This is a genomic window from Ezakiella coagulans (assembly GCF_003096635.1).
In the GTDB taxonomy this organism is placed as follows: domain Bacteria; phylum Bacillota; class Clostridia; order Tissierellales; family Peptoniphilaceae; genus Ezakiella; species Ezakiella coagulans.
Genome location: NZ_QEKV01000003.1, coordinates 173,014 through 215,509, shown reverse-complemented (window position 1 = coordinate 215,509; position 42,496 = coordinate 173,014). Strand labels below are relative to the sequence as shown.

Genomic DNA, 42,496 nt, shown 5'->3' with positions numbered 1-42,496 from the left:
ACATACAAAAATAAAAACATTAAAAAGAATAAGCTACGGCTTTAGAAACTTCGATAGTTTTAGGAATAGAATATTTTTGATGTGTAAATAGAAAAGAATATGTAACAGCGGCGGCGAAAACCCCTAGGGTTTTGTTTGCCATGCAAAAAATCCGAGAAATTGAACAGAGTTATTTTTAGTAGTTATGTTTTACTGATAATGTGTATTTTTAAATGAAAGAGAGACTTGTTTTTATGCAAGCCTCCCCCATTGTTGACAAAGAGCCAAAAATCATGGACATCTCCATGATTTTTTAGTCGGCAAATTGAACTGTGCCGTTTTCCATTGATTTGATTTTTGCGAGCGATAAAAGATTGTATCCTTGTTTTCTTATTTCATCGCCGCCACCTTGATAAGTTTTTTCGATTACGATGCCGATGCCTTCGACAGTTCCGCCCGCTTTTTGGACCATGCTTAAAAGTGCCTTTAAAGCATTCCCTTTTGCGAGGAAGTCGTCGACAATAAGAATTTTATCATCCTTATTTAAGTATTTTTTCGCAACGACAAGTTTGTTGTTCTTCTTTTGAGTGAAGCTGTGAACGTCTTCAATATAAACTTCATCCGGCAAATTTATATGAACGTTTTTCTTTGCAAACACTACAGGAACGTGAAGATATTGAGCGGTAATTGTTGCTATTGCAATTCCGGAACTTTCGATTGTGAGAATTTTATTTATGCCGAGACCTCTGAATTTGTCTCTAAAATAAAGACCTACTTCGTTTAAAAACTCTATGTCCAATCTGTGATTTAAGAAGCTGTCGACTCTTAAAACTCCGCCTTCTTCAACTTTTCCTTCTGTTAATATTTTTTGTTTTAATAATTCCGTTTTTCTCACCACCTAAATTAATATCTATATTATATCATGTTTTATTTATATTTCAAGCATTTGTTTATATTACATTATTATATCATAAAATGAAAATCTTGAAAAAATCGCACCTTTAATATATAATGTAGATTAGTGGAATATAATTAAAAGATGGAGGAATAGTATGAAGAGAGTATCAAAATTTTTACTTATATTTGGAATTGTTTTTCTATCCATTACAAAAATATATGCTCGTCCAAAGACGAAGATTATTGTTAATGGAAATGATATAACAGATGTGGCACAGTCTGTAAATAAAGATGATAGAATCCTTGTGCCGATAAGATTTATTTCTGAAGCATTAAACAAGGAGGTAAATTATATAGATTATTCAAAGGAAGTTGTTATAAGCGATGTGTCGGGAAAGATGACACTTCAAATAGGAAGCCGTTTGATAGAGCTTCCAAACGGGGAGTATATTTTATCTGATGTGCCGGCTCAACTTATAAATGACAGAACATATGTGCCGGTAAGAGTTATTGCGGAAAGTTTCAATATGGCTGTCAGCTACGATTTTCCTACAAATACTGTAACAATTGAAAATGGTACACCGAACCCTGACGATTCATATCAAATTCAAGGACTCGAAGATGTTGCAAGAACAATTCAAAATTATACAATAATCCCTGGAAAAAATATTGCATCGAGAATTGTAAAATCGAATTTGTTTATTGTAGACCCGATTACAAAGAAGGGGATTATAAACGGTAAGTCAACAAATTTAAGTATTTCATACACTCCTATAAAGGCAAAAGATTTCAGCATTATTTTGATTGCAAGTTATGATAAAAATGGAAACATTGTCACAGGACGCGGAAAGAAAGTGAGCACAAAGCTGGTTCCGGAAGTTTCATTGGAAGGTGTGACGGAAGGTGCAGTAGTTAATGAAAAAGCTGAACTTATGCCGAAGATGAATTTTATTCCGGTTTCTTTGAGTTATACAGTTCTTGACAACAATACGGGCAATGCAAAGAAATATGAAAACAAAGATCCGTTTGCACCATGGCAATTTGAAGTGCCGGGTGGAGAATCGAGAAATGTTCAAGTTACAATAAATGCAATCGACATCGATGGAAATAATTATATTTCAAATCCGGTAAATTTTGAAATTCAAACATCGAGAAGATTTGCTCTTACGGGAGTGAAACAAAACGAAGTTATAAATAAGACAGTTAAGCTGAATGTAAATAGAAATTTTGACGTCACATCGACTAGATATTATCTTGGAAATGCTGTAGGCGAAACACTTTTAAAAGAAAAGCCGTACGGAGAATTTATTTTTAATCCTTCGGAAGATTTGAACGGCAGCTATTATTTGAGATCGGAAGTAACTCTTCCAAGTGGAGAAATTTTATCGAGCGACAAGGTTAATGTCACTATTAAAGGAGGAAGAAGACTTCTTCTTCAAGGAGTAGGGCCTAATGCTGTTATTACAGGAGATACTCAGCTTTCATACGATTCAAATCTCGAAGCCAAAAGTGTCAAGTATATTTTTAACGGTCCACAAAGTTTTACTGTCACAGGTATTATAGGCGGAAAGACAAAGTTCTCCCCTGCAAATAGAAAGAGCGGAACATACAAGATTTACGCTGAAATAGAAACGAACAAAGGAACACTTAAAAGTGATGTTGTGAGCGTAAAAATTCACAATGAAAAGATTTTTGGACCGGCACCTATTGTGCCTAAGAATAAATTTATCGAAGAATTCTCGCCGCTTGCAGTTGAAGCGATGAAGAAAACGGGCATGGCCGCATCAATTCAAATGGCACAAGCTATACTTGAAACAGGATGGGGACAATATGTTCCGGTTGATAAATACACAGGAAGAATCTCGAGAAATCTTTTTGGTATTAAGGGCAAGGGCTCAGCAGGCTCAATAATCTCAAATACTTGGGAAGAATATAACGGTGTTTTATACAGAATTGACGATTATTTCAGAGCATACAACAGCGTAAACGAAAGTTGGAACGACCATAAAAAATTGCTTCTTACAAAAGAGAGATATCAAATATTTAGAGATGTAATGTTTGATTATATAAGAGGAGCATACGCAATAAGAAGGGCCGGGTATGCAACTGATTCAGGTTATCCGGGTAAACTTATAAAAATTATAAATGACAATAATTTAAGAAAGTTGGATGAAGTGAGTTTCTAATGAGTGAAGTAATAGAACCAAATGAAGAGGGAATAAAAAGAGCGGCTGAGATTATAAAATCAGGAAATATTGTTGCTTTTCCGACCGAGACGGTTTATGGTTTGGGAGCAAACGGATTTGATTCCGAGGCCGTAAAGAAAATTTTTGAAGCAAAGGGAAGACCGGGCGACAATCCGCTCATTCTTCACATTGCACACAAGGATGATTTCGACAAAATTGCAAAAAGTTATCCATCTTATGTGAAAGTTATGATGGAAAAATTTTGGCCGGGTCCTTTAAGCATGATTGTACTTGCCAATGAATCTGTCCCGAAAGCTGTTACAGCGGGGCTTGATACGGTTGCAATAAGAATGCCAAGCTTAAAGCTTGCACGCGACTTCATTGATGCATGTGGAGTTCCTATTGCGGCACCGAGTGCAAATATTTCGGGAAGACCGTCACCTACAACTTTTGACGATGTTTATTATGATCTTAGCAAAAAGGATGTTCCAATTATAAAAGGCGATGATACGGAAATCGGGCTTGAAAGTACAGTTGTTCTTTGTACAAGTTATCCACCGATTATTCTTCGCCCGGGAAAGATCACGAGGGAAGAAATTGCAAAAGAGGTTGGGGATTGTCTGATAGACATGAAAACCAAAGACAAGCCGCTTAGTCCGGGACAAAAGTACGGCCACTATATGGCAAGTAAACCGACTGTTTTGATGGACATTGAACCAAAAGACACTGATGAATATTTGGATAAGCTTAATTTAAACGGAATTTATATTCTTTCGGAGCAAAACAGAAAAAGGGACAACAGCATAGTTATCGGGGATTATGAAAAGCCAGAAGAGGCAAGTCACAGGTACTTTCATGCGCTCAGAGATGCTGATAAAATGGACGGCGATATAATCATTGTTCAAGCATTTAAAAAGGATAGAATTGGGCTTGCACTTTTTGAAAGAATGATGAAGAGCTCAAAACATAGAATTTTGGAGGATAAAAATGAAGATTGGATTTGGTAGTGACCACGGCGGATATGATTTGAAATTGAAAATTATGGAAGCCTTGTCAAAAGAAGAAGGGTACGAACTATTTGACTACGGTTCATTTGAAGGCGAAAGAGTAGACTATCCGGACTATGCGAAAAAGACTGCAGATGCTGTAGTGAACAAGGATGTCGATTTGGGTATTCTTTTCTGCGGAACGGGAATCGGGATATCGATTGCTGCAAATAAAGTCAAGGGAATACGATGTGCACTTCTTTCGGATTGTTTTTCAGCACAAATGGCAAAAGAGCACAACAATGCAAATATGATTGCGTTGGGTGGTCGTGTGCTTGGCGAAGAACTTGCGATAAAGATTGTAAAATCATTTTTAAATGCAGAATTTCAAGGTGAAAGACACCAAAAAAGATTAGATAAAATTAGTAAGATGGAGGAAGAATAAAATGGGACAAACTATTATTTGTAATCACCCTTTAATTCAACATAAGTTGGGGATTTTAAGAAGAAAAGACACAGGTGCAAAGGAATTCAGAGAACTTGTAACTGAAATTGCAATGCTTATGGGTTATGAACTTACAAAGGACTTTCCACTTGAAGAAGTTGAAATTGAAACACCGATGGGAAAAGCTCATGTAAAATCAATTTCGGGGAAGAAAGTCGCAATTGTACCAATTTTAAGAGCAGGACTGGGCATGGTCGATGGATTTTTAAATCTTATTCCTGCTGCAAAAGTTGGACACATTGGACTCTACAGAGACCCTAAGACATTTAAGCCGGTAAGCTATTACTGTAAAATGCCAGAAGATATTACAAATCGTCAAGTAATTGTTATCGACCCGATGATTGCAACCGGCGGAAGTGCAATTGATGCAGTTACAGAACTCAAAAATATGGGTGTAACAAATATTAAAGTTGCGAACATCATCGGCGCTCCGGAAGGAATTGAAGAATTCCATAGAGTTCACCCGGATGTAGATATCTATGTATGTTCGGTTGATGAAAAGTTGAACGACAACAAGTATATTATACCTGGACTCGGAGATGCAGGAGATAGACTTTTCGGTACTAAGTAATGAACGTTTTTTATATTTTTATGGTGGCGTTTTGCATAAGTTTTGCACTCACACCTATTAATATTTATATTTCAAAAAAATATGGATTCATAGATATTCCGAAAGATAATAGAAGGATGCATAAAGATGCTGTTGCGACCATTGGAGGGCTCGGCATCTTCATCGCGTTTTTAGTAACAATTCTTTTATTTGTGGACCTTTCCCCAAAGCTAATTGCTATTTTAATTGGAAGTGCAATTCTCGTTGTTACAGGAATGGTTGATGATAAGATAGACATAAAGCCGAAAGTAAAACTTATACTTCAAATAACAGCTGCGATTATAGTTGTTGCGGCAGGAGTAAAGATTACCCATATAACAAATCCTTTTAGACCGCAAGATACAATAAGTCTTGGAATTGTTGGACCTATTTTGTCGGTAATTTGGATTGTGGGTGTTTCAAATGCACTAAATTTTATTGACGGCATGGACGGGCTCTGTGCGGGACTTTCGACAATAAGTGCGCTTACCTTTTATTTTTCAAGTGAAAAAATCGGATTTGTTCCGACTCTTTCTCTTGCAATTGCAGGAAGCACACTCGGATTTTTGCCATACAATTTTAATCCGGCAAAAATATTTATGGGTGATACAGGAGCATTATCTATAGGATTTATTTTAGCATGCCTTTCGGTAGAGGGCGTCATGAAATCAGTCACGACAATGACTTTGATTGTGCCTGTTTTGATACTTGCATTACCTGTTTTTGATACACTTTTTGCAATATTTAGACGTGCGATTAATGGTAAGAAAATTATGATGGCAGATAAAGGACATCTCCATCATAGACTTGTCCAAAGCGGATATACTGTAAAACAAGCGGTTTTAATAATGTATGGACTCTCCATAACTTGTTCGCTTATGGGACTGTTGATTTCTAAAGTTCCACCTGCTTTCGGCATGGTTTTAAGTGCACTCACAATAATAATGATAGTTGTTTTGGCTACTATATTCGGTCTTTTTAGAAAAGACGGTAAAAATAATGAAGATAAAATCAATGAGGGGGAATAATTTGATAAAGGTTGTATTAATTATCGGGACCAGACCTGAGATAATAAAATGCTATCCGATAATAAAAGCGATGCGTGAAGACGAAAATTTTGATTTGAGTGTAGTCTTTACCGGTCAACACAGAGAACTTCTCGACATGATGATAGAAGATTTGGATATTAAAAATTTTACAAATTTAAGAATTTTTGAATCCGGTCAAAGTCTTTCTCATATAACGGCTCATGCACTAAATGCACTTGAGAGCCTCGAAAGCAAGGACTATGACTATTGTCTTGTTCAAGGGGACACAACAACTGTATTTGCAGGAGCTTTATGGGCATTTTACAATGGCATAAAAGTCGGACATATCGAAGCAGGGCTGCGCTCAAACAATATCATGAGCCCATTTCCTGAAGAAGCTAACAGAAAGATGGTCAGCTCACTTGCGTCCTTGAATTTTGCACCGACAACTCTTTCTATGGAAAATCTTATAAGAGAAGGCGTTAAAAAAGAAAGCGTTTTTGTTACGGGAAATACTGTCATTGACACTTTAAGACTTTCAAAAAAAGATCAATACACATTCTCATATGATGAGTTAAATAATTTGAAAGACGAAGAGATTATTCTTCTTACTTGTCACAGAAGGGAAAATCAAAATCACTTGGATGATATTTTCGGTGCTGTTAAGGATGCGATAAAGGACAAAGATGTAAAACTTATTTTCCCGATGCACTTTACACCGAAGATCAGGGAATATGCAAAAAAATATTTTGCTGACTTGAAAAATGTTGAATTAATAGAACCACTTTCATATCATGATATGGTTCACCTTTTGAGCAAAGTTTCATTTGTTGTTACAGACAGCGGCGGGCTTCAAGAAGAAGCACCTGGCTTTGGAAAACCTGTTCTTGTTATAAGAGAAGAAACAGAAAGACCGGAAGGAATTGAAGCCGGTACTTGCAAATTGGTTGGAACGGAATATGACAAGATAAGAAGAAATATTGAAGAGCTCATGGAAAAGGGAACTATGTACAAAAACATGAGCCACGCAAAAAATCCGTATGGTGATGGATTTGCGGCGGAAAGAATTTTGAAAATTTTAATCGAAGACTATAAGAAGGAGAACAATGCTTAATGGACACTGACTCGTGTATAAGGTTTGTGGTATTTTTTTTAATAAATATAATATTTTCATTTTTTATAAGATTTATAAGAACATCGGTTATGTGTGCCGAATTTAATCCTGGCAGAGATGAAGATATGGATTTTGCCGAAAGAAAAGAAGACATGATTCTGAGTTTAGATTTATTTTATAATCTAGTCAAATTATCATTTGTATTTGTACTATTGATTTTGGCTCAAACAATTTACAAAAATCTTGATTTAGAAAATAGCCTCTCTGTTGTAGTTGTAACTTTAATAGTTCTCGTTTCATTGTTGATTTATGATATTTTGACAGTAGATTTTCCGGATAGGTTTGGAAGCATAAAGCCGGATAAAAATGTAAACTCTTTAAAATTTGTTATATATCTTTTTGTGCTAATTATAATGCCAATTTACAAAACTGAAAAGTGGCTAAAAAACACAATTATAGAAATATTTAAACTTCCTGATTTAAAACCGGTTGTAACAATCGATCAAATTACGTCTATGGTGGAACTTGGGGAAGAGCAAGGCATTTTAAACTCCGCAGAAAAAGAAATGATAGATGGAGTTATGGGATTTAACTCGAGAGTCGCAGAAGAAATTATGACACCGAGAACTGAAGTTTTTATGGTAGATATAAACAAAAAGCCGGAAGAATATATGGATGAACTTGCGGAATATAGATATTCGAGAATTCCGGTATATGATGATGATATTGATAATATTGTCGGCGTGATTTATCTTAAAGACATTTTTAAAGTTGTTTACAAAGAAGGTATCAAAAATCTGGACATTAAGAAGCTTATAAAACCGGCATATTTTGTTCCTGAAAGAAAGAATATCCACATGCTTTTTCAGGAAATGCAAAGAGAACAAAGACATCTTTCATTACTTATGGATGAATACGGCGGTTTCAGCGGTATAGTTACAATGGAAGACTTGACCGAAGAAATTATGGGCGATATTGACGACGAGTTCGACAACGACGAACCTGACGTATATGCACTCACAACAAATGAAGCGGTCGTTCAAGGAAGCACATCAATAAAAGATATAAATGATATGCTTGGAACTCATTTCCCTGAGGATATGGACTATGATACAATTTCCGGATTTATTATAAACAAGCTTGGATATATTCCGAATACAAATAGAATTTCTGAAATCGAATTCGAAAATGCCAATATAAAGATTCTTGAAGTTGAGGACAGAAGAATTAAGAAAGTTAAAATCACACTTATAGATATCGATCCAAATTTAGATACAAAAAAATCAAAGGAATAGCAATTTGAGTTATTATTTTATATGATTGGGTATAATATAAATAACTAAAGTCTTAAATTGTAAAAGGAGGATAACATGAGAATAAGATTGAGAAAAGAAGTTTATTTGGTCCTCGCTGTTCTACTTATAATAGTTTTATTTGTAGTATTCAGACCAAAGTCATCAGCAAGAATCGCTGAAACAAATATTGATGGAGTGGATATTTCCACTGACGAAGAAAAATATATTCAATTTGGTCAAAATGACAAGATAGCACTTGGGAATCCACCTAGAATGTTTCTTGTTGCAAATGGAAATATTATAAAGAGTTCTAATATTGAAATAGTTGAAGGTTCTTCAATGTTACCGGTTGATGTTTTAAGTGATATTATCGGTGGAGAAGTCAAAGTAAATCCGCAAAACGGAGATGAATTTACAATTAAAAACAAAGAGACTAAAATCACATTCAGACTTAATGATCAATCCGCTGAACTAAATGATAAACCTGAATTTTTAGACGTTCTTCCTGTAAGAGAAGGCAAGATTGTATATGTTCCTTTGAAACAATTTTTTGAATATTTCGGTTTCAATGTAAAATATGTTCTCGGAGATGATTCGAGTGAAGTTGCACCATTGATTCCTAATTTCCAACAAATTTTTGTCTGGAAATATCCTGAAAAATCGACACCTCTTACAAAAGATGAAGCTGTAAAGATTTTGACTAAAGAACTTAAAAAGGCATACAAGACAAACTTCGGCAAAAAATGGACAGAACCGAAGGAAGGTGAAACCCAAGGAAATGCACCTGAAGATGAAATGAGATGGAAAATTAAACAAGGCTTCAGCGTCAAGAATGAAAATGACAGATATTATGTAATTCCAGTTGTTTGGGATTTCCTTGTAGATAAATACACCGGAAAAGTTTACATGTTCTATCAAGGTCAAGTTTATCAATACAGAGGTTTTGACACAAAACAAAAAGGAACACTTGCATTTGCAGGTTAATAATGACGGGGGAAACCCCGTTTTTTATTTGCCAGGGAGTTCTAATTGTAAGTCAAAATTGGTTAGATTTTAAGGCTACGGGGTATAAATAGATTATATTATCAAGAAAGGAAGATGAGGATGAAGAAACCAAAAAAATCATATTCTATATTTATATATTACGGTATTGTTCTTGCAATACTGCTTTTCGTAAATTTATTCTTATATCCATATTTACTTAAACAAAGTGTAACAGAAGTCGGATATTCTGACATGCTTAAAAAAATAGACAGTGGAGTTGTTAAAAAAGTTGAAAAACAATCAAATCAATGGTTGTTTGTAGCTGAAGAAAATGGAAAAGAGGTTATATATAAAACGGGACCTTGGGATGATCCGGGGCTTACAAAACTTCTTCGTGAAAAAAATATTGAATTTGGCTCAAAGATTCAAGAAGAGCCTGGTTTATTTGCTACCGCTTTAAGTTGGTTTTTACCAATAATCATTATTGTCGTTGGAGGAAGAATTCTTTCACGTTCTTTAGCAAAGAGTATGGGCGGTGTCGGACCGATGAGTTTTGGGAAGAGCAATGCTAAGGTCTATGTAGAAGCCAATACGGGAAAAACATTTAAAGATGTTGCGGGCCAAGAAGAAGCGAAAGAGGCACTTAGCGAAATTGTTAGTTTTCTTCATAATCCGATAAAATATGCAAGAATTGGAGCTAAGCTTCCAAAGGGGGCACTTCTTGTTGGGCCTCCGGGAACAGGTAAAACTCTTCTTGCACAAGCTGTTGCAGGAGAGGCACATGTTCCATTTTTCTCGATTTCAGGCTCAGAATTTGTTGAAATGTTTGTAGGAATGGGTGCAAGTCGTGTGAGAGATTTGTTTAAACAAGCAAATGAAAAAGCTCCTTGTATTGTTTTTATAGATGAAATTGATACCATTGGGAAAAGAAGAGATTCACAACTTGGTGGAAACGACGAAAGAGAACAAACGTTAAACCAACTTCTTGCTGAGATGGATGGATTTGACGGTAAAAAGGGTGTTGTAATTTTGGTGGCAACCAACAGACCTGAGATTCTTGATCCAGCACTTCTAAGACCGGGACGTTTCGATAGAAGAATTCCGGTTGAACTTCCTGATTTAAAAGGAAGAATCGACATTTTAAAGGTTCATATTAGAAATGTAAGACACGAAGACAATATAAACTTTGAACAAGTTGGACTTGCGACGGCAGGAGCAAGCGGTGCTGATTTGGCAAATATGATAAATGAAGCTGCCCTTAGAGCTGTAAGAGAAGGTAGAACTGAAGTAACTCAAAGGGATATCGTTGAAAGTGTAGAAGTAGTTATAGCCGGATACGAAAGAAAATCGATGGTTATATCGCCGGAAGAAAAGAAAATCATTGCATATCACGAAGTTGGACATGCACTCGTTGCTGCAAGTCAAACACATTCCGCACCTGTTGCAAAGATTACTATTATCCCTAGAACAAGCGGGGCACTTGGTTATACTCTTCAAATTGACAAAGAGGAAAAATTCCTGATGAGTAAGGAAGAACTATATAATCAAATGGTAACTCTTTCGGGAGGACGTGCTGCTGAAGAGGTTATATTTAACACACAAACGACAGGTGCTTCAAACGATATAGAAAAAATTACAAATATTGCGAATGCCATTGTAATGAGATATGGTATGACGGAAAAATTTGGAATGGCAACTCTTGTTCAAGATGGAAACAGATATTTGGGTGGTGGATCGCAAGTAATTGTTAGTGAAGGCACTCACAAAGAAGCAGATGAAGCAGTTCTTGAACTAATAAAATCCGCACATAAAAAAGCTGTGGATATTTTGAAGAATAATGAAGATGCACTACATGATATTGCAAAACACTTGATTGAAAAAGAAACTATTACAGGAGACGAGTTTATGGAAATATTTAATAGACACGTTGCACCTGATGAAAAGATTGAAGCTTCAGAAAAAGAAGTGGATATTGCAAAAAACTTAGAAGAAAATTAATAAAGAATACCCTCATTAAGTTGTGGGGGTATTTTTTTGATAAAAACGTTAATTTATTGTAATGTAAATATAGCAATAACCTATTCATTTTTATTTGGTATTTGAATTTTCTATAACTAAGAAATTCGTGTTGACTACAACCTAAAAGTGTTATAAAATACTTAGGTTATAAAGAATTTAGATTAAGAAAAAGTTAAAAGCTTTTTTAAAATCTTTTTTGGAGGACTTTATGAAAAGAGATAAGATTATTGGCGTAATATTTATCGCCTTAGGAATTCTTGTGGCATTAACACCATGTATTATTGCTCCGACTTGCGGACCGATGGAAAATGGAATGTTTATGAAATGTCACTGGATGGGTCGTGCAGTCATGGGCTCAGGCGTTATGATGGCAATTTTAGGATGTGCATATTTTTATGTATGTTCTTCAAGTGTTAAATTTGCATTCGGATTTTCATCATTCATCGTTGGCATTTATACACTACTATTACCTGCATATCTAATTGGCGGATGCATGAATAAAGAAATGATGTGTCAAGCAAAAACAATGCCTACTGTTTATATTTTTGCAGGCATTTACACATTATTGGGTCTTGCAGCAATGATTTTAAATAGGAGAAGAGATGCTTCTTGTAGATGTGAATAATGTCTATAAAATCTTTGAAAGAGGCGGAAGGGATTTCACAGCTTTAAATGATGTGAATTTTTCCGTAAATTCAGGTGATTTTATAAACATAGTTGGGAAAAGCGGAAGTGGAAAGTCAACGCTCCTAACCATTTTATCGGCAATTCAGGATCCTACAAAAGGCGATGTAAGAGTTTTAGAAAGAAAAATTTCTGAAATGACAGATGATGAAAAAAGTCATTATAGAAATGAATTTGTCGGATATGTTCCGCAATCATTGGGAACGCTTTCGACTTTGAATGTTATTGACAATGTTCGTTTGCCACACTTTTTTATGAAAAGAGAAGGTGACGGTATAAAAAGAGCGGAAGAACTTCTTGATATGTGTGGAATTTTACATCTTAAGGATGAGTTCCCTAGAAATCTTTCCGGAGGGGAAGTAAAAAGAGTTTTGATTGCAAGAGCACTTATGAATGAGCCTAAAATTCTTCTTGCAGACGAACCGACAAGCGACTTGGATTCGGCAACTTCTTTTGAAATTATGGAGATGCTCAAGAAAATAAACGATGATGGCACGACAATTATAATTGTTACGCACGATGACGACCTTTTGAAATATGGCTCGAGACTTCTCGAGATGAGCGATGGAAAATTAAAAGAGGTGACTCACAATGCTGACAACTAAAAAGATTGCGATTTTAAATATAAATAATAAGTCCGGCAGAAGTGTTTCGCTTGTAATTTTGACAGCTGTTCTAGCTCTCGTTCTTTTTCTATCTAGTTTTTTAATCTATTCTCTTAAAAATGGAATGAACTCCCTTGCAGACAGAATGGGAGCGGATATAATTGTGGTTCCTGAAGGTTATGATACAAAAGTTGAAGGTGCAATTTTAAGAGGTGAACCTAATACTTTTTTCATGGATAAGTCCATCGTTAAAAAGATTGAAGGTATAGACGGAGTTCAAGAAGTTATACCGCAACTATTTCTTGCAACTCTTTCAGCAGGATGTTGTTCATTTCCGATTCAAATAATCGGGTTTGACGCCGAAACGGATTTCGTTGTAACTCCGTGGCTTCAAGAACAAATGAAATTGCCTCTTGAAAAAGGAGAAGTTGTAGTTGGAAACAATGTAGTCGGAGATGTAAATTCGCATGTGAAATTTTTTGATCAGGAGTTTAAAATCAAGGGCCGTCTTCAAAAGACCGGAATGGGTTTTGACAATACTGTATTTTTAAATTTTGACGAAGCAAGAAGACTTGCGAAGGAATACGAAAAAATCCTTGAAATCGAAGACAAATATGACGATAATATGATTTCGTCTATTATGATTAAGATAAAAAAAGGTGTTGAACCGACTGATGTGCAAAATGCAATCAGAAGAGAATGCTTGAAAGACGGCGTTTTTCCTCTTCTTTCGAAATCGATGATGAATGAAGTTAGTAACTCCGCACTCGACATGATAAATTATGTGTATATTTTAATTGCACTTGTGTGGATATTGACATTTATAGTTTTATCGCTGGTTTATTCAATAACTATAAAAGAAAGAAAACGCGAACTTGCTACGATGAGAATTTTGGGAGCGACAAAAAAGATACTCTCGAATATAATCTTATATGAAGTTTTAATTATAAACTTTATCGGCGCTATTTCAGGGGCGACACTTGGATTTGTAATTTCTATACTCTTTGGAAGATGGTTTTCACAAAGCTTTAAAATGCCATTTTTGGCGCCGAATTTTGTAGTGCTTGCAGTTATATTTTTGGCGGTTCTTGTTATTGCAACACTCATGGGACCGATTTCAACTCTTAGTTCAATAAAGAAAATGAACAAAGATGAACTTGGGCTTTTATTAAGACAAAATGATTAAAAGTGAATTTTGATTCACTTTTTAATTTCATAAAGACTTTAATGCTGTTAGGCATATAAAGAGTTTATGATAATTATATTTTTGAATGATATGTAATTATAAATATATTATGGAGGTAATAATGGAATATAATTCTGGTGAAAAAACCAAATATATTGTCAAAAACAAAGATGAGTTGATGGCAATGGAAGAAAAACCGAAAACAAAAGCGCAAAGAATTCTTGACAGAGTTATTATGTTTCTTCCGGTTCTTATGGCATTGATCCATTTGGCCGAATACTATTACATGCCGAATTACTCTGCAAATACAAACACACATGTTTATGGTGGATTTATTATGGTTTTGGGAGCAGCATGTCTTGTCGGAGCTATTGTGTCTTTGTTTCACAGGAAAACATTTTACTACTACAGAAAAAAGGCACCATTCTACACATTTGTGTTTTTCCTTTTGATGGGCTACGATTTGCTCACTTTAAAAAGTGGAAAACTTATGATGCCGTATTTCCCATGGGTTGACAAGATTATGAACGCTGCAATTCAAGACAGAGCTTATTTGATTGATTGTGTTAAGAATTCGCTTATACTTTTATTCACCGGATATTTCATTGGAGTAGTTCTTGGAATCATAACGGGAATTTTATGTGGATATAGTAAAAAAGTCAGCTATTGGGTAATGCCTTTTATAAAACTTTTGGGACCTATTCCAAGCACAACATGGCTTCCGCTTGTAATGGTTCTTATGAGTTCACTCTTTAAAGGAGCTGTATTTATCATTGCACTCGGTGTATGGTTCTCTGTAACAATTGCAACCATAACGGGGATAACAAATGTAAATAGAGAATATTTTCTTGCGGCAAGAACTCTTGGAGCAAAAGGCAATCAATTAATAACAAAAATTGCTATTCCAAGTGCACTTCCAAGTATTTTACAAGGAATGACACAAGGTATGAGCAGTGCATGTACGGCACTTTTGGTAGCTGAAATGCTAGGGGTTGAATCAGGACTCGGCTGGTATATTACATGGCAAAAATCATGGGCTGAATTCCCTAAGATGTACGCCGCAATAATAATAATTTGTATCACATTTATTATTGTAAACTGGATACTCACAAAGATTAAGAAAGGAGTTCTAAAATGGCAGGAGGATTAAAGACTGAGCTTAAGTTAAACCACGTTTCAAAATCGTTTGCGAGAGCGGATGCTGAAGGCATCACACACGCACTTCAAGATATAAATCTCACGATAAATGATGGTGAGTTTGTATGTATTGTAGGGGCTTCAGGTTGTGGAAAATCTACAATTTTAAGACTTATCGCAGGACTTATTCCACCGACAAGTGGAACTCTTACTCTTAACGGAGAATTAATAGAAGGAACTTCCGCAAAGAGAGGAATGGTTTTCCAAGCACCAACACTTTTTCCGTGGCTTACAGTTGGAGAGAATGTTGCTTTCGGGCTCAAAGTTCAAAATAAAAAAGAAGAACTCCACAGGGTTGATAAACTTCTTGAAATGATTGGACTTTCAGAATTTAAGGATAGTTATCCGAATCAATTGTCCGGAGGTATGGCTCAAAGAGTTTCACTTATAAGGACAATGATCAACGAACCGGCGGTATTTCTTTTGGATGAACCGCTCGGTGCACTCGATGCTTTTACAAGAATGAATATACAGGACGAATTAATAAGTTTGTGGCTCCAAAAGAGAAACACAATGATTATGGTAACTCACGATGTGGACGAAGCAATTTATATGTCCACAAGAATTATAGTTATGGCTCCAAGGCCCGGCAGAGTTCTAAAAGATATTAAAATAGATCTCGAAGAAGGCTTTAGAAATAGAATTTCTGACGAATTTCTAGAATACAGAAAATTAATTATGGACCTATTAAATATGGGTCACAAGGAGGGTAATTTAAATGAACAAATTAATTAAAGTTATTGCCGTTATTATGGCTTGCCTTTTCATGTTTACAGCATGTAAGACAACAGTAAATAATGACAAAAAAGACGACAAAGCTCCGGTTGAAACAACCGACAAGACAGAAGAAACATCAACAGATGCAGCTCCAACAGATGCAGATTCTGAAGAAGAAGCATGGAAGAAAGAACCTGCATACGGCAAGGCTATTAAAATCGGATACAACGGTGGACTTTGTACAGGTGGCCCTGGACTTGCATCAGCACTTGGAATGTTTAAAGAAGAAGGAATCGACACAGAAGTTGTTAACGTTCAATCAAAAGTTGACGCTATCGGAACAGGAAAAGTAGATCTTACATGTGACCACATTGCAACATTACTTGTTCCGGCTGTAAACGGCGTAGATATGGAATTTAAAGCTGCTGCACAAACAGGATGTAAATCTCTTTATGTTCTAGATAAGGGTGAAATCAATTCTACAGCTGACTTAAAGGGAAAAGCTATCGGACTTCCTGACGGAATCGGTAACTCAGACCACAATATCGCTCTAAGATTTTTAAATCACGATGATATCGATCCAAAAGATGTTAAGTTCTTACCTGTAGAAGGAAGTGCTTCAATTTTGGCTCTTGAAAATGGCGAAATCCAAGCAGTTGTTCTTTCCGACCAATTTGCAGAAAAATTTGTAAATGAAGGAAAAATCAAAATGATTCGTTCACTCACATACGATGACGATTTCAAACTTGAACCATGCTGCATATATGCATTCAACAAGACATTTGCAAAAGAAAATCCTATCACAGCAAAGAAGATTACAAAAGTTCTCTTCAAAGTTTCAGATTATATCCAAAACAATATTGAAGAAGCAACACAAACTCTCTTCGACAACAACTGGGCAAGCGGAGACTTCGACCAAGCTGTAAGAATGATGAAATCATACAACTGGCAAGTTACAAACGAAATGACAAGCACAGCTTTAAGAAGTATTTTGGATGACTACAAACAATTCGGCGTTATTACTTCAGACAAATCTACAGATGAACTCTTAGGAGAAGTATGGCACGAAGAAGATTTTAAACACGAAATGAAATAAGAAAGGCTTTAGGTATTAATGAAAAGATTAACAGCAATTTTAGCAGTTGTTCTTGCAAGTTTAATGTTATTTACAGCTTGTAAGACAACAGTAAATGAAGAAAAGAAAGATAGCACCACTACAGAAACACAAACAGAAGAAAATAAAGACACGACAGAAGAAAATAAAGATACTACAGAAGCAAATTCAGAAGTTTCGGAAGAAGAAGCTTGGAAGAAAGAACCTGCATACGGTAAACCGGTTAAAATCGGATACAACGGCGGTCTTTGCACAGGAGCTCCTGGAATTGCAGACGCACTTGGAATGTTCAAAAAACAAGGACTTGACGTTGAACTTGTAAAGATGGACGGAACAGTCGGAACAGTAGATGCTGTTGGAACAGGTAAAGTTGACATGGTTACAAACCACATTTCAGCAATGGTTGTTCCTGCAACAAATGGTATAAACATGGTGTTCAAAAAAGGTGTTCAAACAGGTTGTAAATCTCTTTATGTTCTTAAAGACGGACCTATCAAAAGCACAAAAGATTTAGTTGGAAAAAGTGTTGGTCTTCCTAACGGAATCGGTAACTCTGACCACAATATCGCAATTAGATTTATGAACCACGATGGAATTGACCCTAACGAAATCGTTTGGAAGCCGGTTGAATCATCAGCATCAATTCTTGCTCTTCAAAATGGCGAAATCGACTCTGTAATTCTTTCCGACCAATTTGCTGAAAAATTCATGAACGATGGTACACTTGCTGTTATCAGAAGTTTGACATGGGATGACGACTTCAAAAAAGAAACATGTTGTATATATGCATTCAATAAAGACTTCAATGAACAAAATCCTATCACAGCAAAGAAAATGACAGCTGCACTTTTCGAAGTTTCAGATTATATTGCACACAATGTTAAAGAAGCAACTCAAGTTTTATTTGACAACAATTGGGCAAGCGGCGACTTTGATCAAGCTGTTAGAATGATGGAATCATACGATTGGCAATGTTCAAACAATATGACTGAAAAAACTTTAAAAGATATTTTAGACGACTACAAAAAATTCAATATCGTTACAAATGAAAAATCAAGTGATGAACTTCTTTCAGAACTCTGGAGTCCTGAAGATTTCAAACACGATAACGAAAAATAATGTGAGAGGCGAAATAGCCTCTCTTTTTTTGACTTTATTTTTATGGAATGCTAAAATATAGTTGTACGATTTAGATATAAATCAAAATTTTGGCGCGAAATAACGCATGGAGATTTAAAATGTTTGGATATAAACATCCCGCCAATTATTGGGATAGGTGCAATTAGCGTTTTTATTTAATTTTTAATTGTCAGTTTGCTGACTTATTTTGAATGCGAAAATAAAGGAGAATTAAATATGAAACGCTTTTTAAAATATATCATCCCCTCGATTCTTTCGATGTGGGTGTATGCACTTTACACGATGGTTGACGGTTTTTTTGTGTCGAATTTTTGCGGTGAAATTGAATTTAGTGCAGTAAACATTGCAATGCCTATTGTCACAAGTTTCTTTGCACTCGGAATTTTATTCAGTATCGGAACTCAGGCTTTGGTCGGCTTTAATTTGGGACGAAAAAATATAAAAGAAGCAAATGAGGTTTTTACGACCGGAATTGTTTCGATTTTAATATTTGGAATTTTATATACGGTTCTAATTTTTGTTTTTTTAAAGGATATAATCGGATTTCTTGGAGCAACAAGTGAAACTCATGACTATGTTTATGAATATTTAAGGACAATCGTGCCTTTCGGTGTATTTTTCATGACAACATATCAGCTAGAGGTATTGGTTAAAGTTGATGGCTTTCCTATCATTTCAGCACTTTCTGTTTTGGTTGCGGCACTCACAAATCTAATACTCGACTACATCTTCATTGTGGATTTCGGATGGGATCTTTTCGGAGCTGCATTTGCAACAGGGATTGCACAGGTTGTAAGTACAGTTTTAATGACGGCACACTTTTTAAAACGAAGAGGCAATATTGCTTTTTCAAAAAATATAAACTTTAAAAATTTAAAGAAAACAATTCCGCTGGGAGTTGGAGATGCGATGGCAGAAGTTGCGATTGGATATACAGTTTTACTTTTCAATACCACGCTCCAAAAGTATATGGGACAAGATGGCGTTATAATCTATACCGTCATTTCATATGTATCAATTTTTGCAACGGTTACAATGACCGGGATTGCACAAGGTCTTGCTCCTCTTTTCAGTTTTGAAAATGGAAGAAATGATACAGTAAAAATAAATAAACTTGTAAAATGGGGATTTTTATCGGTTGTATTAATAGGGGCAGTTTTTATTTCTGCGGTTCAATTGTTTTCGAAAGAAATAGTGGGGTTCTTTTTAAGTGAAAGCTCAGAAATATTTAACCATGCAACGGATTCACTTATGAAATATTCGAGTGCATATATATTTATCGGAATAAATGTTTTGATGGTAACACTATTTGCAAGTTTAAGAAAAGGAAAATTTGCGATTTTTATCTCTCTTTTGAGGACACCGATTTTTATAACAATTATAATGAAGATTTATGAGATAGCATTTAGCGGTGACATAATTTGGTTTGTACCGGCAGTTTCGGAAATGCTTACGTGTATTATATCAATGTATCTATTGAATAAAATTGTTTTTAAGAATAAAAAAATGGCTAGTACAAACTAGTCATTTTTTATTATCATCTCATATTCTATTTCATTTTCTTCCTTCGAGCCTGTGATTATCTCTTGATAAACATCCATAAAGAGCTCCAAATCCATTTCTCTGTGGAAGTTTTGAGCAGCATTTTTGTAGATGTCTTCAGACATTTCATTAATGATTTTTTTGTTGGTCGGAGTTGCACCTACTTTTATAAGAAGAAGTCCTTGAAATATTGCGCGAAGAACCGCTGCATCGGATTCGCCATAGTTTAAAATCGGATACAAATGCTCAACCAAAGTTTCCTTGAAAGTTTTACTTGTATAGTAAATGCGAGCCATGCCGTCAGTTTCGATATAGTGGTAGTGACCGTCGACTTTTGCGAGTTCAGAAAGTAAAATACATATTTTCCTTATGCAGTGAATTGCGGTGTTCGGATCGTTAATCCCTGGAGAAAGTGCACGAACTGCTATTTCTGAAATCTTTCGAATTCCTTCTTTGTAATCCTCTTCTGCAATTCTTTTTTGGGTAAAGGTAAACTGCTTTTGAATTTTTTCGATTGTTTCGTAGTCAAAAACATCTCTACTTAAATAAGCAATAGTTGAACCTTTCATAACAAAATCGCCGATTGAAGAGGCGATTGTCAAAACAACGTCCTCCTCTTCGATTAGACTTTTCAATTTATCAAATCCTATAATTTCAAGATATCCCGTTTCATTTGCTAGGAGCTCGACTTGATTTTTTGTTATTTCATCTTCATTTACATATTCAAAATTTCTTGCTTCAATTTCTTTTTCTATCAGTTTTTCTGTATTTTCGGAAATTTCTTCAAGAAGATTTGTATAATTTATGCCGTTTAAAACAGTTTGAACGAAAATTACAAAATAAATCGCTGCCCAAATTGCATAAATAACTCCAATGGTCCCTGCAATAACAAGTCTTTGGTCATGTGAAGCTTCCATAAAATTCAAACTGACAAGACAATATACAAAACCGCCAATGAATATTCCCAACACTTTCATGGTGATCTTCTTGTCCAAAAAGTTTTCAACACTTCGTGGTGTAAATGAATTGTGATAGAGAGAGAAAACTGTTAAAATTGTCGAGAATGTGAAAGTTGTAATTGTTAGAAGAGCTGCTACAAGTGAAGAAAGAACCGTCTTTGCAAGGCTCACACTTGAGAGCATGATGCGGGGAATATTACTCTGTGCACCGGAATAGCTCGAATCGATATATGTAACAATTGCAAGCAAAATCACGGAATATAATATATATTCCAAACAATAAATCCAACGCCTGTTTTTATAGAAGAAAAGTTTTAATTCATTATCCATATTGCACCTCCACAAAAATTATATCACAAATAGCGAAGGTCTTTCAATAAAACAATTTCAATGATTTATGTTATAATATTAATTAAGAATTATGTTTATTTAAATATTTTATGAAAAGAGTGAGTTTATGATATATATAGGTTGCCATTTGTCGATTGGTCTAGGCTATTTTAATATGGCGAAACTTGCGAAAGAGATCGGTGCAAATACTTTTCAATTCTTCACAAGAAATCCACGCGGCGGTGCGATGAAAAAAATTGACGGAGAGGATATGCGTCTATTCAATGAGTTTTTATCGGAAAACAATTTCGGAAAAATTGTCGCCCATGCACCTTATACATTAAATCCTTGTTCTGACAAAGAGAGCGTTAGAGAGTTCGGTAGAAGTGTGATTAGAGAAGATTTGGAAATAATGGAGATGATGCCTGGAAATATTTACAATTTTCACCCGGGCAGTCACGTTGGACAGGGCGTTGATGCTGGAATTAAATTTACTACAGATTTATTGAATGAAGTTCTTCGCGAGGACATGACGACGATTGTTGCAATCGAAACTATGGCGGGGAAAGGAACGGAAATCGGGCGAAACTTTTCCGAAATAAAAAGGATAATTGACGGAGTGGATTTAAAGGAAAGAGTCGGAGTGTGTCTCGACACATGTCACGTTTTCGAGTCGGGGATGGATATAAGAGAGGGGATCGATGAGGTTCTTTTAAACTTCGACAGAGAGATTGGTCTAGAGAAACTTGTCGCGCTTCACTTGAACGATTCAAAGAATGATTGTGGAGCAAAGAAAGACCGACATGAACTCATAGGTAAGGGAAGCATCGGCATCGACGTATTTAAGGAGATTGTAAATGATGAAAGATTAAAAAAGCTCCCGCTTATTTTGGAAACGCCGACCGACGAAGAAGGACACAGAGTTGAGATTGAACTTTTAAGGAGTTTTGAGAAGTAAATGGCAAGGAAACGAATTATAATATTTAATGATTTATGCGGCATTGGAACCGTCGCTCTTAAAATGAACCTGCTAGTCGTTATGGCAAACGGTATTGAAGCGATTTCAGTTCCGACAACTATCTTTTCGGCACCTATGAATTACAAAGGATTCGTTCGAAATAAAATGCCGGAGTTTGAGAATTATGTGGATTCAATTGAAAACATTTATGTAAATTTTAATGCGGCTTTAATCGGCTTTATCGACGACGTGGAGGTCTCAAAAAGAATAACCGACTTCGTTATCAAGCATCGGGAATCAAAGGTCGTTTTGGACCCGATAATGGGCGATAACGGGAAGCTTTATTCGGGAACGAGACTCGAGCAAATTGAGTTTTACAAATCCTTGATACCGCACGCTGAAATTATTCTTCCAAACCTAACAGAAGGTATGATTTTGTCGGGAGTAGATCTTTCGAATTTTAGTGTAAATGACGAGAACTTAAAAATTGAAATATTGAAAAAATTAAAACTCATGGGCGCAAAAAATATTTTGCTAAAAGGTGAGCCGGACGGGGAACATTTCATTAATACATTTTATGATGGCAAAGATATTTATAAAATAAAATCAAAATATATTCACAATAAATTTCATGGCACAGGCGACCTTTTGGGAGGAATGATTGCAGTATTGGCTGCGAATGATGAAATTAATGAAAAGAAGATTTCTGTGGCTCAAAACATAATTTCAGAAATTCTAAAGAATGAAACAGGAGTAGAGGAGCTTCTTCCGGATTTTAAAAAATTGAATATGTATGATTAAAAAATAAAGGCTATGAGTTTTTTACTCACAGCCTTTTTAAATTATTTCTTTATGCGAGAATTTTTTTATCTTCAGATTTTCTAATAATCGGAAGTAGCAGTCCAAGTATAACTATGATTGCAGGGGTTGCAATATTTAATCCCATTTGGACTTTATCAGGTGACCACATACCCATTATACAGCAAGCCAAGGTGATTATAAAGCACCATGCACCTGCGAAAATGCCGAAGCCTTTGTTTTTGATAAATGAATATCCGCGTTCAAGTTCTCCGCGATTTTTCTTAAGTGCGATGTAAGCAACGAATACCCAAAGATATCTTAGAGGCATTGTAACGCCGCCTAATTTTGTAAGCTGTCTCATAACCGTTGCGGCACCAGGTCCGAACATTTGAACAACTGCGATTAGGCCGGAGAGACATGCAACCATTATGATGCCTCTTGTGTATGCACCTTTATCGTTTTTCTTAAGAAGTTTACGTGGGATAAATTTATTTGCATTCGGGTCTTCAAGAAGCATTCTTAAAGGTGCGTCAATGCTTATAAGTAGCGTTGAAAATTGTCCAATCATGTTGCAGAGTGCGTAGATGATTAAGAATAGATTTCCAACGTGATAGTATTCACCGAGTTTTTGGAATGCCCAGTAGGCACCATTTGCAGCATAGGAGTCAAAGTTTGCGTTGATTTCTGCAACGTCAAACATCATACCCATTGCAATTGTTCCGAAAATTGCACTTATAACAACCATAAGTGTTGAGAGCATTATTGTTTTAGGAAATTCTTTTGCTGGATCGCCATTCATTTTATTTACATACGGAGATATTTTTTCGATACCACCTACCGCAAACACCAGAATTGAAAGATTACTTAAAAAGTTTTTGTCAACTTTTGGAAGAAGCGATGCAAATGAATAGTCTTGTTTCAAAAATGCTGAGTTTGGATTTATCACAGGTGCAGCATACATCATAATTATAAATAAAATTCCCATAATGAACATGCTTGAACCTGCCAAAGCACCCAATTTTTTCAACGGGCTGAGACCTCTTGTAGCCATCCAACAGAAGAAAAATAATATTGCTATGGTTGCAAGTTGAACATATATAGTTTTAAAGTTGTCATATATGTCTGCATTTCTAAAAATAATCCAGCTTAAAGCTTTAAGTCCGCCTGAACCTTTACCTGCGATGTATGCAATGTGTACAGCCCAATAAGTCCATCCTGCATAATAAGCGAGTTTTGCATTGGATGTTTCCTGAATCCATGAAGTGACGCCTCCGCCTAAGTGTTTGAAAGCGGAGCCGAGCTCGCCGACCATAAGGGCATAAGGAATGAAGTACAACAAAAACATGCAAATCCAAGGAATAATTACTTGAACACCGTTGAAATAAACGTAGCCGTTTAAAACATTACCGAATCCCCAAAGAGTTGAAAAGCACATGAAAGTCATAGTCATCGTGCTAATCTTTTTTTCTTGTCGTTCCATAAGAACCTCCTTAAAAAAATTTAGTACCATTTGCAACTTCAGATTTATAATTAGTTAAATCGTAATTGCTCCATCTCATTTTGTTTAGTGATTTTTTTCATTATATAAAAATATTGGAAGAAAATAAAGAGATTTTGAGCATATTAAACAAACTGTAATCATTTTATTCTATTTGTAACACTGTTTACAATATAAATATTAAATTATTTCAAAAAGATTAATTATTCGATATAATTAAAGGCAATGAATAATTATCAAATGAGTGCAAACATATAAAAATATATTTGAAATTAAGCGTTTAACGGATTTCAATTTCTAATAATAAAAAATAAAAATTAGTAATAACTGTTTTTGAATTTTATAAATTAACAAATTTGTAAATATTTTGAAACTGTTTTTCTACTGCGTAAAATTTAATAGACGAAAGCTTTATAATTTAAGTTAACATAATTTGTAGTTTAATAAATTATTTTTTGTTATAATATCTGTGGAGGTAAATATGAAACTATTAAAAGAACTTGCAATTTATTTCGGCATTACTTTTATTTCGGAAATTATAGCGAAGCTTATGCCGATAAAAATTCCGCCGTCTATTATAGGCATCGTTATTTTATTTGCTTTGCTTGAACTAAAGGTTTTAAGAACAGAAGATGTGGAAATGACGGGCGATTATATGATTAAGATTATGCCGATACTTTTTGTTCCTGCGGGAGTTGGACTTATTAAATATTTAGATGTATTAAAAATTGTTGCCGTTCCAATGATTTTTGTCATTACTGCTTCAACGGCAATTGTAATGATTACGGTCGGTGTGATTACACAAAAGTTGGTGGAGAAAAAGAAATGATTTTAGGAATTTTATTAACGCTTATAGTTTACTTGCTGATGAATAAACTAAAGGCAAAAACTGGTAAGGATTATTTAAATCCGTTATTTTTAAGTATAATAACAATAATTTTGATTTTATCATTCACAAAAATAGATTACGAGAGTTACAAGGAAGGTGCCGATGTTATAAATCTATTTTTGACACCTGCAACGATTGCACTTGCTATTCCTTTGAGACGCGAGATGAAAAAGCTAAAGAAACATATAAAAGCAATCTTAGTCGGGGTAGTTGTAGGAGTAATCACAAGCGGAGCGTCAATATTTTTAATAAAGCTTGTGTTTAATCTCGAGCAAGAACATTTTTTGAGTTTTCTTCCGAAGAGTATAACAACTGCAATTGGAATCGGACTGAGCGAAGCAATTGGTGGCATTCCTTCGATTACAGTTTTTGCAATAATTATGACGGGTATTTTCGGAAGTATAATATCAAATGGAATATTCAAATTATTTAAAATCAAAAATCCAATCGCACAGGGTTTGGCATTAGGTTCAGCAAGTCACGCAATCGGCACTTCAAAAGCGGCGGAAATGGGCGACGAAGTTGCGGCTGCATCAAGCCTTGCAATGGTTGCGAGCGGAATTGTTACAGTTATTTTTGGAATGTTTTTATAATATTTAAGAAAGCGGCGAAGTTCGCTTTTTTTATTTATATTTAACGTTAATGTGGAAAAGTGCGGAGAAATGTGGTAAGATATAGGTGACGATAAAAAATTATTAGAGGTGATTTTATGAAAATTATGGATGTGCTTAACAGCAAACTTTTATATGTTCTTGTGTTTATAGCACTTGCCACCATTTTCGGAATGTGCGTGTTTTTCTTTAAACGCGCAAGGAAAAGGGCGAAGGAATTGGGCGTCTCAGATGAAAAAATAAAATCGGTTATAAGAAGTTCGATTATTTTTTCAATTGTACCGTCTATTTCGATTATTATCGGACTCATAACACTTGTGCCGATCTTGGGCGTGCCATGGCCATGGTTCCGTCTGTCGGTCGTAGGAAGTCTTCCGTATGAAATAACTGCGGCAGACCAAGCTGTAAAAGCAGCGGGATTTTCGTCGCTTGACAATTTCCTAAGCACAGGAACAGCCGATGTAGTTGGAGCAATACTTTTCGTCATGAGTATTGCGATTATGGGTGGAATGATTTTTAACATTTTTGTACTTAAAAAAATGCACGTTGGAGTTGTGAAGGCCGGAGAAAAAGATACTCCTGTAATAGACCTTCTACTCTCAGTTTTGGTTGTCGGCATGATGAGCGTTTTCGTTCCGGCACAATTTGTAATTTCAAAAGTTCACGCTTGTACACTTATCATTAGTGCTGTAACAACCATGCTTTTAAGTTGGATTGCAAAAAAATACAATGTAAAATGGTTGGGCGATTTCATAATGAGTTTTGCACTTATTATCGGAATGGTCAGTGCAGTATTTTTGGAAAAGATTTTGTTGTAAGGAGAAAAATATGAAAATAAGCAGTTATATGGAAAAAACTTATAAATATGGAATCTATGCAACACTAATCGCAATTCTTCTTATGCTCGGCATACCTGCAATAATTTGCTCGGTTTACAATATTTGGCCGAAGCCGGCACTTGTAGCATCTGTTGCAGGACCACTTCTTGCACTTTTTGTACCGACAACGCTTGCAGAACAACTTACAATGATTCCAATTGCAGGAACAACCTGCTATTTGAATTCGATTTTGGGAAATGTAATGAATATAAAATTCCCTTGCTATCTAAATGCAATAAACACCGTTAACCATCAACCTGGAACAGAGGAAGCTGACGTTGTCGGAATGATTGCAATAACCGTTTCAGGCATGGTAACAATGCTTATTGTTGCACTCGGAGTTGTGCTTTTGGTTCCTTTAAAGCCGATTCTTGAAAAGCCGGGATTTATTACGGCGACAAATTATATTCTTCCTGCACTTTATGGAAGTATGGGAATAACCGCATTTTTAGGAACATCGGCAGGCAGCTTTAAAGCAAAAAACAAACCGCTTGTTGCTGTAATTGACCTTATTCTCGTTTTCGGATATATATATTTGATTCAAAGCATCGCCGGCAAAGAAGGTTATGCAATGCTTTTGATGTTAATTATCTCGATGGGAATTGCATATGCACTATACAAAGCTAAAATCATAAAGATGGAAAAGAAAAACTGATAAAAGCCGCCTATGACGGCTTTTTTTATTTGTGCATATCGAGGTTAATATGGGGTATTATTAATATGAGGTGCTTGTATGAAAAATTTGATTTTAGCAGGCGGAGGACATGGGCATATAAATATTTTAAAAAGGCTTATAAAATCTCCACTGAAAGATATAAATATAACTCTTATAACAGATTATGGAAGACAATATTATTCGGGCATGCTCTCCGGTTTTGTCGAAGGGATTTATACGGAAGATGAAATTTCTTTTGATGTTAGAGAGCTTTCCAAACGGGCTAATGTGAATTATGTGGAAGAGGAGATTATATCGATTGACAAAAATAAAAAAGTGGTCACGACAGAAAATGATGAATACAGTTATGATTTTTTGTCAATCAATTTAGGGAGTATGGCAAATGTAAATTTTCCGGTGGATGATAACGGAGTTTTAAATGTGAAGCCGATTTCGGAACTTATTGAAACAAAAGAGAGTTTTCTAAAAAAAGGGTTTAAAGATGAAGTGAAAAAGATTTATTTTATAGGCGGCGGAGCGTCGGGGGTTGAACTTGCATTTTCTTTCAGAGAGGCGTTTAAAAACTTCGACATCACAATTATAACCTCGGGTGAAATTTTGGAGAATTTTAACGAGAAATCAAGAAAGAAAGTTAGAAAGTTGTTAAACAAGAAAAATATAAATTTGGTTGAAGGCAGCTTTGTTACAGAAATTAAAAACCACACCATTATAACTGAAAGCGTGAACTACGAATTTGACTATGTATTTCTCACCTCAGGCTTTAAAGGTGTGGATGTTAAATATATCGATTTTGATGTTGACAACAGGAATTATGTAACGGTCGACGAGAGACTTATGGTCGATGAAAGCACTTTTTCAATGGGCGACTCGGCGAATATTTACAAGTATCCTAATCTTACAAAAGCAGGAGTTTTTGCAATAAGAGAAGCACCATTTCTACTTGAGAATTTAATGAGTGCACTAAAAAACAGTGGAGACAAGAAGAGTTATGAGCCGCAGCTTAAATATTTGCAAATTTTAAATTGCGGTGGCAAGAAGGCAATCATGAACTATGGAAAATTTTCGTTTTATGGAAGACTTTCGTGGTGGCTCAAGGATAAGATTGACAGAAAATATATGGAAATATAGCTGGAGGGAATATGTATTGTAAAAATTGTGGAAAGAAAATAGATGACGATTCAAAGTTCTGTAGATTTTGCGGTGAGAAGACGGATGCTCAAGAAAATTTTACTAACATTCACAATCGAAAGAAATCCGAACTTGGGTATTTTTCAAAAGCACTTCTTATGACCGTTGCAATAATTGCGATTGTGTTAGTTGCAAGTTATTTCTTTTTTGACTTCGGCTATGAATACAAAAAAGGAAACTTTGAGAAAATTGCGGAAAAATATCCGGTGACAAAAACTCGAGATATGGATTATGAAAAAAGGCTAAAAATTATCGACTCATATATCAAAGCGGGCAGAGGAGACGAAGTACACGATGAATTAAAAGAAATATTTAAAGAGAAGTCAGTGCTTGATTTTAAAACGCCGCTTGAAGCAAGGCTATATATCGCTTATTTAAAAAATGAGATTGACGATTTTGATTTCAGGGAGCCATTTAAATTTCTTGCAAAACCGTTTCAAGAGAACGAAGTTTTGGACAAAGGAAGAAAAGAAATCTTAGAAATGTTTGAAAAAATGAATCCGGATAAATTGGTAAACTATGTCACTGAAAATTATAATAAAATAGATTTCAATGAGATGGTTGACAATATTGAAAAAGAAATTTCTGAAAATACTGAGCTTGAGGCGATGAAAAGGACTATAAACAATGTCTACGATTCGATAAACGACTATGGTAAAAAGGCGACAAAGGCGATTTTTGATTATTCGAATGAACAGGCGAAAAATGTAAAGAACGGCGCCGAAAAAAGTTGGGAATATTTAAATGATGCGTACAAGAAAAACATGGATTCTATAAATAAGTTTTTCAAAAGTGAAAACATGAAGAAGCTGAGCGAATACATGGGAAAGGAAAAGTTTGAGGAAATGTTCTCGAAGAGCGTTGAAGCTACAACGGATTTTTCAAAGAAGAGCTACGAAAAAATCGGGAACGGTTACGAGATGGGAAAGATTGCGATGCAAAATTTTCTGAAAGAAGCGGAAGAATATTTAAAAAATATAAATGTATTTGACTTTTTAAAAAGTACGTCGAGCGATATTTGGAAAATTTTCAAATCAGGTGACGAAAAATAATTATACAAAAAAGAGCTTGTTTCCAATTGGAAATACAAGCTCTTTTAATTAGTCTATTTTTATATCTTTGCCTTCGAGAATTAAATTCATATTTTTCATAGAGCACATTGCACCGCACATTGTGCAAGTATGTTCGTCGGTCGGTTGTGACTCCGCTCTGTATCGTCTGGCTTTTACGGGGTCAATTGCGAGCTCGAACATGCCTTCCCAATCAAGTTTTTGGCGACGTTTACTCATCTCGAGATCCCATTCTTTAGCACTTTTAATTTTGTTAATATCACCGGCGTGTGCTGCAATTTTTGCAGCGATGATACCTTCTTTAACATCGTCAACATCAGGGAGTCTCAAATGCTCCGCAGGAGTTACATAGCAAAGGAAGTCGGCTCCGTGCGCTGCGGCGATTGCACCACCTATGGCAGATGTTATGTGATCATATCCGGGAGCAATATCGGTTACAAGCGGTCCCAACACATAGAAAGGGGCATTGTGGCAGAGTTTTTTTTCAAGTTTTACATTCATTTCAATATCTCCAATCGGAACATGGCCCGGTCCTTCAATCATAACTTGCACATCCTTTTCCCAAGCTCTTTTTGTAAGCTCTCCGAGAGTGATAAGTTCTGAAATTTGTCCAGGGTCAGTCGCATCGGCAATACCACCAGGGCGAAGCGAGTCGCCGAGTGAGAGTGTCACGTCATATTCTCTACAAATTTCCAAGAGTTCATCATAATATTCATAAAATGGATTCTCTCTATCGTTCATCTTCATCCATCCGAAAAGAAGGGAACCGCCCCTCGAAACAATTTCGTTTACACGCCTGTTTCTTAAATATATTTCTGAATTTTGTCTGTTAATTCCGGCGTGAATGGTCACGAAATCGACTCCGTTTTCGGCATGATTTCTGACAACATCAAGAAATTCTTCAGCTTTAATAAAACTTAGCCCCTTGTCGAGAAAACCGACGGCATCGTACATTGGCACAGTTCCAATCATAGCGGTTGATTTTTCGAGGAGTTTCTTTCTAAACTCTTGAGTCTTTCCGTAATTCGAAAGATCCATTATCGCTTCGGCACCGAGACTGAGAGCCATGTCGACTTTTTTCATCTCCAGGTCCATATCATTTATATCCTTAGAAATACCGAGATTTACATTTATTTTTGTCTTTAATCCTGTACCGATTCCTTCAGGAGAAATGGAGTTGTGATTCTTATTTCTTGGAATAATTACTTCGCCGATTGCTATTTTTTCTAACAAATAATCTGTTGAAACGCCTTCTTTTTCGGCTACAATTTTCATTTCGTCAGTTACAAAGCCATGTTTAGCAGCTTCCATTTGTGTCTTATATTTCATAAATAAAAAAACCTCCAATAATACAGGGGTTCCTCTTGCATCCCTACGCAGGCATTATCCTACAGGTTCAAATGGTCTAACTCAAAGTTACTCTCAGCAAAAAGCTCCCACAATATTCGTAACATCATTATAATACAAAAAATAAAATATTTAAAATGGATAATTTACATACGTATTTATTTGTGGTACAGTATAAAAAGGAGGGGTTCAATGAAAAAAGTTATTGATTATTTCTTTGAAACGTTAACAGTCACGCTTACATTTTATGTAGTGACATGTTTTTCGATTTCGTTTCAAAGCGTTCTAAAAGTTTTTGTGCGTGTGTTAAACGTCGCTCTTATAGCAAATTTTTATGAAAATTTAAAATGTAAATATAGTAAAAAGGCTGCGGCTTTAATAGTCGCAATATCAATTGTCATTTTAATTTTTATGGTGTATTTTATAGGCTATTTCAAAGTGGATGGGACAATTTCAAAATTAAGATAAAAGATGCAACCGAAATTGGCTGCATCTTTTTTATATTTATTATACTATGCTTTTGGAATATTGTTGTTCATAAGGTGTAAAATTTCGATATCGGTTTCTCGCATACCTTCCTTTGCGACGTGGCCGACGTTTTTAACGGTTTCTTCTGCTTCATTTGCAACTATGCCTTCGCCGGGACGGAAGTGTCTACCTCTTTTTGCCATCTCATAAGCGAGGATGGAAGCATTTACAGAAGTCGCAATTTTTGAAGCACATGAAGACTTTGCACCGTCGCACACAATGCCGCTTGTGGTTGCAAGTGTATTTGTAAGTGTGTTTTTAATAATGTCAAAAGACTCATCATATAGATAAGCAATACCACAACCTGCTGCTGCACCTGCGGACACAGCACCGCAATATGCGGATAGATCACCGATATATCTTTTTTGGTGGATTGCTATAAGATTTGTGAAGACAAGTGCTCTCATAAGTTTTTCTTCACTCACTCCAAGTTCTTTTGCATAAACGACAATCGGCAGTGTGCAGGTCATACCTTGATTGCCGCTACCGGAGTTTATAACAACAGGAAGTGCACATCCGTTCATTCTTGCATCCGAACCTGCGGCTGCCATTGCGATGGCTCTTGTACGTACACTGTTGTCTCCGATTTCCAAAGTTGTCTTTCCGACACATTCGCCCCAATCGTGAGTCATACCTTCTTTGGAGATGGCTGTATTGTAGTCTATTTGCCTTTTTATAACAGTTTTTATGTCGTCAATCTTAACCGTATTTGCAAATTCATAAATTTCATCGAGATTCAAAAGCTCTTTTTTGGAATTTTCTTTTTTGAGAATATTTTCTCCCTTAAAAATTATATCTCCATTTTTTTCTATATAAGTAATATTGTCGTGCTTTGAAATGACTTCAACAACGGCTCTGTCATTGTCAGCAATTTGCTCAATTTCAATATAAAGATTGTCTACGCCTTCTTTGAGTTTTACATTGCAAATTCCGTCGTTCACAAGCTTTCTTGTCAGTTCAGCATCTTCTTTTGACGCTTTTGAAATAACTTCAAGACCGAGCGAACTGTCGCCGGCAACCGCACCCAAAACTGCAGCGGCTTCGACACCTTTTTGTCCGTTCGAATTCGGGACAAGCACTGCTTTTACATTTTTTATTATGTTTCCGCTACAAGTTGCTGTAATTTTTTGCGGGAGCTTCCCCAAAATTTCTCTGCACTTTGCTGAAGCGAGTGCAATGGCAATTGGCTCCGTACAACCCATAGCAGGTTTTAATTCGCTTTCAAGAATTTCGATATAAGTACTATAAATTTCACTGTTCATTATAAACAATCCTCCCAAACATTATTCTAACATTTTATTGTGATTTCGGCAACATTTAAAAGTAGTTTTATAAAAATAATTTACTTATAAGCAAATAAAAACTGTCGAGGCATTTTTGTCTCGACAGTTGGAATTAATCTTTGTCTTTTGAAATTTCACAGTATTTACAATCAATTGCATTCACAAGGTCGTCAGGATTGATTTTTATCTGAACACCAATTTTTCCGCCGCTTATAAAAATATAATCCTTGCCACTTGCACTTGAATCGAGAAATGTTTTAAATTCTTTCTTCATACCGACAGGTGAACAACCGCCATGAACATATCCGGTCAAAGGAAGGAGCTCCTTTTGAGGAATCATTTCAATATTTTTTGTTCCGGCTGCAGATGCAGCTTTTTTTAAATCCAGTTCCTTTTCAGCGGGCACAACAAAAACGAAATGTTCCTTTTCTCTCGAAACGGTAACTAAGGTTTTATAAATTCTTGATGGATCTTCTCCGGTCGATTTTGCAACGTCAAGTGCTGAAATTCCACTCGATGCGTCATATTCAATTTCGTTATAATTTATTTTTTTGCTGTCGAGAATTCTCATGGCGTTTGTCTTTTTCATTTTCTACCTCTACAAATTTCTATATTCTTTAATTTTATTGAGCACAGCTTCGGTAAAACTTGTGGTTAAAAAATCATCTACATTCATTTGCTCTGTGACATCGTGAAGAGAATGAACCGCAAAGCGTTCTATTTTATATTTTTTTGCTGCTTCTTCTACAATAGCGACCAATACATCTGTAATCGTATAATTTGAGTCAAGCGAAAGATCACTTGCAGCTTTTGGAAGATATTCTTCAAAAAAGATTCTGTAAATCGAACTTTTTTTGTATTCTGATTTATTCTTTTCAAAATATTTGAATAGATGTTTTTTGAAAATTGTTAGGGCTTCATTTTCTGTAATAGATTCAAAATAATATTCCTTGCCAATTAACTTTTTAACAACTCTAATTGCATCGTAGAATCCAAGGTTTATCAGTTTGTCTGCTTTTTCGGAGTCAAAATTGAGAGTTGAGTTTACTTTTTCGCGCGGCTCAATAACTATTGAATTTTTCGGAAATTTTCCATCTCTGTAGTCTTTCGGATTCACCCTTATAATCACCGGAGTGAGGCCCAAAGACTCAATCATGCTGTATGGAATCTTGTTGTAAAAGCCGCCGTCTAAAAAATATTTTCCGTTAAGCGGTTCCATTTTAAAAACCGGAAGATATGCACTTGCAATTATATAATCTAAAAGTTGTCCATTCGGAATATCCTCAGAAAAGAGTTCTTCACCTTTTTTATCAGTCACATTTACAGTGACGAGTCCAAATTTCATTTTCGAATTTCTTATTTTTTTCTCGTTGAGTCCGTTGTAGACGAGTTCTCTTAAAGGTGTCAAAGGAATTGTGCCCTTGTGCATAACTTTAACAAGCTCTTTTAAAACCGTCAAAAAGTCAGCATCTTCTTTTATTTCCGGCATTATAGACATCGAATCAGTTCTTACAGGTTCTTTCAAAGTTTGATTTGTCCATATTTTTACACATTTTTCAACTTCGCCTGAAGCGATGAATGCTCCGTTAATAGCTCCTATAGAAGTGCCGGCAACAGCTTCAAACTCAAAGCCCATTTCTTTAAGTCCCAAGTACGCACCGATTTGATATGAGCCTTTGGCTCCACCACCTTCTAGTGCTAGACCATATTTCTTTTTCATGTATTGATCCTTTCTGATATATGTTTATATTAATTTGGGTATATTTATGGTAATATATCTATATTTTAAATATACTATATTATTTATTAATTTTCAATGGTTGGAGGTAACAAATGATTATAACAACAACAAACAGTATTGAAGGCAAAGTCATAGATGAATATATGGACATTGTATTCGGAGAAGTCGTGTCTGGGGTAGACTTTATAAGAGATATAGGTGCGGGGCTTCGAGATTTTTTCGGAGGACGTAGCAAAGGCTATGAGAAAGAACTCTTGGAGGCGAGAGAAGAAGCAATTGAAGAAATGAAAGAACGAGCAACGAGAATGGGTGCAGACGCTGTAGTTGGATGCAAAATGGATTATGAAGTTTTGGGTCAAGCGGGTTCCATGCTCATGGTTACTGTTTCAGGCACAGCCGTGAAATTAAGAAGTGTGGAGTAGATGAGAATAAATAGTTTTAAAAACGGATTAGTCCTTATCGGATTAATTTTCATGCTCACAATTTCCGGATGCAAAAATAAAAAAACTGATATAAATTCGAACGATAAAAATGAAAATAAAGTCGCAGAGGATTCAAATGCAAACTCGAAGCAAGCTGATTATTTAAGTGATTTTGAATTCGCATTTGACACGCTAAAGACTTATTATCCGTTTTTTGATGTGAACAAAAAGTTAAATGACATAGATTTTTTGTCAATGCACGATGAATTTAAGTCGTGGATTTCAGAGTGTAAAAATGACGATGAATTTTTTGACACGATGGATGAAATTCTTTCTTATGCAAATAATGGACACACAAACATGGTCCCGATTGAAGAAGGAAATTTTTTTCACACGATTTATTTTGATTCAACATTTAATCCTGAGCTAAAGAGAATTTCTGAAACTTATGAAAATCCATTGGTTAAAGAAAGGTATAAAATTGTAGCGGACTATAAACTTGAAAACGATGCACATGAAGGGTCAGGCGAAAAGGAAACTTCAAATGTAATCGCTAAAGATTATGTTGACGGACGAATCGCATATATTAAAGTCAAAGAAATGCGAATTAAAAGAGACAAAGATATCGAGGTTTTAAATAAATACCTGGACAAAATAAAAAATTATGATGCACTTATCATCGACATTCAAGGAAATCCGGGAGGAGATTCAACCTATTGGCAGGATTATTTGATTCCCAAAATTACAAATAGACCGTTAACACAAAACGTATATTCATTTATGAAAAAAGGAAAAATTTTTGAAGATATTTTTGAACTTTACGGCTATGAAGATGTGACGGAAGATGTGATGGAAGAGCTGGATTTTCCGGAAGTCACTTCTGAGATTGCTAAGAAATTCGACAAGTATTCTTTTGAAGCGATTACAGTTGAGCCGTCGGAAAAGTCAATAAATTTTGGTGGAAATATTTATCTTTTGGTAGATAGAGATGTTTTTTCGTCTGCTGAAGCACTTGCCTCATTTGCAAAGGAAACGGGGTTTGCTACACTTGTAGGTGAAAAAACAGGTGGCGACGGTATAGGCACAGACCCGTATCAAGTTGACCTTCCGAAGACCGGTTTTGTGATGCGTTTTCCGAAAGAACTTGGAATCACTGAAAGAGGTGTGATTGATGAACTTGAAAAAACAACGCCTGACATTAAGATTATTTCAAATGAAGAAAATATAAACGAGGATTCAAAGAAAAAGGTACTTGAAATAGAAGATGAGAACGCTGAAAAATATATGAATAAGGCATCTTAGTTTGGAGGATCAATTGAAAAAGCAAAGGGTTATTTCGGCAACAGTAATAACTTTTGATGGCATTAAAATAAAAGTCATTAAAAAAACAAGTATGAAAAATCTATATTTGCGAGTGAAACAGGGGAGCGGTGAAATTGTTTTGACTGCTCCCAAAGTTTCCGATGAATATATAATGAAATTCATTGAAAAGAATATAGACGTCTTGAAAAAACACATAGAGGATTTAAAGAAAAGAAATTTAGATACTGACAAAAAATATATTGATGGTGAGACACATTTTCTATGGGGACGGCCTTATACACTTCGTATTCTCGATTCTAAAAAACATTTGTCAAAGGGCGATGACGAGATTTTTATTTATGTAAAAAAAGCTGATGATTCAGAGGAAATAAAGAGAAAATTAAATGAGTATTATCGTGAAGAGATAAAAATTAAGCTTGCGACTTTTGTCGATATGGCGAAAAATATGACCGGAGTTTCTCCAAACGAAGTCCGAATAAAAAACATGAAAACAAGATGGGGCTCATGCAACATTCGAGACAGGAGAGTTTGGGTGAGTTTGAATCTTGCAAAATACGATGAGATTTGTCTTTTATATATTTTAATACACGAATTTACACATTTAAAAGAGAAAAATCATACAAAAAAATTTTATAAACTCCTTGATAATTCTTTTTCTATGAGAAAAGAATGTGATGAAATTTTAAATAAGAGATTATAAAACATCTAACTGAACGATGTTTTATTTTTTTGTGTTTGATAAAATGTTCGACAAACTTGCAGAATGAAAATAAAAACTACAAAAATATGACTTTGAAAAAAATTTTTTTGTATTAAAAGTAAGAATGTTATAGGAATAGTACCATATATGGTGCTCTTACTAAATATTTTATCACGATAATAAATTTAAAACTTGCAAGTTCTGCAACTTTTTTTCAAAATCTTGCAGAAATGGTGATTTATATCACTTATAAACGCTTAAAGCGTAAAATTCTGCAATTTTTTTTAAAAATATTGCAGAATGATTTACGCGGTTATTATGGTTTTCAACTGTATATTGTGACTTGCAAAGCATTTCTGCATTGAGTATAATGGAGTTGACGATATTATTAAGGAGGATTTAATATGGCTAGAGACAAGAAAACACTGGTAGTTGGTGTTATCGGTTCAGACTGTCATGCAGTCGGTTTAAGAATTTTGGACCACGCATTTGAGCAAGCGGGTTTTAATGTAGTTAACATTGGGGTGTTATCACCGCAAGAAGACTTCATAAACGCTGCAATTGAAACAAATGCGGCTGCCATTTGTGTAAGCTCACTTTATGGTCAAGGAGAACTTGACGTTCAAGGTATGAGAGACAAGATGAATGAAGCAGGTTTGGATGACGTTTTGCTTTACATAGGCGGAAACGTAGTTGTAGGTAAACAAGACTTTGACGAGGTCAAAAAGCGTTTCTATGATATGGGATTCAATCAATGTTACCCACCGGGAACATCACCTGAAACCACTATAAAAGATTTAAAACACGATTTAAATATAACGGATTAGTTATCAAAATTAATTAGGACAGAGGTTTATGAAAACTTATAAATTTATCGATTTTGGAAGCACATTTACAAAGCTTACGTTGATAGACATTGAAAAAGAAGAGATTGTAGCAACGGCAAAAAGTTATACTACTGTCGGCACGGATGTAAAATACGGTTATGAAAAAGCAATTAACGAATTGAACGAGAAAGTCGGAGGGGACTATGAAGTTGTTAAGACTTTGGCATGTTCTTCCGCAGCGGGTGGACTCAAGATGATTTCAATCGGTCTTGTTCCGGATTTGACAGCGGAAGCTGCAAAAAGAGCCGCTCTTGGAGCGGGTGCAAGAGTTATTGCAAACTATGCATTCAAATTAAACTCAAGTGAATTTGAAAAAATTGCCATTTCAAATGCTGACATAATTTTGCTTGCAGGGGGCACGGACGGAGGAAACACTGAAACAATTATTCACAACGCAAAGGGTCTTCTTGAGCACGACATAAAAATTCCTATTGTTGTTGCCGGAAACAAATCGGCTGAAGATGACATAAAGAAAATTTTTGAAGGCAAGGACAATCTTTATTTTACAGAAAATGTAATGCCTAAAATCAATGAAATCAACGTTGAACCTGCGAGAGAAACAATTCGTGAAATCTTTATGGGAAATATCACAAAAGCAAAGGGCATGAAAAACGTTGAAAGTGAAATTTCGAGCGTTGCAATGCCGACACCGCAATCAGTATTGAAAGCTGCGGAAGTTCTTTCAAAAGGCACAACAAATGAAGAAGGGGTCGGCGATCTTATCGTTGTCGACGTCGGTGGAGCTACAACCGACATTCACACCGTCGGTTGGGGAGACCCGACAAAGCCGGGAGTTTTCACAGTAGGTCTTGAGGAACCGTTTGCAAAGAGAACTGTTGAGGGCGACCTCGGCATGAGATATAGCTCGATGAGTGTTTATGAAGCAAGCGGTATGAGAATGCTCAGAAAATATTTGGACGTTTCAAAATATAACCCTGAAGAAGAATATTTAAAGAGATATGAGAATACATCTTTTGTAAGTACAACACCTGAAGATATTGCGTTTGACGAAGCTATGGCAAAAATTTGTGTCGACCTCAGTGTAAAGAGGCACGCAGGGGTTGTAGAACCTGTCTACAGCACGACCGGAGTTGTTTATTCTCAAAGGGGCAAGGACCTCTCCGATGTAAAAATTTTGATTGGAACCGGAGGAGTTATTGTAAACTCCGACAATTTCGACGAAATTTTAAGCGCCGCAAGTTTCAGACCGGACGACTTAAACAGTTTAAAACCGAGATTTCCTGATTATTATGTAGATAAGAGATATATTCTTTCCGCAATGGGACTTTTAACAATGATTGACCCTGATATGGCGATAAGAATTATGAAGAAATATATTTTAGATACAAAGGTAAAAAATACGAGCATGCCGGAAGAAGATGAACCGGCAATGATCTAGGAGGATAAATGAAAGTTCAAAATAAAAAATGGTCCGATGCAGAATTCTTTGAAACGAGAGAAGAAGTTCTTCGTGGATGGCCCACAGGAAAAGATGTAGATTTAAAAGAGGCAGTTGATTATTTAAAGAGATTGCCGGACCACAAAAACTTTGCAAAGAAAATAAGAAAAGCAAAAGAAAAAGGTATTACGACAGCCGAACCGAGAGCGGGGGTTGCTCTTATAGATGAACATATAAAGCTTCTTCTTCACTTACAAAACGAAGGTGGAGCAGACTTCTTGCCGTCAACAATTGACGCATACTCACGTCAAAACAGATACGAAGAATGCCAAAGAGGTATCGACCAATCTAAAGCTGCCGGTAGATCTTTATTAAACGGCTTCCCTGGAGTTAACCACGGCGTTCACGGAGCAAGACAAGTTGTTGAAGCAGTTGACTTACCTGTTCAAATGAGACATGGTACACCTGACGCAAGACTTCTTGCAGAAGTTATGCATGCCGGAGGATATACTTCAAACGAAGGCGGATGTATTTCATACAATGTTCCTTACGCAAAGAGTGTTTCAATTGAAAAGTCATTGATTGACTGGCAATATTGCGACAGACTTGTCGGATTCTATGAAGAAAACGGCGTTGAAATTAACCGTGAACCGTTCGGACCATTGACAGGTACACTTGTTCCACCGAGCAATTCAAACACAATCGGAATAATCGAAGCACTTTTAGCTGCTGAACAAGGTGTAAAGAGTATCACAGTCGGATACGGACAATGCGGCAACCTCTATCAAGACGTTGCAGCTATAAGAGCTCTTGAAGAACAAACCGAAGCTTATCTTAAAGAATACGGATATGACGACTGTTGTGTTACAACGGTTTTCCACCAATGGATGGGTGGATTCCCGCAAGATGAAGCAAAGGCATTCGGAGTTATCGCATGGGGTAGTGCTACGGCAGCTCTCGCAGGTGCAACAAAAGTTATTGTAAAGACGCCGCACGAAGCTTTCGGTATTCCTACGAAGGAAGCAAACGCACAAGGTATCAGAACCACAAAGATGGTTTTAAATATGCTTGAAGGACAAAGACTTCTTACATGCAAGAGACTTCAAGATGAAATTGATCTTATTAAACTTGAAACAAAAGAAATCATGGATACTGTTTTCAAACTTGGAAACGGCGACTTGGCAGTCGGAACAATCAAAGCTTTCGAAGCAGGTGTTCTCGACGTTCCGTTCGCACCGTCAAGATATAACAAGGGCCTTGTTATGCCGGCTCGTGACTTTGAAGGTTGCGTAAGATATTTGGATTTCGGAAATGTTCCATTTAGTAAGGAAGTTAAAGATATTAACAGGGAAAAATTGGAAAAACGTGGTAAAGACGAAGGTCGTGAGCCAAGTTTCCAAATGACTGTTGATGATATATTTGCTGTTGGACTTGGTAAGCTCATAGGCAGACCTCAAAAGTAGTTTAGTTGGCAAAATGCCGATTATATTTTCGAGTTACAATATTTATTTAAAAAGGAGAATTATACTATGAAAATTGTAGATGTAGTAGCAAGTGCGGGCAAAACCGGATTTTACTTTGATGACCAAAAGGCAATTAAGATGGGTGCAAAACACGACGGAATGTTCTATGTCGGAGACCCTGTAACAGAAGGATTCACAAGCATTAGAATGCCGGGTGAAGCAATCAGTGTTCTACTTGTTTTGGAAGACGGACAAATCGCATGGGGAGACTGTGCAGCTGTTCAATATTCAGGAGCAGGCGGACGTGATCCACTTTTCCTTGCAAAGGATTATATCCCTCTTATTGAAGGACCGATCAAAGAAAATTTGGTTGGACGTGACGTAGATTCATTCAAAGAATTAGCTGAAGAAATGGATCACCTCCAAATTGATGGACACAGACTACACACAGCAATCAGATACGGTATTACACAAGCTTTACTCGATGCAACTGCAAAAGCTAAACATGTTACACGTGCTGAAATCGTTAGAGATGAATACAATACAGGTATTGAAATCAAGCGTGTTCCAATTTTCGCACAATCAGGCGATGACAGATACTCAAACGCAGACAAGATGATTATCAAAGAAGCTGATGTTTTACCTCACGGATTGTTCAACAACGTTGAAGAAAAGACAGGTAAGAACGGTGAACTCCTTCTTGAATATATTGAATGGTTAAGAGACAGAATTAAGACAATGCGTCAAAATCCTGACTACAATCCAATTTTCCACATCGACGTTTATGGAACAATCGGTGACGTATTTAATAACGATGTAGAAAAAATGGCTGAATATATGAAGAAAGTTGAAAAAGCTGCTGCTCCATTTAAGGTTAGAATCGAAGGACCTATGGATTGTGGCGAAAGACAAAAACAAATTGACGTTTTGGCAGCTCTTACAAAGAAACTCGATGAAGACGGAACACATGTTGAACTTGTAGCTGACGAATGGTGCAACACATACGAAGACGTAGTTGACTTCGTAGACGCAGGTGCAGGACATGTTATCCAAATTAAGACACCTGACTTAGGCGGTATCAACAATACAATCAAGGCAATCAAATATTGCCGCGACAATAAAGTCGGAGCATACTGCGGCGGAACATGTAATGAAACTTCAAGATCAGCTGAAATCATTACTGACATCGCAATGGCAGCAGGTGCTTTACAACAACTTGCAAAACCGGGCATGGGCGTTGACGAAGGTATTATGCTTGTAAACAACGAAATGAACCGTGTTGTAAGACTTGTTGAAATGAGAAAAAATTTAAAGAAATAAGATAACACTAAAGATTTAGTTTCGATAGTTTTGGTTGCTTAAATATATAGTTCGTGATTTATGTATTTATATTCGCTTGGAGCGTCGTTTGTCGCTCCGAGCGAAAACTAAAATTAAAAAGATTAAATCTTTTTCCTACATAGGGGGGAAATAATGAAGACGATTAATACAAAAGATATTACTGAAGCTGTAAAGGAAATGTGCATTTCCATGAGTCACAATCTTCCTAGTGACGTTATGAAATCTCTTAAAGACAAGAGATCACATGAAGATTGGCAACTCGCAAGAGAAACTCTCGATACAATTATTGCAAATGACGAACTTGCATTCGAAAAGAAGATTCCTATGTGCCAAGACACGGGAATGGTTGTTGTTTTTGTAAAGATGGGACAAGATGTAAAGTTTGAAGGCGGATATATTGAAGATGCTATAAACGAAGGAATCCGTCAAGGATATAC

General features: G+C 35.9%; 42 protein-coding genes (1 of these 42 cut by a window edge). 35 read left to right on the top strand and 7 right to left on the bottom strand.

The genetic code is table 11. From position 1 onward, the window contains the following. Positions 1-10 precede the first annotated feature (10 nt). Positions 11-91: a hypothetical protein gene (locus C7381_RS08840; protein WP_425433148.1), complete on the top strand. Its 81-nt coding sequence runs from the start codon at positions 11-13 to the stop codon at positions 89-91. A 201-nt stretch (positions 92-292) separates the two neighbouring features. Here C7381_RS08840 and C7381_RS03830 read toward each other — a convergent pair whose 3' ends face one another. After that, the gene (locus C7381_RS03830; RefSeq protein WP_412616390.1) at positions 293-877 is read right to left on the bottom strand and encodes a xanthine phosphoribosyltransferase; all 585 of its coding nucleotides are present in this window, start codon (positions 875-877) and stop codon (positions 293-295) included. 154 nt (positions 878-1,031) lie between these two features. On the opposite strand from C7381_RS03830, the gene C7381_RS03825 reads away from it, so the two are divergent. The 17 genes from C7381_RS03825 (at position 1,032) to C7381_RS03745 (ending at position 19,749) form a co-directional block, all read left to right on the top strand. Beyond that, positions 1,032-3,062 carry a glucosaminidase domain-containing protein gene (locus C7381_RS03825; RefSeq protein ID WP_116479950.1) on the top strand — a complete coding sequence of 677 codons (2,031 nt, stop codon included), beginning with the start codon at positions 1,032-1,034 and terminating at the stop codon, positions 3,060-3,062. Further along, entirely contained in the window at positions 3,062-4,069 is a 1,008-nt protein-coding gene (locus C7381_RS03820) for an L-threonylcarbamoyladenylate synthase (RefSeq protein WP_034546413.1), read from the top strand. Before C7381_RS03825 ends, C7381_RS03820 begins: the two co-directional genes overlap by 1 nt. After that, positions 4,050-4,493 (top strand): ribose 5-phosphate isomerase B, encoded by a 444-nt coding sequence (gene rpiB, locus C7381_RS03815; protein WP_034546414.1) that lies wholly within the window; start codon positions 4,050-4,052, stop codon positions 4,491-4,493. The genes C7381_RS03820 and rpiB overlap by 20 nt, the downstream gene beginning before the upstream one ends. Before the next feature lies 1 nt (position 4,494). Beyond that, positions 4,495-5,124: a uracil phosphoribosyltransferase gene (upp, locus tag C7381_RS03810; protein WP_034546415.1), complete on the top strand. Its 630-nt coding sequence runs from the start codon at positions 4,495-4,497 to the stop codon at positions 5,122-5,124. Then, positions 5,124-6,170, top strand: coding sequence for a glycosyltransferase family 4 protein (locus C7381_RS03805; RefSeq protein ID WP_034546416.1), 1,047 nt, complete (start codon positions 5,124-5,126; stop codon positions 6,168-6,170). The genes upp and C7381_RS03805 overlap by 1 nt, the downstream gene beginning before the upstream one ends. Before the next feature lies 1 nt (position 6,171). After that, positions 6,172-7,284 (top strand): non-hydrolyzing UDP-N-acetylglucosamine 2-epimerase, encoded by a 1,113-nt coding sequence (gene wecB, locus C7381_RS03800; protein ID WP_342748620.1) that lies wholly within the window; start codon positions 6,172-6,174, stop codon positions 7,282-7,284. An 89-nt stretch (positions 7,285-7,373) separates the two neighbouring features. After that, positions 7,374-8,579, top strand: a complete 1,206-nt coding sequence (locus C7381_RS03795; RefSeq protein ID WP_165803583.1) for a hemolysin family protein — start codon at positions 7,374-7,376, stop codon at positions 8,577-8,579. Between the two features lie 75 nt (positions 8,580-8,654). Beyond that, positions 8,655-9,563, top strand: a complete 909-nt coding sequence (locus tag C7381_RS03790; protein WP_116479948.1) for a copper amine oxidase N-terminal domain-containing protein — start codon at positions 8,655-8,657, stop codon at positions 9,561-9,563. A 114-nt stretch (positions 9,564-9,677) separates the two neighbouring features. Continuing rightward, positions 9,678-11,561, top strand: coding sequence for an ATP-dependent zinc metalloprotease FtsH (gene ftsH / locus C7381_RS03785; RefSeq protein ID WP_116479947.1), 1,884 nt, complete (start codon positions 9,678-9,680; stop codon positions 11,559-11,561). A 229-nt stretch (positions 11,562-11,790) separates the two neighbouring features. Further along, the gene (locus tag C7381_RS03780; RefSeq protein WP_116479946.1) at positions 11,791-12,207 is read left to right on the top strand and encodes a DUF4418 family protein; all 417 of its coding nucleotides are present in this window, start codon (positions 11,791-11,793) and stop codon (positions 12,205-12,207) included. Beyond that, the gene (locus C7381_RS03775; protein ID WP_116479945.1) at positions 12,185-12,871 is read left to right on the top strand and encodes an ABC transporter ATP-binding protein; all 687 of its coding nucleotides are present in this window, start codon (positions 12,185-12,187) and stop codon (positions 12,869-12,871) included. Before C7381_RS03780 ends, C7381_RS03775 begins: the two co-directional genes overlap by 23 nt. Then, positions 12,858-14,057 (top strand): ABC transporter permease, encoded by a 1,200-nt coding sequence (locus C7381_RS03770; protein ID WP_116479944.1) that lies wholly within the window; start codon positions 12,858-12,860, stop codon positions 14,055-14,057. Before C7381_RS03775 ends, C7381_RS03770 begins: the two co-directional genes overlap by 14 nt. Before the next feature lie 121 nt (positions 14,058-14,178). Beyond that, positions 14,179-15,207 carry an ABC transporter permease gene (locus C7381_RS03765; RefSeq protein WP_116479943.1) on the top strand — a complete coding sequence of 343 codons (1,029 nt, stop codon included), beginning with the start codon at positions 14,179-14,181 and terminating at the stop codon, positions 15,205-15,207. Then, positions 15,192-15,989, top strand: coding sequence for an ABC transporter ATP-binding protein (locus tag C7381_RS03760; protein WP_034546426.1), 798 nt, complete (start codon positions 15,192-15,194; stop codon positions 15,987-15,989). The genes C7381_RS03765 and C7381_RS03760 overlap by 16 nt, the downstream gene beginning before the upstream one ends. Beyond that, on the top strand, positions 15,973-17,067 hold the full coding sequence (locus C7381_RS03755; protein WP_245893719.1) for an ABC transporter substrate-binding protein: 1,095 nt from the start codon (positions 15,973-15,975) through the stop codon (positions 17,065-17,067). Before C7381_RS03760 ends, C7381_RS03755 begins: the two co-directional genes overlap by 17 nt. An 18-nt stretch (positions 17,068-17,085) precedes the next feature. Further along, complete coding sequence (locus C7381_RS03750; RefSeq protein WP_116479942.1) at positions 17,086-18,204, top strand: ABC transporter substrate-binding protein; 1,119 nt, start codon at positions 17,086-17,088, stop codon at positions 18,202-18,204. Positions 18,205-18,441: 237 nt separating this feature from the next. Then, a complete protein-coding gene (locus C7381_RS03745; protein ID WP_116479941.1) occupies positions 18,442-19,749 on the top strand; it encodes an MATE family efflux transporter in 1,308 nt (435 codons plus the stop codon). On the opposite strand, the gene C7381_RS03740 is transcribed toward C7381_RS03745, so the two are convergent. Further along, positions 19,746-21,056 (bottom strand): DUF2254 domain-containing protein, encoded by a 1,311-nt coding sequence (locus tag C7381_RS03740; protein WP_116479940.1) that lies wholly within the window; start codon positions 21,054-21,056, stop codon positions 19,746-19,748. The two genes, C7381_RS03745 and C7381_RS03740, sit on opposite strands and share 4 nt — an antisense overlap. A gap of 127 nt (positions 21,057-21,183) precedes the next feature. Here C7381_RS03740 and C7381_RS03735 point away from each other — a divergent pair, with 127 nt between their 5' ends. Both C7381_RS03735 and C7381_RS03730 read left to right on the top strand, forming a co-directional pair. Continuing rightward, on the top strand, positions 21,184-22,014 hold the full coding sequence (locus tag C7381_RS03735; RefSeq protein ID WP_116479939.1) for a deoxyribonuclease IV: 831 nt from the start codon (positions 21,184-21,186) through the stop codon (positions 22,012-22,014). After that, on the top strand, positions 22,015-22,815 hold the full coding sequence (locus tag C7381_RS03730) for a bifunctional hydroxymethylpyrimidine kinase/phosphomethylpyrimidine kinase (protein WP_116479938.1): 801 nt from the start codon (positions 22,015-22,017) through the stop codon (positions 22,813-22,815). A 49-nt stretch (positions 22,816-22,864) separates the two neighbouring features. On the opposite strand, the gene C7381_RS03725 is transcribed toward C7381_RS03730, so the two are convergent. Continuing rightward, complete coding sequence (locus C7381_RS03725) at positions 22,865-24,295, bottom strand: APC family permease (protein ID WP_034546435.1); 1,431 nt, start codon at positions 24,293-24,295, stop codon at positions 22,865-22,867. 499 nt (positions 24,296-24,794) lie between these two features. Here C7381_RS03725 and C7381_RS03720 point away from each other — a divergent pair, with 499 nt between their 5' ends. The 6 genes from C7381_RS03720 (at position 24,795) to C7381_RS03695 (ending at position 29,607) form a co-directional block, all read left to right on the top strand. Then, positions 24,795-25,142: a CidA/LrgA family protein gene (locus C7381_RS03720; RefSeq protein ID WP_034546437.1), complete on the top strand. Its 348-nt coding sequence runs from the start codon at positions 24,795-24,797 to the stop codon at positions 25,140-25,142. Then, positions 25,139-25,795, top strand: coding sequence for an LrgB family protein (locus C7381_RS03715; protein WP_116479937.1), 657 nt, complete (start codon positions 25,139-25,141; stop codon positions 25,793-25,795). Before C7381_RS03720 ends, C7381_RS03715 begins: the two co-directional genes overlap by 4 nt. A gap of 116 nt (positions 25,796-25,911) precedes the next feature. Further along, the gene (locus tag C7381_RS03710; protein WP_034546441.1) at positions 25,912-26,631 is read left to right on the top strand and encodes a DUF5058 family protein; all 720 of its coding nucleotides are present in this window, start codon (positions 25,912-25,914) and stop codon (positions 26,629-26,631) included. A gap of 10 nt (positions 26,632-26,641) precedes the next feature. Next, positions 26,642-27,346, top strand: a complete 705-nt coding sequence (locus C7381_RS03705; RefSeq protein WP_116479936.1) for a hypothetical protein — start codon at positions 26,642-26,644, stop codon at positions 27,344-27,346. Positions 27,347-27,424: 78 nt separating this feature from the next. After that, positions 27,425-28,495, top strand: a complete 1,071-nt coding sequence (locus C7381_RS03700) for an NAD(P)/FAD-dependent oxidoreductase (protein ID WP_116479935.1) — start codon at positions 27,425-27,427, stop codon at positions 28,493-28,495. 11 nt (positions 28,496-28,506) lie between these two features. Further along, entirely contained in the window at positions 28,507-29,607 is a 1,101-nt protein-coding gene (locus tag C7381_RS03695) for a zinc ribbon domain-containing protein (protein WP_116479934.1), read from the top strand. A gap of 48 nt (positions 29,608-29,655) precedes the next feature. Here C7381_RS03695 and thiC read toward each other — a convergent pair whose 3' ends face one another. Continuing rightward, positions 29,656-30,954 carry a phosphomethylpyrimidine synthase ThiC gene (gene thiC, locus C7381_RS03690; RefSeq protein WP_116479933.1) on the bottom strand — a complete coding sequence of 433 codons (1,299 nt, stop codon included), beginning with the start codon at positions 30,952-30,954 and terminating at the stop codon, positions 29,656-29,658. A 210-nt stretch (positions 30,955-31,164) separates the two neighbouring features. Between thiC and C7381_RS03685 the strand changes: the two genes are divergently transcribed. Beyond that, the gene (locus C7381_RS03685) at positions 31,165-31,440 is read left to right on the top strand and encodes a hypothetical protein (RefSeq protein WP_116479932.1); all 276 of its coding nucleotides are present in this window, start codon (positions 31,165-31,167) and stop codon (positions 31,438-31,440) included. Between the two features lie 44 nt (positions 31,441-31,484). Here the strand turns inward: C7381_RS03685 and C7381_RS03680 are convergent, their stop codons facing one another. From C7381_RS03680 to C7381_RS03670, 3 genes are all read right to left on the bottom strand, one after another. Beyond that, a complete protein-coding gene (locus tag C7381_RS03680; RefSeq protein ID WP_116479931.1) occupies positions 31,485-32,762 on the bottom strand; it encodes an L-cysteine desulfidase family protein in 1,278 nt (425 codons plus the stop codon). 133 nt (positions 32,763-32,895) lie between these two features. After that, positions 32,896-33,372, bottom strand: coding sequence for a Cys-tRNA(Pro) deacylase (ybaK, locus tag C7381_RS03675; protein ID WP_116479930.1), 477 nt, complete (start codon positions 33,370-33,372; stop codon positions 32,896-32,898). 9 nt (positions 33,373-33,381) lie between these two features. After that, entirely contained in the window at positions 33,382-34,503 is a 1,122-nt protein-coding gene (locus C7381_RS03670; protein WP_116479929.1) for a patatin-like phospholipase family protein, read from the bottom strand. A gap of 113 nt (positions 34,504-34,616) precedes the next feature. On the opposite strand from C7381_RS03670, the gene C7381_RS03665 reads away from it, so the two are divergent. From C7381_RS03665 to C7381_RS03630, 8 genes are all read left to right on the top strand, one after another. Then, positions 34,617-34,946, top strand: a complete 330-nt coding sequence (locus tag C7381_RS03665) for a YbjQ family protein (protein ID WP_116479928.1) — start codon at positions 34,617-34,619, stop codon at positions 34,944-34,946. Further along, entirely contained in the window at positions 34,947-36,248 is a 1,302-nt protein-coding gene (locus tag C7381_RS03660) for a S41 family peptidase (RefSeq protein WP_116479927.1), read from the top strand. Positions 36,249-36,261: 13 nt separating this feature from the next. Continuing rightward, positions 36,262-36,969 (top strand): M48 family metallopeptidase, encoded by a 708-nt coding sequence (locus C7381_RS03655; protein ID WP_116479926.1) that lies wholly within the window; start codon positions 36,262-36,264, stop codon positions 36,967-36,969. A 404-nt stretch (positions 36,970-37,373) separates the two neighbouring features. Further along, complete coding sequence (gene glmS / locus C7381_RS03650; RefSeq protein ID WP_034546465.1) at positions 37,374-37,796, top strand: methylaspartate mutase subunit S; 423 nt, start codon at positions 37,374-37,376, stop codon at positions 37,794-37,796. Positions 37,797-37,824: 28 nt separating this feature from the next. Then, positions 37,825-39,255, top strand: coding sequence for a methylaspartate mutase accessory protein GlmL (glmL, locus tag C7381_RS03645; protein ID WP_116479925.1), 1,431 nt, complete (start codon positions 37,825-37,827; stop codon positions 39,253-39,255). Positions 39,256-39,263: 8 nt separating this feature from the next. Beyond that, positions 39,264-40,718, top strand: coding sequence for a methylaspartate mutase subunit E (locus tag C7381_RS03640; protein ID WP_116479924.1), 1,455 nt, complete (start codon positions 39,264-39,266; stop codon positions 40,716-40,718). 66 nt (positions 40,719-40,784) lie between these two features. After that, positions 40,785-42,038, top strand: a complete 1,254-nt coding sequence (locus C7381_RS03635) for a methylaspartate ammonia-lyase (RefSeq protein ID WP_116479923.1) — start codon at positions 40,785-40,787, stop codon at positions 42,036-42,038. 153 nt (positions 42,039-42,191) lie between these two features. Beyond that, positions 42,192-42,496, top strand: partial view of a fumarate hydratase gene (locus C7381_RS03630; protein WP_116479922.1) — the 5' portion only. The gene runs 538 nt beyond the window's last position; only the first 305 of its 843 coding nucleotides appear in the window; the start codon lies at positions 42,192-42,194; its stop codon lies off the right edge, out of view.

Bases quoted from the DNA above. Each gene is read 5' to 3' on its own strand.
- C7381_RS03825 (WP_116479950.1), top strand. From the start codon at position 1,032: ATGAAGAGAGTATCAAAATTTTTACTTATATTTGGAATTGTTTTTCTA.
- C7381_RS03820 (WP_034546413.1), top strand. From the start codon at position 3,062: ATGAGTGAAGTAATAGAACCAAATGAAGAGGGAATAAAAAGAGCGGCT.
- rpiB (WP_034546414.1), top strand. From the start codon at position 4,050: ATGAAGATTGGATTTGGTAGTGACCACGGCGGATATGATTTGAAATTG.
- upp (WP_034546415.1), top strand. From the start codon at position 4,495: ATGGGACAAACTATTATTTGTAATCACCCTTTAATTCAACATAAGTTG.
- C7381_RS03805 (WP_034546416.1), top strand. From the start codon at position 5,124: ATGAACGTTTTTTATATTTTTATGGTGGCGTTTTGCATAAGTTTTGCA.
- C7381_RS03795 (WP_165803583.1), top strand. From the start codon at position 7,374: ATGTGTGCCGAATTTAATCCTGGCAGAGATGAAGATATGGATTTTGCC.
- C7381_RS03790 (WP_116479948.1), top strand. From the start codon at position 8,655: ATGAGAATAAGATTGAGAAAAGAAGTTTATTTGGTCCTCGCTGTTCTA.
- ftsH (WP_116479947.1), top strand. From the start codon at position 9,678: ATGAGGATGAAGAAACCAAAAAAATCATATTCTATATTTATATATTAC.
- C7381_RS03780 (WP_116479946.1), top strand. From the start codon at position 11,791: ATGAAAAGAGATAAGATTATTGGCGTAATATTTATCGCCTTAGGAATT.
- C7381_RS03775 (WP_116479945.1), top strand. From the start codon at position 12,185: ATGCTTCTTGTAGATGTGAATAATGTCTATAAAATCTTTGAAAGAGGC.
- C7381_RS03770 (WP_116479944.1), top strand. From the start codon at position 12,858: ATGCTGACAACTAAAAAGATTGCGATTTTAAATATAAATAATAAGTCC.
- C7381_RS03765 (WP_116479943.1), top strand. From the start codon at position 14,179: ATGGAATATAATTCTGGTGAAAAAACCAAATATATTGTCAAAAACAAA.
- C7381_RS03760 (WP_034546426.1), top strand. From the start codon at position 15,192: ATGGCAGGAGGATTAAAGACTGAGCTTAAGTTAAACCACGTTTCAAAA.
- C7381_RS03755 (WP_245893719.1), top strand. From the start codon at position 15,973: ATGAACAAATTAATTAAAGTTATTGCCGTTATTATGGCTTGCCTTTTC.
- C7381_RS03750 (WP_116479942.1), top strand. From the start codon at position 17,086: ATGAAAAGATTAACAGCAATTTTAGCAGTTGTTCTTGCAAGTTTAATG.
- C7381_RS03745 (WP_116479941.1), top strand. From the start codon at position 18,442: ATGAAACGCTTTTTAAAATATATCATCCCCTCGATTCTTTCGATGTGG.
- C7381_RS03740 (WP_116479940.1), bottom strand. From the start codon at position 21,056: ATGGATAATGAATTAAAACTTTTCTTCTATAAAAACAGGCGTTGGATT.
- C7381_RS03735 (WP_116479939.1), top strand. From the start codon at position 21,184: ATGATATATATAGGTTGCCATTTGTCGATTGGTCTAGGCTATTTTAAT.
- C7381_RS03730 (WP_116479938.1), top strand. From the start codon at position 22,015: ATGGCAAGGAAACGAATTATAATATTTAATGATTTATGCGGCATTGGA.
- C7381_RS03725 (WP_034546435.1), bottom strand. From the start codon at position 24,295: ATGGAACGACAAGAAAAAAAGATTAGCACGATGACTATGACTTTCATG.
- C7381_RS03720 (WP_034546437.1), top strand. From the start codon at position 24,795: ATGAAACTATTAAAAGAACTTGCAATTTATTTCGGCATTACTTTTATT.
- C7381_RS03715 (WP_116479937.1), top strand. From the start codon at position 25,139: ATGATTTTAGGAATTTTATTAACGCTTATAGTTTACTTGCTGATGAAT.
- C7381_RS03710 (WP_034546441.1), top strand. From the start codon at position 25,912: ATGAAAATTATGGATGTGCTTAACAGCAAACTTTTATATGTTCTTGTG.
- C7381_RS03705 (WP_116479936.1), top strand. From the start codon at position 26,642: ATGAAAATAAGCAGTTATATGGAAAAAACTTATAAATATGGAATCTAT.
- C7381_RS03700 (WP_116479935.1), top strand. From the start codon at position 27,425: ATGAAAAATTTGATTTTAGCAGGCGGAGGACATGGGCATATAAATATT.
- C7381_RS03695 (WP_116479934.1), top strand. From the start codon at position 28,507: ATGTATTGTAAAAATTGTGGAAAGAAAATAGATGACGATTCAAAGTTC.
- thiC (WP_116479933.1), bottom strand. From the start codon at position 30,954: ATGAAATATAAGACACAAATGGAAGCTGCTAAACATGGCTTTGTAACT.
- C7381_RS03685 (WP_116479932.1), top strand. From the start codon at position 31,165: ATGAAAAAAGTTATTGATTATTTCTTTGAAACGTTAACAGTCACGCTT.
- C7381_RS03680 (WP_116479931.1), bottom strand. From the start codon at position 32,762: ATGAACAGTGAAATTTATAGTACTTATATCGAAATTCTTGAAAGCGAA.
- ybaK (WP_116479930.1), bottom strand. From the start codon at position 33,372: ATGAAAAAGACAAACGCCATGAGAATTCTCGACAGCAAAAAAATAAAT.
- C7381_RS03670 (WP_116479929.1), bottom strand. From the start codon at position 34,503: ATGAAAAAGAAATATGGTCTAGCACTAGAAGGTGGTGGAGCCAAAGGC.
- C7381_RS03665 (WP_116479928.1), top strand. From the start codon at position 34,617: ATGATTATAACAACAACAAACAGTATTGAAGGCAAAGTCATAGATGAA.
- C7381_RS03660 (WP_116479927.1), top strand. From the start codon at position 34,947: ATGAGAATAAATAGTTTTAAAAACGGATTAGTCCTTATCGGATTAATT.
- glmS (WP_034546465.1), top strand. From the start codon at position 37,374: ATGGCTAGAGACAAGAAAACACTGGTAGTTGGTGTTATCGGTTCAGAC.
- glmL (WP_116479925.1), top strand. From the start codon at position 37,825: ATGAAAACTTATAAATTTATCGATTTTGGAAGCACATTTACAAAGCTT.
- C7381_RS03640 (WP_116479924.1), top strand. From the start codon at position 39,264: ATGAAAGTTCAAAATAAAAAATGGTCCGATGCAGAATTCTTTGAAACG.
- C7381_RS03635 (WP_116479923.1), top strand. From the start codon at position 40,785: ATGAAAATTGTAGATGTAGTAGCAAGTGCGGGCAAAACCGGATTTTAC.